General features: G+C 65.2%; 50 protein-coding genes (1 of these 50 running past the window's edge). 15 read left to right on the top strand and 35 right to left on the bottom strand.

What is annotated here, in order from left to right:
* The 4 genes in view from NCS03_RS30020 to NCS03_RS30005 are tightly spaced (at most 18 nt apart) and all read left to right on the top strand, a layout consistent with a single transcriptional unit that may run on beyond the window.
* Window positions 1–129, top strand: the end of a protein-coding gene (locus tag NCS03_RS30020; protein WP_175982188.1) for an efflux RND transporter periplasmic adaptor subunit. It extends 1008 nt beyond the left edge of the window; only the last 129 of its 1137 coding nucleotides appear in the window; its start codon lies off the left edge, out of view; its stop codon occupies window positions 127–129.
* Window positions 130–135: 6 nt separating this feature from the next.
* Window positions 136–3273, top strand: coding sequence for an efflux RND transporter permease subunit (locus NCS03_RS30015; protein WP_250530425.1), 3138 nt, complete (start codon window positions 136–138; stop codon window positions 3271–3273).
* Window positions 3266–4696, top strand: coding sequence for an efflux transporter outer membrane subunit (locus NCS03_RS30010; protein ID WP_250530424.1), 1431 nt, complete (start codon window positions 3266–3268; stop codon window positions 4694–4696). Before NCS03_RS30015 ends, NCS03_RS30010 begins: the two co-directional genes overlap by 8 nt.
* A gap of 18 nt (window positions 4697–4714) precedes the next feature.
* Complete coding sequence (locus NCS03_RS30005; protein WP_250530423.1) at window positions 4715–4897, top strand: hypothetical protein; 183 nt, start codon at window positions 4715–4717, stop codon at window positions 4895–4897.
* Here the strand turns inward: NCS03_RS30005 and NCS03_RS30000 are convergent.
* Genes NCS03_RS30000 through bcsB form a run of 9 tightly spaced genes read right to left on the bottom strand, consistent with a single transcriptional unit; the run spans window position 4886 to window position 19426 of the window.
* Complete coding sequence (locus NCS03_RS30000) at window positions 4886–5116, bottom strand: hypothetical protein (protein ID WP_008345789.1); 231 nt, start codon at window positions 5114–5116, stop codon at window positions 4886–4888. The genes NCS03_RS30005 and NCS03_RS30000 overlap by 12 nt on opposite strands.
* Window positions 5113–6669: a cellulose biosynthesis protein BcsG gene (gene bcsG / locus NCS03_RS29995; protein WP_250530422.1), complete on the bottom strand. Its 1557-nt coding sequence runs from the start codon at window positions 6667–6669 to the stop codon at window positions 5113–5115. The genes NCS03_RS30000 and bcsG overlap by 4 nt, the downstream gene beginning before the upstream one ends.
* A gap of 14 nt (window positions 6670–6683) precedes the next feature.
* Window positions 6684–9215, bottom strand: a complete 2532-nt coding sequence (gene bcsA / locus NCS03_RS29990; RefSeq protein ID WP_250530421.1) for a UDP-forming cellulose synthase catalytic subunit — start codon at window positions 9213–9215, stop codon at window positions 6684–6686.
* On the bottom strand, window positions 9212–9979 hold the full coding sequence (gene bcsQ, locus NCS03_RS29985) for a cellulose biosynthesis protein BcsQ (protein ID WP_175982191.1): 768 nt from the start codon (window positions 9977–9979) through the stop codon (window positions 9212–9214). The genes bcsA and bcsQ overlap by 4 nt, the downstream gene beginning before the upstream one ends.
* Window positions 9976–10188: a hypothetical protein gene (locus NCS03_RS29980; protein ID WP_175982192.1), complete on the bottom strand. Its 213-nt coding sequence runs from the start codon at window positions 10186–10188 to the stop codon at window positions 9976–9978. The genes bcsQ and NCS03_RS29980 overlap by 4 nt, the downstream gene beginning before the upstream one ends.
* A gap of 4 nt (window positions 10189–10192) precedes the next feature.
* Window positions 10193–12049, bottom strand: a complete 1857-nt coding sequence (gene bcsE / locus NCS03_RS29975; RefSeq protein ID WP_250530420.1) for a cellulose biosynthesis protein BcsE — start codon at window positions 12047–12049, stop codon at window positions 10193–10195.
* A gap of 13 nt (window positions 12050–12062) precedes the next feature.
* A complete protein-coding gene (locus NCS03_RS29970; protein WP_502801557.1) occupies window positions 12063–16031 on the bottom strand; it encodes a cellulose synthase subunit BcsC-related outer membrane protein in 3969 nt (1322 codons plus the stop codon).
* Entirely contained in the window at window positions 16013–17170 is a 1158-nt protein-coding gene (gene bcsZ / locus NCS03_RS29965; RefSeq protein WP_250530418.1) for a cellulose synthase complex periplasmic endoglucanase BcsZ, read from the bottom strand. The genes NCS03_RS29970 and bcsZ overlap by 19 nt, the downstream gene beginning before the upstream one ends.
* A gap of 3 nt (window positions 17171–17173) precedes the next feature.
* Window positions 17174–19426, bottom strand: a complete 2253-nt coding sequence (bcsB, locus tag NCS03_RS29960; protein WP_250530417.1) for a cellulose biosynthesis cyclic di-GMP-binding regulatory protein BcsB — start codon at window positions 19424–19426, stop codon at window positions 17174–17176.
* A gap of 346 nt (window positions 19427–19772) precedes the next feature.
* On the opposite strand from bcsB, the gene NCS03_RS29955 reads away from it, so the two are divergent.
* From NCS03_RS29955 to NCS03_RS29945, 3 genes are all read left to right on the top strand, one after another.
* A complete protein-coding gene (locus NCS03_RS29955; protein WP_250437830.1) occupies window positions 19773–20237 on the top strand; it encodes a diacylglycerol kinase in 465 nt (154 codons plus the stop codon).
* Window positions 20238–20567: 330 nt separating this feature from the next.
* On the top strand, window positions 20568–21041 hold the full coding sequence (locus NCS03_RS29950; RefSeq protein WP_008345806.1) for a hypothetical protein: 474 nt from the start codon (window positions 20568–20570) through the stop codon (window positions 21039–21041).
* A 353-nt stretch (window positions 21042–21394) separates the two neighbouring features.
* Window positions 21395–23452, top strand: a complete 2058-nt coding sequence (locus NCS03_RS29945) for a secretin GspD/PilQ domain-containing protein (RefSeq protein WP_250530416.1) — start codon at window positions 21395–21397, stop codon at window positions 23450–23452.
* Here the strand turns inward: NCS03_RS29945 and NCS03_RS29940 are convergent.
* From NCS03_RS29940 to bluB, 3 genes are all read right to left on the bottom strand, one after another.
* Complete coding sequence (locus NCS03_RS29940; RefSeq protein ID WP_008345809.1) at window positions 23435–24685, bottom strand: RNA polymerase sigma factor; 1251 nt, start codon at window positions 24683–24685, stop codon at window positions 23435–23437. The two genes, NCS03_RS29945 and NCS03_RS29940, sit on opposite strands and share 18 nt — an antisense overlap.
* Window positions 24682–25053, bottom strand: a complete 372-nt coding sequence (locus NCS03_RS29935; protein ID WP_008345811.1) for a YciI family protein — start codon at window positions 25051–25053, stop codon at window positions 24682–24684. The genes NCS03_RS29940 and NCS03_RS29935 overlap by 4 nt, the downstream gene beginning before the upstream one ends.
* A gap of 97 nt (window positions 25054–25150) precedes the next feature.
* Complete coding sequence (bluB, locus tag NCS03_RS29930) at window positions 25151–25804, bottom strand: 5,6-dimethylbenzimidazole synthase (protein WP_008345813.1); 654 nt, start codon at window positions 25802–25804, stop codon at window positions 25151–25153.
* 189 nt (window positions 25805–25993) lie between these two features.
* Here bluB and NCS03_RS29925 point away from each other — a divergent pair, with 189 nt between their 5' ends.
* Genes NCS03_RS29925 through NCS03_RS29915 form a run of 3 tightly spaced genes read left to right on the top strand, consistent with a single transcriptional unit; the run spans window position 25994 to window position 27266 of the window.
* Window positions 25994–26476, top strand: coding sequence for an Hcp family type VI secretion system effector (locus NCS03_RS29925; RefSeq protein ID WP_250530415.1), 483 nt, complete (start codon window positions 25994–25996; stop codon window positions 26474–26476).
* 15 nt (window positions 26477–26491) lie between these two features.
* Window positions 26492–27010 carry a DUF2778 domain-containing protein gene (locus tag NCS03_RS29920; RefSeq protein WP_250530414.1) on the top strand — a complete coding sequence of 173 codons (519 nt, stop codon included), beginning with the start codon at window positions 26492–26494 and terminating at the stop codon, window positions 27008–27010.
* Entirely contained in the window at window positions 26991–27266 is a 276-nt protein-coding gene (locus NCS03_RS29915; protein WP_250530413.1) for a hypothetical protein, read from the top strand. Before NCS03_RS29920 ends, NCS03_RS29915 begins: the two co-directional genes overlap by 20 nt.
* 131 nt (window positions 27267–27397) lie before the next feature.
* On the opposite strand, the gene acnB is transcribed toward NCS03_RS29915, so the two are convergent.
* The 3 genes from acnB to NCS03_RS29900 form a co-directional block, all read right to left on the bottom strand.
* Complete coding sequence (gene acnB, locus NCS03_RS29910) at window positions 27398–29983, bottom strand: bifunctional aconitate hydratase 2/2-methylisocitrate dehydratase (RefSeq protein WP_250530412.1); 2586 nt, start codon at window positions 29981–29983, stop codon at window positions 27398–27400.
* Window positions 29984–30201: 218 nt separating this feature from the next.
* Window positions 30202–32559, bottom strand: coding sequence for a type VI secretion system Vgr family protein (locus tag NCS03_RS29905; protein ID WP_250530411.1), 2358 nt, complete (start codon window positions 32557–32559; stop codon window positions 30202–30204).
* A gap of 60 nt (window positions 32560–32619) precedes the next feature.
* Entirely contained in the window at window positions 32620–32898 is a 279-nt protein-coding gene (locus NCS03_RS29900; protein WP_250437823.1) for a hypothetical protein, read from the bottom strand.
* A gap of 296 nt (window positions 32899–33194) precedes the next feature.
* Between NCS03_RS29900 and NCS03_RS29895 the strand changes: the two genes are divergently transcribed.
* Window positions 33195–34868: an NRAMP family divalent metal transporter gene (locus NCS03_RS29895; RefSeq protein WP_250530410.1), complete on the top strand. Its 1674-nt coding sequence runs from the start codon at window positions 33195–33197 to the stop codon at window positions 34866–34868.
* A 21-nt stretch (window positions 34869–34889) separates the two neighbouring features.
* Here the strand turns inward: NCS03_RS29895 and NCS03_RS29890 are convergent, their stop codons facing one another.
* Both NCS03_RS29890 and NCS03_RS29885 read right to left on the bottom strand, forming a co-directional pair.
* Window positions 34890–35153, bottom strand: a complete 264-nt coding sequence (locus tag NCS03_RS29890; protein ID WP_008345827.1) for a DUF2934 domain-containing protein — start codon at window positions 35151–35153, stop codon at window positions 34890–34892.
* Window positions 35154–35174: 21 nt separating this feature from the next.
* Window positions 35175–35636 (bottom strand): GNAT family N-acetyltransferase, encoded by a 462-nt coding sequence (locus NCS03_RS29885; protein ID WP_008345829.1) that lies wholly within the window; start codon window positions 35634–35636, stop codon window positions 35175–35177.
* A gap of 189 nt (window positions 35637–35825) precedes the next feature.
* Between NCS03_RS29885 and NCS03_RS29880 the strand changes: the two genes are divergently transcribed.
* Window positions 35826–36014, top strand: a complete 189-nt coding sequence (locus tag NCS03_RS29880) for a hypothetical protein (RefSeq protein WP_250530409.1) — start codon at window positions 35826–35828, stop codon at window positions 36012–36014.
* A 236-nt stretch (window positions 36015–36250) separates the two neighbouring features.
* Window positions 36251–36775 carry a phasin family protein gene (locus tag NCS03_RS29875; protein WP_250442174.1) on the top strand — a complete coding sequence of 175 codons (525 nt, stop codon included), beginning with the start codon at window positions 36251–36253 and terminating at the stop codon, window positions 36773–36775.
* Window positions 36776–36805: 30 nt separating this feature from the next.
* On the opposite strand, the gene NCS03_RS29870 is transcribed toward NCS03_RS29875, so the two are convergent.
* Window positions 36806–37276: a ribonuclease gene (locus tag NCS03_RS29870; protein WP_175982202.1), complete on the bottom strand. Its 471-nt coding sequence runs from the start codon at window positions 37274–37276 to the stop codon at window positions 36806–36808.
* A gap of 104 nt (window positions 37277–37380) precedes the next feature.
* A complete protein-coding gene (locus NCS03_RS29865) occupies window positions 37381–38742 on the bottom strand; it encodes an MFS transporter (RefSeq protein WP_175982203.1) in 1362 nt (453 codons plus the stop codon).
* A 142-nt stretch (window positions 38743–38884) separates the two neighbouring features.
* On the opposite strand from NCS03_RS29865, the gene NCS03_RS29860 reads away from it, so the two are divergent.
* Window positions 38885–39130: a hypothetical protein gene (locus tag NCS03_RS29860; RefSeq protein ID WP_144403548.1), complete on the top strand. Its 246-nt coding sequence runs from the start codon at window positions 38885–38887 to the stop codon at window positions 39128–39130.
* Between the two features lie 54 nt (window positions 39131–39184).
* On the opposite strand, the gene NCS03_RS29855 is transcribed toward NCS03_RS29860, so the two are convergent.
* The 16 genes from NCS03_RS29855 to prpR all read right to left on the bottom strand — a co-directional run bounded on the left by NCS03_RS29855 (window position 39185) and on the right by prpR (window position 56458).
* Complete coding sequence (locus NCS03_RS29855; protein ID WP_250530408.1) at window positions 39185–39877, bottom strand: lysozyme inhibitor LprI family protein; 693 nt, start codon at window positions 39875–39877, stop codon at window positions 39185–39187.
* Between the two features lie 194 nt (window positions 39878–40071).
* Entirely contained in the window at window positions 40072–42120 is a 2049-nt protein-coding gene (locus NCS03_RS29850; protein WP_175982205.1) for a sigma-54-dependent Fis family transcriptional regulator, read from the bottom strand.
* 207 nt (window positions 42121–42327) lie between these two features.
* Complete coding sequence (locus tag NCS03_RS29845; RefSeq protein WP_250530407.1) at window positions 42328–43965, bottom strand: molecular chaperone GroEL; 1638 nt, start codon at window positions 43963–43965, stop codon at window positions 42328–42330.
* A 28-nt stretch (window positions 43966–43993) separates the two neighbouring features.
* Complete coding sequence (locus NCS03_RS29840) at window positions 43994–44767, bottom strand: metal-sulfur cluster assembly factor (RefSeq protein WP_250530406.1); 774 nt, start codon at window positions 44765–44767, stop codon at window positions 43994–43996.
* A complete protein-coding gene (locus NCS03_RS29835; protein ID WP_250530405.1) occupies window positions 44764–45789 on the bottom strand; it encodes an amidohydrolase family protein in 1026 nt (341 codons plus the stop codon). The genes NCS03_RS29840 and NCS03_RS29835 overlap by 4 nt, the downstream gene beginning before the upstream one ends.
* 49 nt (window positions 45790–45838) lie before the next feature.
* A complete protein-coding gene (locus NCS03_RS29830; RefSeq protein ID WP_008345851.1) occupies window positions 45839–46192 on the bottom strand; it encodes an MmoB/DmpM family protein in 354 nt (117 codons plus the stop codon).
* A gap of 24 nt (window positions 46193–46216) precedes the next feature.
* A complete protein-coding gene (locus NCS03_RS29825) occupies window positions 46217–47302 on the bottom strand; it encodes an aromatic/alkene monooxygenase hydroxylase subunit beta (RefSeq protein ID WP_250530404.1) in 1086 nt (361 codons plus the stop codon).
* Window positions 47303–47346: 44 nt separating this feature from the next.
* Window positions 47347–48393, bottom strand: coding sequence for an NADH:ubiquinone reductase (Na(+)-transporting) subunit F (locus tag NCS03_RS29820; RefSeq protein ID WP_175982208.1), 1047 nt, complete (start codon window positions 48391–48393; stop codon window positions 47347–47349).
* Window positions 48394–48413: 20 nt separating this feature from the next.
* Window positions 48414–50084 (bottom strand): aromatic/alkene/methane monooxygenase hydroxylase/oxygenase subunit alpha, encoded by a 1671-nt coding sequence (locus tag NCS03_RS29815; protein ID WP_008345857.1) that lies wholly within the window; start codon window positions 50082–50084, stop codon window positions 48414–48416.
* Between the two features lie 173 nt (window positions 50085–50257).
* Window positions 50258–50449 carry a hypothetical protein gene (locus tag NCS03_RS29810; protein WP_008345859.1) on the bottom strand — a complete coding sequence of 64 codons (192 nt, stop codon included), beginning with the start codon at window positions 50447–50449 and terminating at the stop codon, window positions 50258–50260.
* Window positions 50450–50468: 19 nt separating this feature from the next.
* The gene (locus NCS03_RS29805) at window positions 50469–51569 is read right to left on the bottom strand and encodes a WD40 repeat domain-containing protein (protein WP_250530403.1); all 1101 of its coding nucleotides are present in this window, start codon (window positions 51567–51569) and stop codon (window positions 50469–50471) included.
* Complete coding sequence (locus NCS03_RS29800) at window positions 51566–51883, bottom strand: hypothetical protein (protein WP_008345862.1); 318 nt, start codon at window positions 51881–51883, stop codon at window positions 51566–51568. The genes NCS03_RS29805 and NCS03_RS29800 overlap by 4 nt, the downstream gene beginning before the upstream one ends.
* Window positions 51884–51942: 59 nt before the next feature.
* Entirely contained in the window at window positions 51943–52986 is a 1044-nt protein-coding gene (locus NCS03_RS29795) for an NAD(P)-dependent alcohol dehydrogenase (RefSeq protein WP_175982210.1), read from the bottom strand.
* A gap of 284 nt (window positions 52987–53270) precedes the next feature.
* Window positions 53271–53582 (bottom strand): hypothetical protein, encoded by a 312-nt coding sequence (locus NCS03_RS29790; RefSeq protein WP_075583566.1) that lies wholly within the window; start codon window positions 53580–53582, stop codon window positions 53271–53273.
* Between the two features lie 134 nt (window positions 53583–53716).
* Window positions 53717–54010, bottom strand: coding sequence for a GYD domain-containing protein (locus tag NCS03_RS29785; RefSeq protein ID WP_008345865.1), 294 nt, complete (start codon window positions 54008–54010; stop codon window positions 53717–53719).
* Between the two features lie 507 nt (window positions 54011–54517).
* A complete protein-coding gene (gene prpR, locus NCS03_RS29780) occupies window positions 54518–56458 on the bottom strand; it encodes a propionate catabolism operon regulatory protein PrpR (RefSeq protein WP_250442170.1) in 1941 nt (646 codons plus the stop codon).
* Between the two features lie 183 nt (window positions 56459–56641).
* Between prpR and prpB the strand changes: the two genes are divergently transcribed.
* Window positions 56642–57538, top strand: coding sequence for a methylisocitrate lyase (prpB, locus tag NCS03_RS29775; RefSeq protein ID WP_250522654.1), 897 nt, complete (start codon window positions 56642–56644; stop codon window positions 57536–57538).
* Window positions 57539–57671 lie beyond the last annotated feature (133 nt).

The raw sequence follows: 57671 nt of genomic DNA, 5'->3' as shown, positions 1-57671 counted from the left end.
TGGATCGTGACGCGCGGCCTGCGCGCGGGCGAGCGCATCGCCACCGACAATCTGCAGGCGGTGAGCGCGGGCATGAAGGTCTCGCCCGTCGAACGCGATGCGCAAGCGCAGCTCGCCAAGGGAGACTGACGCACGATGCTCTCCCGTTTCTTCATTCACCGGCCCGTGCTCGCATGGGTCATCGCCATCGTCGTGATGCTGATCGGCGCGCTCTCGATCCGCACGCTGTCCGTCGAGCAATATCCGAACGTCGCGCCGCCGTCGATCCGCATCACCGCGACCTATCCGGGCGCATCCGCCGATACGCTCGCCACCACGGTCACGCAGGTGATCGAGCAGGACATGACGGGCATCGACAATCTGATGTACATGTCGTCGACGAGCAGTTCGGCGGGCACGGCGACCATCACGCTGACGTTCAAGTCGGGCACCAACGCGGACGTCGCCGCGATGCAGGTGCAGAACAAGGTGCAGGAAGCGAACGCATCGCTGCCGAGCGCCGTTCAGCAACAGGGCATTCAGGTCAGCAAGACCGCGGGCAACATCCTGATGGTCGTATCGGTCACGTCCACGGACGGCCGCATGAACACCGTCGATCTCGGCAATCTGCTCGCGACGCGGGTGCAGGATCCGCTCACGCAGATCAGCGGCGTCGGGCAAGTGACGCTCTTCAGCGCGCAGCACTCGATGCGCGTGTGGCTCGATCCCGTCAAGCTGCGCAGCGTCGGCCTGATGCCGAGCGATGTCACGACCGCCATCGACAGTCAGAACGCGCAGCTTTCCGTCGGGCAGATCGGCGGCGCACCGCAGACGAAGACGCAAGCCATCAACGCGACCATCGTGACGCGCGGCTTTCTCAAGACTTCGGACGAGTTCGCCAACATTCTCCTGCGCGTCAATCAGGACGGCTCGCGCGTGTATCTGAAGGATGTCGGCACGGTCGAAGTCGGCGGCGACTCCTACGACATGACGTCGCGTCTGAACGGCAAGCCCGCCGCCGCGATGGGCATCATGCTCGCAAGCGGCGCGAACGCGCTGTCGGTCGCGAAGGCCGTGCGCGCGCAACTCGCGGTGTTGCAGAAGCAGATGCCGGGCGGCGTGCAACTGAGCGTTCCGCACGACACGACGCCTTTCGTATCCGCGTCCATCTCCGAGGTCATCACGACACTCTTCGAAGCCGTCGTGCTCGTGTTCCTCGTGATGTACCTGTTCCTCGGCAACCTGCGCGCGACGCTCATTCCGACCATCGTCGTGCCGGTCGCGCTGCTCGGCACGTTCGCGCTGATCGCCGCGGTCGGCTTCACCATCAACGTGCTGTCGCTGTTCGCGCTGGTGCTGGCCATCGGTCTTCTGGTCGATGACGCGATCGTCGTGGTCGAGAACGTCGAGCGGTTGCTGAACGAAGGCCTGTCGCCGCTCGATGCGACCATCAAGGCGATGGGCGAGATCGGCGGCGCATTGATCGGCGTCACCGCCGTGCTGACGGCCGTGTTCATTCCGATGGCGTTCATGTCGGGCTCGACGGGCGAGATCTATCGTCAGTTCTCGCTCACGATCACGTCGGCGATGGTGCTCTCCGTGCTGCTCGCGCTGACGCTCACGCCCGCGCTGTGCGCGACGCTGCTGCGCCCGGTCGATCCGCAACATCAGCGGCGCGGCTTCTTCGCGTGGTTCGAGCGCACATTCGAAGGCGGCACGCGCCGTTACGAGCGTGTAGTGACGCGCCTCGTTGCGCGCCCGCTGCGCTGGATGGCCGCGTATGCCGCGATCTGCGGCGTGGCCGCGCTGCTGTACTGGCAGCTTCCATCGTCGTTCCTGCCGGATGAGGATCAGGGCACGCTGATGACCATCGTCAATCTGCCCGCGGGCAGCTCGAGCGTGCAGGCGAACGTCGTGGAGAAGCAGGTCGAGTCGTATTTCACGGCGCTTCCCGAAGTGGAGAACGTCGTCATGCTCGATGGCTTCAGCGTGTCGGGCAGCGGACAGAACATGGCGATGGCCATGGTCAAGCTCAAGGACTGGAAGGATCGCAAGGGCAAAGGCCAGTCCGCGGCGGAGATCGTCGGCGCCGCGAACGCGCACTTTCGCAGCTTGCGCGCCGGACAGGTCTTCGTGATGAATCCGCCCGCCGTGCAAGGTCTCGGCAGTTACAGCGGTGTCGATTTCGAACTGAAGGACATGGCCGGTCTGGGTCACGATCAGCTTGTCGCCGCGAGAAACACGCTCTTGGCTCTTGCCGCGAAGGATCCGAAGATCACCGGTATGCGTCCCGCCGGCATGGCCGACGTGCCGCAGTACGCCGTGGATATCGATTACCTGAAGGCGTCGGCGCTCGGCGTCAGCGCTTCCAATATCAACGACACGCTGCAGACCGCGTTTGGCTCGACCTACGTGAACAATTACGTGGACACGGGGCGCATCCAGAAAGTCTATGTTCAAGCGCTGCCGCAATACCGCATGATGCCCGCCGATATCGGCAAATGGTTCGTGACATCGAGCAATACGACGACGAGCACGACCAGCTACGACGGCAAGATGGTGCCGTTCTCGTCGTTCGCCTCGGGCCACTGGACGACCGGTTCTCCGCAAGTCGAACGCTACAACCGCAGCCTTTCGATGGAGATGACCGCGCAAAGCCCGCAAGGCGTCAGCAGCGGCGACACGATGAACGCGATCGAAGCGCTCGTCGCGCAGTTGCCGCAAGGCATTGCGATGGAGTGGACCGGCCAGTCGTATCAGGAGAAGCTCGCGGGCTCGCAGGCGACGTATCTCTATGCGCTTTCGCTGATCGTCGTGTTCCTCTGTCTCGCGGGTCTGTACGAAAGCTGGTCCGTGCCGTTCTCGGTGATTCTCGTCGTGCCGCTCGGCATCGTCGGGGCACTGGTCGCGGCGCATCTGCGCGGCTTCACCGACGACATCTATTTCAAGGTCGGCTTGTTGACGACCATCGGACTCGCGACCAAGAACGCGATCCTGATCGTCGAGTACGCGAAGTCCCTGCACGAGCGCGGTCACAGCGTGCGTCAGGCGGCGATCGAAGCGGCGCATCTGCGCTTGCGGCCCATCGTGATGACCTCGCTCGCCTTCGGCTTCGGCGTGCTGCCGATGGCGTTCGCGAGCGGCGCGGGCGCATCGAGCCGCGAGAGTCTCGGCAACGGCGTGCTTGGCGGCGTGATTGCCGCGACGCTGCTCGCCATCGTCTTCGTGCCAGTATTTTTCGTGCTGATTCGGGGCTTCGGAAACAGGAAGAAGGAAGGAGCCGCTCATGAATAAGCGCTTCGCTGTCTGCCGCATCGTCGCGGCGACGCTGACGGTTTTCGCGCTCGGCGCGTGCACGCTCGAGCCTCACTACGAGCGGCCCGCCGCACCGATGCCCGCGTCCTATCCGCAGTACGAATCGACGAGCGCGCAACAACAGGCATCGGCTGCCGACCTGCTGTCCGACTGGCGCTCGTTCGTGCGGGATCCGTATCTGCGTCAGTTGATCGAGCTTGCGCTGACGAACAACCGCGACTTGCGGCAAGCAGCGCTGAAGGTCGCGCAATACGAGGCGGAGTATCGGATCGTGCGCGCCGAACTGGGGCCGTCGATCACGACGACGGGCACGCATAGCGCGTCGCACCAGTCGGGCGTGACGACGAAATCCACCAGCCTCGAACTCGGCACGAGCGCGTGGGAAATCGACTTCTTCGGCCGCATCCGCAGCCTGAAGGATCAGGCGCTGGAGCAGTATCTGTCGACGGACGCGGCGCGCCGCAGCACGCAGATCAGCCTCATCTCGACCACGGCGGGCGACTATCTGACATGGCTCGCGGATCGCGCCCTGCTCGACGTGACGGAACGCACGGTGGCTTCGTATCGCGACACCTACGAGACGACGCTGCGCGCGGCCAATCTCGGCAGCGGCTCGATGGAAGACGTGCAGTCCGCGCGCACATCGCTGACGAGCGCAATGGCGAATCTCGCCGCGTATCGACGCGCGGTGGAGCAGGATCGCAACAACCTGATCGCGGTGATCGGCTGCCCGTTGCCCGACGGCTTCCCCGACGATCGCGCCTTGCCCGACGAACCGCTCTTCGCCGCGGTGCCCGAGGGCCTGCCTTCGACGCTCTTGACGGAGCGGCCCGACATCATCGAGGCGGAACATGCGTTGAAGTCCGCGAACGCGTATATCGGTGCGGCGCGCGCGGCGTTCTTCCCGACCGTCTCGCTGACCGCGACGGGCGGCGTCGCGAGCAACGGGCTGTCGTCGCTCTTCAAGGCGGGTTCGGGCGCGTGGGCGTTCGAGCCGTCGATCAGCGTGCCGATCTTCCAGTTCGGCAGTCTGCGCGCCTCGCTCGACTCCGCGACGATCTCGAAGAACATCTACGTCGCGGCGTACGAAGGCACGATCCAGACCGCCTTCAAGGAGGTGTCGAACGCGCTCGCGGCGCGCGCCACGTATGTCGATCAGACCGCCGCGGACCTTCAGTATGTCGATGCCGCGCAGCAGTACTACGACATCGCCAATGCGCGCTATCGCGGCGGCCTGGACAGCTTCCTCACTTTGCTCACGGCGCAGCGCACGCTGTTCAGCGCGCAGACCCAGCTCGTGACCGACCGCGCCGCGCAACAGACCAACATGGTGACGCTCTACACGGCGCTGGGCGGCGGCTGGCGCAAGGATGCGCAAGTGCAGGAGACGGCGGCGAAATAGTCCGAACGCGCTTCATTCGTGCTGCGAGGGCCGTCGCCTGTCGCGCTCGGCCATATCGCGACGCAGTTCTTGTTCGGCGTGAGCTTTCTGCTCGTCGGCGCGGTGTTCATTCCGAGCGGCATCGGCACGTTGTTCATTCCGGAACGTCTGTACGACACGAGCGATTCCGGCCCATCGACGCCCGCGCGATCACGCCGATGACGGCGCCGTCGCGCAACCGCTCATCGCGCGCTGATCGTCGTCGGCGCTGACGGGCGCGAGCGCCATCAGCCGCGCGAGCACCGGCCAGCGCGTCACCGCCGCGCGCAATTCCTCGTCGGCTTCGGCATCGAAATAGCGCGCGGCGTCGAGACCGGCGACGCGCTCCGCAAGCGCGACGACATCATGCCGGTCGCGCGCTTCCTTGTTCAGCGTGTTCATTTCTGATCCACCCATACGCCGTCCGGCGTCTTCACGACATAGCCCGTCGCGGTCTTCATCGTGACGGTGCCTTCGTTCTCGCCGATCATCGGCGTCTGCGGCAGATTGGCCGCGTATTGCGACAGCGTGACGCCCGCCTTGAACGGACTGTTCGACACGAGGTTCGACAGCAATTGCGCGATGGCGAGATGCCCGGTCGGCTGATCGATGACGGTCGTCGCGCCGTGATTGCCCGTGAAGCCGACGAGCCGCACGCCCACCGGCCCGTGGATCACGCTCGGCGTCGGAATCTCGCGCAGGCCCGCGACCTGATTGGCGTCGCCGCGCAGCGCCGCGCCGTGCTCGGGCACGAACACGATCACCGCGCGCCGCCCCGATTGCTGGATCAGATCGGCGAACTTGTCGAAATCGCTCATCAGCTTCGCCACGCGCAGCGGATACGACTCGAGGCTCGTCATCTTGTTGTTCGGCAGGCGGTTGCCGTCGTGCAGGCTGATCGTGTTGTAGTACAGCGCGACCGGTCCCGGCTCCCGCGCGCGCTCTGCGTACCAGTTCGCGAGCGTGCCGTAATCGTCCATGATCGGCGAGCCGTCGAACGCGTGCATCGCGACGGGCGCGGCCGTGTTCGGCACGAAAGGCACGTTCGGCACGCCGATGTTCTCCTTCACGAGCTGCGTGAAGTTGTCGAAGTGGCCGTCGTGATTGAACGTGACCTGCGGCGTGTAGCCGGCCTGCGCAAGATCGGCCATCAGATGACACTGCGCGGGCGCGTCCTTGTACAGATCGGCGTGCGCTTCCTGTCCGCACGACGCGCGCAGCACGCGAATCGCCGCCGGGCCGCTGTAGCTCGCCGCCGTGCTGAAGTTCGTGAACAGATAGTCGAAGTGCGACAGAAACGGATGATTGCGCTCCTTCGATACATCGAGGTCGTCCCACGACAGCGAGCAGATGTGCAGCACGATCACGTCGAACTGCTCTTTCGGATCGCTCGACAGATGACCGAAGCTCACCTGTCGCTGCGACTCCTTCGCCCTGAATGCCGCGAGCGTCGCGTTGTAATCCAGGGGGTCCGCGGATTGACGGTTAGTTGCGGCAACGGCATTGCCCTGCGGCTTCGCCTCGATGCGCGCGAGCACCGCATTCGCGCCCTGCCACACCGGCAGCGCGACGAGCGCGATCATCACGAAGGTCGCGACGCGCAGCCAGCGATTGACGACGAGATACGCGACGAGCAGACCGAGCGCGACGGCGAGCAGCATCGGCGGAAGAAAGCGCGGCAGCAACTCGAGCCAGTAGCCGAAGCTGAAGGTCGTGAGATTGCCGAATTCCTCGACGATGCGGCCGAACGGCGGCACGTTCGCCTCGCGATACATCAGCGGCAAACCGATGCCGAGCCCGGCGACGAACCGCACCGCCCGCCAGATGCGCGAGCGCAGCGGCGAGCTCGCGGCGAGCGCCACCGCGAACGCGATGTTCGCGAGCCATATCGGCTTCAGATGCCCCGTCGAAACGAGCGCGATCTTGATGATGAAATACAGGTTCCAGAAGGTCATCTTCGTTCTTCTTGTCAGTAGCGGCGGCCATCGAGCGCGAGCTTGTCGAGCAGCGCGCGGCGCGCTCCGCCGAACAGCCGCGCATAGCCTTCGAAGCCCATCAGCAGCACTTCCTTCAGGCCCTTGAGCGGCGCGTCGTCTTCGGTGCGCTCGTCCCATTCGATCCACGCATCCGCGCGGCCGAACGTGCATTGCACGAGACGGCGCTCGTCTTCGAGCGTGAGCGAATCGAAGCGCACGCCCAGATGCGTGCCGGAAAGGCGCGTCACGCGCACCGGAAAGTGAAACTGCCGCTCGCCGCGGCTCACGACGACGCCGAGCGTGTCGCCGGCTTCGAGCGACAGCAATCCTTCGCCGACGACGAGCCCGAGCCCGCCTGTCGAGTAATCGCTCGTGCTGCACGCGATGCTGCTGCCGTCGTTGAGCACGAGCGTCGCGGGCATGTTCATCGCGATGCGATGCGTGACGCGCACCTGCTTCGCCTCGCGCGCGACGCTCACCGCCGCGCCGAGCATCACGAGGTTGTAGAGCGTCCAGAACACGTTCATCAGGATGGTCGCGTCTTCGTCGCCCGCGCCGGCGATCAGCTTCACGATGCCGACGGACATCGCGAGCGCGTTCAGGCCGAGCAGCACGAGATACGGCTTGCTCATCGCCCAGTCGATATACGTCTCGTCGATGCGCCCGCCCTTGTCCGTCACGTTGAACTTGCCATGCTTCGGGCTGAAGAACGCGATGGTCGTCGGCAGCGCGATATACCACGCGAGCACCGACTCATAGACTTCGGCCCAGAACGAATGCCGGAACTTGCCCTGCATCCGCGAGTTCGCGATGTTCGCGATGACGATGTACGGCAGCACGAAACCCGCGATGGTCGTCGCCGCCGCGTTGATGAAGTACATCTGGAAGAAGAGGTACCACATCGGCATGGTGAGGAACACGAGGCGCGGAATGCCGTAGAAGAAGTGCAGCATCGCGTTGCCGTAGCACAGGCGCTGAAAGAAGTTCAGCCCGCGCCCGAAAAACGGATTGTCGATGCGGAAAATCTGCGCCATGCCGCGCGCCCAGCGCGTGCGCTGCTTGATGTGGCTCGCGAGGCTTTCGGTGGCGAGACCGGCGGCCTGCACCGTCGGCAGATACGCCGTCGTATAGCCGCGCCGATGCAGCTTGAGCGCCGTGTGCGCGTCTTCGGTCACGGTTTCGACCGCGATGCCGCCGACCTCTTCCAGCGGCGCGCGCTTGATGACCGCGCACGAGCCGCAGAAGAACGTCGCGTTCCAGAGATCGTTGCCCGCCTGCACGAGCCCGTAAAACAGATTGCCTTCGTTCGGCACGCGGCGGAACGTGTCGAGATTGCGCTCGAACGGATCGGGCGAGAAGAAGTGATGCGGCGTCTGCACGAGCGCGCATTTCGGATCGGCGAAGAAGGTGCCCATCGTCGCTTGCAGGAAGGAGCGCGTGGGGACGTGATCGCAATCGAAAATGGCGATGTATTCGCCGTGCGTCTTCGCGAGCGCGCGATTGATGTTGCCCGCCTTCGCGTGCTGATTGTCGTCGCGCGTGATGTAGCCGATGCCCGCCGCCCGCGCGAGCGCCTCGAACTCCGGACGATGGCCGTCGTCGAGCAGCCAGATATTGAGCTTGTCGCGCGGCCAGTCGATGCCTTGCGCGGCGAAAAGCGTCGGCTTCACGACCGACAGCGGCTCGTTGTAGGTCGGAATGAAGACATCGACGCTCGGCCAGTCGGCGGGATCGTCGGGCAGCTTCGACACGGCGCGTTCGAGCGGCCACGCGGTCTGCACGAAGCCGAACAGCAGGATCATCCACGTATAGGCTTCCGCGCCGAAGAGCGCGTAGCCGACGATCGCCTCGCCGGGCGTGCGGAAGTCGAGCGTCTCGGTCGTGCGCCACCAGACGTAGCGCGCGGTGACGAGCAGCGCGAGCGACGCGAGAATCAGCACCGGCATGCGCCCCGGAATGCGGCGGATGACGAGCGCCGCGATCATCAGCACGGCGAAGAACACGAACTGGCTTCCCGACGCGAGCGGCGACGTGCCGACGACCGCCCACAGCAATCCGCCGATCACGACGAGCGCGGGCAGCATCCAGCGCTTCTTGCCGATGACATTCGCGCCGCCCTCGAGCCGCGCGCCGAAGCGCGCCCACGGCAGTCCGTCGATGGCGGCATCGATGCGGCGCTTCATCCACATCAGCGCGAGAGCGAGCGGCGTGAGCGCGCGTTCGATCAGGCCGAGCGCGGCCCGCGCATACGCGGCGAGCGGCTTCGCGTTTTCGCGCGGCGGGCGCACGAACGCGCGCAGCAGCCACGCCCAAGGATTGCGCACGTCGATGACGCCCCACTCGCGCGCCCACGCGAGCACGAACGCGCGCAGCATGTCCCGCGCGATGTCGCGCTTGCCCGCGCGCGGCGGCTTGAAGAAGAGACGCACGCACCAGTCGAACGCCGAGCGCGTGTCGGGCACGCCGAGCCCGCGCGCGATCCAGCCGATCGCGCGGTTCGAGCGGGAGCCTGGTTCGCGCTTCATGCCGTCTCGCTCGCGGTGAGCGCGGGCAGCCACGCATCGACGTGCTGCGCGAGACCGTGCAGATCGTGCGACGCCTGCAGATGCGGCGCTTCGTCGACAATCCACGCGCCGCGCGAAAATGCCTCGGGCATCGACGCTTCCAGATGAATGCGTTGCGCGAGCGGCATGTTCCCGGTCGCGGCGCGCAGCATCGCGAGCGCGTCGCGCTGCATCGCGCGGGCGGGATTCAGGCGATTCACGACGAGACGCACATCCGCGCACGATTCCCGCAGCGCGGGCAAACGCGCGACGAGCGTCGCGCACGCAGCCGGCTCAGGCGGGCACACGGCGAGCACGAGATCGGCGGCGCGCGCGGCGTGATCCGCATGCGAGCACGGATAGCGCGGCGTATCGATCAGCACGACGCCGGTCTCCGGCAAGCCGATCTCGCCGATCGTGCGTTCGAGCCATCGCGGATGCTCGCAAAGACGCGCTTCGCACGCGGCGGATCGCGCGGGCGTGAGACCGCCGTGCGGCACGAACAGCACGCCGTCCTCGTTGCGCCAGGTCGATTCGTGCCACTTGCGCGACGGATCGGCGAGCGCGCCGCCGATGCCTTCCGCCGCGAACGCGTCCAGCCCGAGATACGCGCCGAGCATGTTCTGCGGATCGAAGTCGAGCGCGACCACGGCGCGGCCGCGCCGGGCGAGCAGCGTCGCGAGCGATGCGGCGAGCGTCGTGCGGCCCGCGCCGCCCGCCGTCGAAATGAGCGCGATGGTTTTCATGGGCGGGAGGCGTCCTTCGGCGCGGCATCGACATCGGGGACGAGACGCGCGTTGAGCACGACCGGCTCGATGCGGCACGGCACCGCGTCGCGCGGATCGAAACCACGCGCGGCCACGAGACCGCGCCGCGCGCCCGCGCGCTGCCAGACGATCCACGCGGGCACGCCGGCCAGCACGCCGATCAGCATCGAAATGAGCAAGGTGTCCATCGTTTCAGTTTCCCGGTTCGGCGAGCGGCATATGCGCACGCACGGCGCGGCGCGCGGGCGGATGCAACGGACCTTCGTCGGTCGCGTTCCTGCGCGCTTCTTGGTTCAGCACGGCGTCGAGCGCGTCGAGTTCGGCGCGCGAGCGGCGCACGGATTCGCTTTCCGTAGCCGCATCCGCCTTGTCTTCCATCGCGATGACGGGCGCGGTCGCGGCGAACAGATCGCTGTAATCCGCCGACGGCGCGCGCCGGTTCTCCGCTTCGAGCGCCTGCAATTGCGCGCCGATGCCGTCGTCCGACAGATACGTGACGTCCTTCGCCACGCGCTCCACCGGCACGGTGAAGATGCGCGCGAGCGCGGCGTCGGCATCGGCGAGACGGCAGCCGAACAGGAACACGTACAGATGCGACGCGTCCGCCGTGAAGACATCGCCCGCGCGGCGCGGACGGCACCACGCGAGCGCATCGACGTGAGCGAGCGCAGGCGGCAGCGTCAGCTTCACGAGCACATGCGGCAGACGCAGCACCGCGCCGCGTGCGAGCGCGCCTTGCGTCTGCGCGCAGAACGCCGCCACGTTCTGATAGCCGAGCGCGGCATCGGCGAGCGACGCGGCGAGCGCCGTGCGGTAATCGGACAAAAGCGGACGCGTGTAGAGCTGGCCTTGCAGCGACTGCAACAGCGATTCGAGCCGCGAGAACGGCACGTCGCGCCCGACGACGAGATTCGCGCCGAGGCTCAGCATCAGCAATTCATATTGATGACGCAGCACTTCGCCGCGTTCGACCACGGCGATTTTGAGCGCGCGTCCGCAGCGGCGGCGCAGCGTGTGCACGGCGGCGCACAGCGCTTCGAGCTGCGCGCCGTTGCGATGCGCGAGCACGACGGTCGCGCCGCGCGCGCCATCGCAGGCGGCGACGACCGCATCGCGGTCCGCGAGCACTTCCCAGTCGCGCGGCACCCAAGCCTCGTCGCCGACGACCGCGCGGCTCACGACGACGCGCGCTTCGTCCGGTGCGAGACGCGCATCGCGGCGCGCATCGCCCGCGCGCTCGGGCGCGGCGATGCTCAGGCGGCCGGCTTCGTTGAAGCGCAACGCGTGCACGTCGCCGGTGGCGAGCGCGCGGCCCGCGCGCCAGAAATCGACTTGCCACAGCAGTTCGCCGTGCGAGCGCCGCACGCGCGCAACGCCCGCGCACGCGCCGTTCAGTTCGCTGCGGCTTGCCGAAGCCTGAGTTTCGTCGATGTCCAAATCGTCATCGCTGGCGATGTCGCCGAGCAGCAGGATCATCGTGATGCCGCGCGTCTCGCACCAGCTCGACAACAGCCGTCCTTCGCGCGCGAGCGCCGCCGGATCGCGCCACGAGAACCAGCGCTCCGCGCCTTCGACGATATACAGCGCGTTCGCGCGAAAGCCGAAGCGCTTGAGCGCGCGCAGGCCGCCGTAAAGGCGCGCGAGCGCGAGAGCGGGCGGTTCAGAATCGGCATCGGCGGATGCGGCTTCGTTCGGCATCGCGAGCACGTTCAGTCGGCGCGGCCAGCCTTGCGCCGCCGCGCCCGAAAAGCCCAGTTCGCGCGCACGCGCCGCCGCTTCCGCACGCTCGCGCGCGAGCACGACGCTCACATGGCGCGTGTTCGCGGCCCGCGCCGTAGCCCAGATGAGCGCATCGCATTCGGGCGAACGCGGCGCGACGTGCACCGCGTAGAGCGCGCCCGGCGCGAGCACGGCGAGATCGTCGGGAAGCGCATCGACGCCGATGCGGCCCGGCGCGGCATCGCGGCCCGCGACGCGCGCGCGCACGAAGCGCGCAAACGCGGCGATGAGGCTCGTCGCGCCACTGGATCGGTTCGATTCGTCGTTCACGGCAATCCGTTCCTCAATAACTCGAATACAGCCGCACCGGCTGCGGGCTGATGCGGTAATCGTCCTTGCGCGGCGAGAACGCGAAGCGCGCGTAGATCATCCCGGCGCTCGGCGCATAGTCGTGCGAATGGTCGATGGACACGCGCGCGCCCAGCGCCAGTTGCGGATTCAGCCGATATTCGACCGTCGCCCCGAGTCCGTACGAAAAGCTCACGCCACGCGTCGAGCCGCCGGGATAAATCAGGCTGCTCGTACCGACCGGCGAGAGTCCCGCTACCGCCGGCAGGCCGTTCGGGAAATACGGCGAGTTCTTCTCGTACGAATTCGAGACGCCCGCCGTCGCCGCGATGTCCCAGGTGAAGCCGTTGCGCTTGCCCATCCATTCGATCGGCACGCCGAGCGACAGATAGCGCTGCGGGCTGTAATAGCCGCCCTGCCCGAACGTGTAGTAGCGCAGGTTGTCGGTGTAATGCCAGGCATTGCCGACGAGGCCGGTCTGCACGCGCATCGTCGCGCGCCGATACACCGGCACGGTGAAGCCCGTGCGCAGCGTGAATTCCTGATTGCTCGCGACGTTGCGCCCGCTCAGCTCGGCCACGCCGATATCGGCGAATACGTTCGTCCTGCCGACATCGACGCTCACATGCAGGTCGATGCCGTCGCGCCGCACGCCGCCCCAGACGACGTGCGTGAGCGGATCGGTGAGACCGGCGTAGGACAGCTCGCTGCTCGTGACCGCACGCCGCGACGCCGCTATCGACAGGCTCGCCGGACCGGCATCGAACTTGTAGCGCGCGCCGCCGACGAGGTAATGCACCGGAAAGCCGATCGGCGTCGAGCCGAGATCGACGCGCCACGCATCGGACAGATAGCCGAAGCCGCCGCCGAGACCGTTCGCGTGCTGATGCAGATCGCCGGTCGTGACGGGCGAGTTCGTCAGATATTGGCGCAGCGCGTTCGCCGACGCCGCCGTGCCGTCGTAGAAGCCCGCGTTCGTGCCGAAGGTCTGAATGGTGTACGGCAGGCTCGGCGCCGAAGCGCCGGCCTGATCGGTGAGTCCGCTCACGTCGAGCGTGCCCGCGTCGAGATGCACGGCGTCCGCGTGCACGAAGAAATGCCCGTCGTAGCGATACGGAATCTGCACGTACAGCGGCACCTGCTGCGCGTGATACTGCGACACGCCCGCATCGCCGGACTTGTACGCCGGTATCCACGCCGTTTCGACTTCGGGATTGCGGCGCTGATCGAGATCGTCGAGTGCGGATCGCGCGGGCGTGGCGGACGTTGCGGGGGTCGCGCGTGCCGAGCCGGCCGGCACGCTGAACGCCGGCGCGATGCCCGACGCGCGTTCCTGCTCCATCGACAGCCGATACAGCGACGCCGCCTGCTCGTACTCGCCGAGGTCCTCCGCGACGCGTCCCGCCTGCACGGTGACGTCCGCGCGTTCGGGATAGGCGACGCGTAGCGGCTGCGTCAGCGCCTGCGCATCGAGCGGACGGCGCAGCGCGGCGAAACGGCGCGCGGCAGAGAGGCGCGTGTCGATGTCGTCCGGCGGCGCGGCATCCGCGACGCGGCGGACGATCGCGAGCGCTTCCTTGCGCGCGCCGATGCCGCCGCTGTCGTCGAGCACGCGCGCGAGCATGAGCTGCGTTTCGGGATCGTCGGGCGATGCCGCGAGCATCGGCGCGAGCGCGGCGCGTGCGCTGTCGTAATCGCCCTGCGCGCGCGCGAGATCGGCGAGCTCGAACGCGTAGCGCTTGTCGCGCTTGCCTGCGTCGCTCACGGTATCGAGCAGACGGCGCGCACGCGCGTAATCGGCGGCGTCGATGGCATCGTCGGTCTGACGCAGCACGCTGCGCAACGCCTGATCCTCCAGACGCTCTTGCTGACGCGGCGTGAGCTTCGGCTCGGCGCGCACTTGCGCGAGCGTCTGCGACAGCGCATCTTCGCGACGCGCGCCGCCGAGCAGATCGCCGTAGCGCAGGCGCACGTCAGCATCGGTTTCTTCGGGATGCGCGGCCATCCAGTCGCGCAGCAGCGCGAGGCCGCGCTCCGCGTCGCCTCGATCGATATACAGCGCACCGATCGACGCGAGCAGGTTGGGATCGTCCGCGGCCAGCGCTTGCGCGCGATCGAGCGCGGCGGCGGCAGCGTCGGCGTCGTTGCGCGCGAAGGCGGCGCGGGCATCGGCGAGCGACTGCTGCGCGTCGAGATTGCGGGCGAGCGCGCGCATGGCGTCGGTGCGATCGGCTTGCGGCACGGCATCGAGCGCGGCGCGCGCGCCCGCCAGATCGTCCATCGAATTGCGATACAGCGCGGCGGCGTAAGCCATCGGCGCGGCGTTCGGCGAGCGCGCGAGGCCGTCGTCCATCACGGCGCGGCCGAGCTGCGGCAAACCGATATCCCGATACAGCCGCGCAAGCGCGAAGCGCGTCCACGGCTGATCCGGCTCGATGCGCAACGACGCCTCGTATTTCTGCGCCGCCGGCCCGTTCTGGCCGCGCGCGGCGAGTTGCTGCGCCTCGTTCGCGACCATATCGGCGCGCATCGCGATCAGGCTTTGGCGATCGTCGGCGGCGGTGAAACGGCTTTGCAGCGCGGCGATGAGCGGCTCGACTTCATCGGCGCGTCCGGTCGATTCGAGCAGCGCACGCGTGCTCTTCAGCGCCGACAGGCTCGGCTCGCGGCCCGCAAGCTGCGCGCGCAGCATCGGTTCGGCGGCGCGCCAGTCGCCTTGTGCGAGCAGCGCATCGGCGAGAAGCAGCTTGGCATCGGCGCTATCCGGCTCGATGGCGAGCGCCTCGCGCGCGTAGCGTTCGGCGTCCTTCGGCTTGCCTGCGTTCGCGGCGTCGCGGCCGTGCGCGAGCGTGCCCCAGAAGCGCGCCGTGCGCGCGAGGCCCAGCCACTTCGCACGGTTGTCCGGCGCGAGCGACGCCGCGCGTTCGAACAGCGCGCGCGCTTCGTCGCGATTGCCTTCGCGCATGCGCAGCAAACCGAATCCGCCGACGGCTTCCGCGTCGTCCGGACGGGCGGCCGCCGCGCGCGCGAGCAACGGCGCGGCTGCGTTCAGGTCGCCGCGAGCGAGCGCCGCCAGACCGCGCTGCCGGGCGATGTAATCGGGATCGCGTTCGAGCTTGCGCTGCGCTTCGATGCGCGCGTCGAGCAGATCGGCGCGATCCTTGAACTCGGTGTCGTCGGGCACGAGTTCGAGGTACGCGCGCAGCGCCTGCCGATATGCCGTGTCCGCGCCCGCCGATTGCAGTACGTGACGCCAGACGTCGAGCGCGGTGTTGCGGTCGGTGTCGGTGCGCGTGGCGAGATTCCATGCGATGCGGTTCGCTTCGGCGCGGGTCGCGTCGCTGCTGTTGAGCAGACGCGCGAGGACGAGCGCGGAATCGACGTCGGCGGGATCGTCCGCGATGCGCCGGTGCAAGGCCGCGAGCGCTTCGGCACGTCGCGCGGGCGTCGCGGCGATGATCTGGTAGTACTCCGCGCCGAGCGGGCCCGACGGCGCGCCGTGCGCAAAGAGCGCGCTCACGCGGCGCGCGGCCTCGTCCGACTGGCCGCTGCGTGCGAGCAGGCGGATCGCCGCCATTTCCTGACGGCCGCTGACCGCGACGCGATATTCGTCGTCGACTTGCTGCGTGAGCGCCGCATTGGGCGCGCGCGTTTTCATGCGCGCGAGCGTGGCCTGCGCCTTTTGCGCCTGGCCGAGCCGCAACTGGATACGCACGAGCTCGGCGTTCAGACGCGGATCGTCCGGCGCGACGAGCAGCGCCTTGTCGATCGCCTGCAACGCGAGATCGTCGCGATGCTTGTTGGCCCACGCGCGCGCGGTGCCGTAAAGACGCTCGGCGAGCGCGTCCGTCGATGCCTCGCTGGCATGCGTCTGCGTCGCGCACACGACGCTCGCCGACATCAGCGCCGCGCGCAGCAACGTCGCCCTCGTCCGGGGCGCGCGCATCATTTCGCCGCTCCGCATGCCGATGCCGCCGTGCGCAACGTTCCGTCGCCCGCGAATCGATAGCGGCCCTCGCGCCAGCCGAGGCCGAAGAGCGTCAGCACGCTCGTGTAGTACCCCGGCGCCGATGCCCCCGCCGCGCGCGCCGCTTGCGCATCCGCGAGTTCGGGGCGTCCGATGGCGTCGAGAAACGGCACGGCGGCGGCGGAGAAACCCGCGTTGCCGTCGTTCGGGCCGGGCTTGCCGTCGCGCGTGTCGATGCGCTCGGGCGGCGCGCCGTGCGCGTCGATATACGCGGCGAACGGCGCCAAATGCGCGAGGAGGCGCGCGCGCGCTTCATCGTCGGATGCGAGCATGCCCGCCCACAGATACACGCGGATCGCGTTATAGGCGCTTTCGGCGCGCGTCTCTTCGTCGGGCTCGAAACCCCGGTTCGCGCGATACAGCGCCCAGTCCGGCGCAAAGCCCTGCGGCGCGGTGTCGATCAGCATGCGTGCGCTCGATGCCGCGAGCCGCGTCCAGCGCGCGTCATCGGGCAGGCTCGCGCCGATGCCGCGAATCACCTGCAGCGGCGCGTAGCTCGGATTGACGCGCCACGTATCGGCTGACGGATGAAAACCCAGAGGTCCGGGCAAGAGCGTGAGGCCGAGGCCGGGCAGCGTGGCCGTTTCCTCGTCGAGCACGCGCTTCGCAAGCGATGCGCCGCGCGCCGTGTAGCTGCGCTCGCCCCACGCGCGGCCCGCTTCGAGGAGCGCGTAGGCGATCCACAAGTCCGCATCGGACGCCGCGTTGCCGTCGAGCACGCGCAACGTGCCGGCGTCGTCGCGGCCCCAGAGCCACGCGGGCAGGCGCGACGTGAGATCGCCCCGCGCGAGCCGGTCTTCGGTCCAGTGGAGAATCGTGTCGAAGCTCGCGCGGTCGTTCGCGACGAGCGCGAAGAAAAGCGCGTAGGACTGGCCTTCGGAGACCGTGCGCTCGTCGGCGGAACCGACGTCGATCACGCGGCCTTCCTTCGAAATGAAGTCGCGTTTGAAGGCGTCCCAGCGCGGCCACGAATCCATGCACGCCGATGGCGACGCCAGATCCGTCGCTGCTGCATTCGCGCCGAACACGACAAGCGCGCCGGACACGATCGCGCGCTTTACGCCCGAAGCCTTCATCGCTCAGATACCCCGGCGCCGCGCGGCCAGTTCCTGCAGCGCCGCGAACGCCGCGATCGCGAGCAGCAGGCCCGCCAGCGCGCCGGCGAGGCCGAGCAGCGCCGGATGACGGATCGCGTGGCCCCACAGCTTCGCGTACCACGGCACGTAGCCGACGACATACGTCTCGCCGACGCGCGCGCTGTCCACGCCGCCGTGCCGCACGAGCGCGACATCGCCCTGAATCTGCGACAGGCGATCCGCGCGTTCGAGCACGTCGAGCAGATCGGTGAGATGGCCGTCGCCGGTCGCCGCGAGCGCGACGATGCTGCGCCCCTTCGTTCCGGGCGACTGGAAGCCCATCAGCGCCGCAAGCGGCCCGTTCTGATCCAGCGATGCGCCGCCGTGCGTGACACGCGCGCCATCGCGCCAATGCTCGCCGACCGAGAACGACGCCCGCGCGATGCCCTCCTTCGACGGCGTTCCCGCAGCCGAACCCGCGATCGACAGCGGCAGCGCATCGTGCCAGCGCGAAAACACCGGCGACGACGGCGCGCCGCCGATCACGAGCAGATCCTTCTGCGCGAGCGCGGGCACATCGTCCGGACGCGCGATGGTCACGCGCAGGCTCGGAAAGCCGGTCCACTGGCCCATGTGGCCGAGCATCGTCAGCATCGCTTCGATCTCGGCATTGGCGGGACGCGCGGGAATCACGATGGCCGTCTGCGACAGATCGGCGTAGCGCGTGAACGGAAAACCGCTGTTCGCGAAGTACGCGAGATTCGGCAGTTGCGCGTAATGCACGAAGCCGGAGAAGTCGATGGTCGAATCCGGGTCGACCGCCGCCCGCGCCGGATTGGTCGGCACGCCCGCGCACAGGCCCTGCTTCTGCGAATCGAGGTTGAAGCGCAATTGCAGCTGGTTCGAACTGCCGACGCGAAACGCCGGAATGTCCAGCGCGTTGGCCGTGCCGCCCGGCGCGCCCGAAAGCAGCGGCAATTGCAGGCGGCCTTGCGTGTCATCGGTTTTGGCGGGCGGCAGCCGGAACGACTTCACGAGTTGCTCGTTGATGTCGATGGCGAGCGCGGAGTTGTTCTGCACCGTCGGCGCGGTGTACCGGTACTTGAGATTGAGCGGCACGCCGACGCTGTTCCACGAGAACAGATCGGCGGGCACGCGCAGCTTCAGGCGGATCGGCTCCGGCTCGCTGCCCGCGACCTGAAGCTGCGACACGTCGTCGACGAGTTCCTTGAACTGCACCGGGCGATTCGTCGGCATCCAGCGCGGCGCGTCGTACGGTTCGCGCGGCTGGCCGATGTCGACATGCGCGACCTTCGCCGCATCGCCGGACATCGCCGTGCGGCCGAGCACGAGCGCATACGCGGCATCGTCGACTTCGGCGCCGTTGCGGCCGGTCACGACGAGCAGCTTGCGATCCTTGGACGCCGGATTGTCGGCGACGAGAATCGTCGGCCCGTCGATATCGGGCAGCGCGAGACCCGCCGGCAATTGCGCGCGCGTGCCGACGACGACCGCGTGGTCGTTCGGGGGCAGCGTGTTCATCGCCGGGAAGCGCGCCTGACGGTAATCCGCGAGCGCGCCGAACCACGACGCGAGCACGCCCGCGCTCTTGAGCGTCGCGCTGTCCGGCGATGCGGGCAGCACGAACGGCAGCGTGAGACGGCTCACATCGCGCGCATCGAAGAACGGCGCGGGCAGCAGCGCGAGATCGTTCGGCAGCCTGATCGGCGCGGTGTCGAGGATGAATTCGCTCGTCGGGCTGATGTCGGCCCACAGCGCCGTGTTCGCCGGATCCTCGCAATGATCGAGCGTGTAATGGCCGATGAAGCGCAGCCCGAACTGGTTGTAGTCCGTGAGCAGGCGCGGATCGAGCGGGATGTCCTGCGTGAGCATCGCGCCGGCGTGCTCCTTGTCGAACGGCACGGTGGCGATCGCTTCGCCGTTGATCGACACCTTGACGTGCGACAGCGCGAACAGGAGCGCGGGCGAGTAGGTGTAGCGCAGACGCAGGCGCGCGCCGGTCACGACGCGGTCGAGCCGCACGCCGAGCACGATCGAGCGCGTATCTTCGAGGCCGCGCAGATGCATCGGCTGATACGCGCCGAGCGCGGAGAACGGGACGTGGATCGAGCCGGCGTCGGCGCTGGCAGCGGCGTCCGGATTGACGGCCGGCGGCGCCGCTTCGGCGCAGACGCCGGCGAAAAGCGCACTGGCGGCCATCGCCAGCGAGAGGCAGAACGAGACGACTGGTTTCATCGGCGAGTCAGCTACGGAATTCACGGCCGCGCGCCGCGCTGCCCGCTATGGCATCGTGACGGAGGCGCAACGACAATCGGATCGCCAGGCGAGCGGCGCGCGCGGCAACCGGGACGAATGCAGCAAGAGCGGGAAAGAGTCGGGGCAAGCGTGCGATGCACGAAGCGAGGCGTCGGGGCGTGCGTGATCCGCGACGCGGGTGCGGTCGCGCGGCTGCTGCGTTCATCGCGCCGGTCTGTGCGATGACGCGCCTTTGCCGCTGAAAAGCGGACGCAACAGTAGCATAATTTGTGACAATTTGTATCACCTCAGCCGTCCTTCATCAAAAAAAGCGCCACATCGCGACATGGTTCGATCCCGTTCTTCATCCGCTACGTCTTCCGCATCCGAAAAATCCGGCCACGCCGAGCGGACCGCGAAGCCCGCAGTCAAGCGCAGCGGCCTGCTGCGCGGCCTTTTCGCGTTGCGCCATTCGCGCGACGGCATCGCCGCGACCTGGCGCGAGGAGAGCGCGTTTCGCCAGGAGGTGTGCGTCGCGGCCGTGCTGCTGCCGATCGCGTTCGCCGTGCCCGTGGGCGCCGCCGAGCGCGTTCTGCTCGCGGCTTCGGTGCTGCTCGTGCTGCTCGTCGAGCTGATCAATTCGAGCATCGAGGCGGCGATCGACCGCATTTCGCTCGAACGTCACGAACTCTCCGGACGCGCCAAGGACTGCGGCAGCGCGGCGGTCACGGTGGCCATCGTCATCGGCTTGCTTACGTGGGGCGTGATCTGCGGGCCGCTCGCATGGGACTGGCTGCGCGCGCATCTCTGACGTTGCGGCGTCCGGCGGTGATGAGCCTCGCAATTCGCGGGGGCTATTCGTGTGTGGCACCGGAGGCCATGCACGATATGTCGGCGGCGCAAACGGATTCTTGATGCCCGTCGCGGCGACTTTGCCCGATGGACGTTGATGGAGCGGTAGTTAATACCTCACGCGGACCGCCGCGAAATATTCCGAAAGGCAATCGGCGAGAGACAAACGCGCCGCGCGGCCGCCTGGGTCACCTTCTTGCTGGTTCCCGTCTGCGCGCCCGTTTTCACGGCGCCCACTCTGCATTTCTTCCAATTGCGGGATTCCATCTACTTCGACGGAGGAGTTGTCGTGCGGCCTTTTACCCTGATTTTTCTGCTGTTCGTGACGCTGTTTTCCGGATGCGCGGCTTACCGGACACATGAGGCGCGCAGCGATTCCGGTGCGCTCATCGGATCGAATGTTCTCGATCTCGTCGCGGCGGTCGGCATTCCCGACAAGACGATGAAACTCGTGGATACGAATACGCCGGGCGACCGCATGGTGATGCAGTGGAACTTCTCGAATTCGGATGCGGCGTTCGAAATGAACGTGATCCTGCTCGATCTGAAGATCGGCGGCGCCGGCAAGTGCAGCATGACCGCGACCACCGAGCGCTGGGGCGGCAAGGTGCTGTCCGTGAACTTTCCCCAGGCGCACGTCGACAGCATGAACTCCGACTACAGCGCGTGCGAGCCGCTCGTCGCGGAAGCGCTGACGCATATCGGCCACACGCCCATCGATCCCGCTTTCGACTCGTTCAAGCTCGTCGGCGCGGCCAAGTAAGCGCGCCCGGCACTCGCACGCGACGATCTTCTTACCAACTATTTCTCCGGGAAACAGGTTGTGTCGTCGATCGGTGCGAGTGCCTTCGCTCTAAAGAAGGATTGCGAAACATCTTGTGATAGTGGAACGTCATCGCGCGCCTTGAACGGATCTGCAATCCTATCGAAACCTTACCTGTAGTCCTTTAGTCATCGAACGGCACGTATAGTCCCCGCAGCGCGCTTTTTTGCCTGTATTTCCTGTCTGCGCTGAAGCCAACTACATCGCCCGCCGATTTGACAACTCTCCCGATCCAAGACCGTTTTCGCCGCGCCCTGTCGCGATCTCTTGCAAGAACCGCATTCGTCGCGGGGATGACTTTCCTCGTTGCGTATCCGCGTGCGCCGTTCGCCGCCGTCGTGATGAATTTTTCGCATGCCGATATAAACGAGGTCGTGCGCGCGATCGGACTCGCCACGGGCAAGACGATCATCGTCGATCCGCGCGTGAAGGGACAACTGGATCTCGTCTCCGAGAATCCGGTTCCCGAAGACGAAGCGCTCAAGACGCTGCAATCCGCATTGCGTATGCAGGGCTTCGCGCTATTGCAGGATCACGGCGTACTCAAGGTCGTGCCGGAATCGGAAGCGAAGGTTCAGGGCGTGCCGACCTATGTCGGCAATCAGCCCGTCGCGAAGGGCGATCAGATCGTCACGCAGGTATTTCAGCTTCGCAGGGAGTCCGCGAACAGTATCCTGCCGACGCTGCGGCCGCTGATTTCCCCGAACAACACGATTGCCGCCAACCCGAGCAACAACACGCTGATCGTGACCGATTATGCGGATAACGTGCGCAGGATCGCGTCGATCATCGCGGGCATCGAAGGGGCGTCGAGCCCGCATATCGCGGTCGTGCAGCTCAATTTCGCGGATGCGACGGCCGTCTCGCAACAAGCGCAGAAGTTGCTGGATCTGAACGGCATCGGCAACGGCGATCCGACGCAGAAGGTCGTCGTCACGCCGGACGCGAGAAGCAACGCGGTCGTGCTTCGGTCGAGCGGCGCCGCGCGGCTGTCCGACGCCGAATCGCTGATCGTCAAGCTGGACACGCCGACGCGCGCGCCGGGCAACATTCATATCGTCAGCCTGCGCAACGCCGACGCCACCGATATCGCCAAGACGCTGCGACGGATTCTCGGCCAGACAGGCGGCGGCGATTCGCAATCGGGCTCGGGCAACGGCGGCGGCAATCAAAGCTCGTCGGGGCTTCCGAGCAGCAACGGCACGCTGCCGCCGCTGCCGGGCGGCATGGATTCGGCATCGTCGGTGAGCGCGACGTCATCGTCGGCGTCTTCCTCGAAAAGCCCTTTCGGCGGGATGCAATCGCGCTCGGGCGATGACAAGGACGAGCAAGGAAGCGGCGAAGTCGTCGCGGACGTGTCCACGAATTCGCTCATCATCACCGCGCCCGAACCGGTGTTCAGAAACCTCGCCACCGTGATAGCGCGGCTCGATCAGCGCAAGGTTCAGGTGTATATCGAATCGCTCATCATCGAAGTGGCTTCCGACAAGGAAGGCGAATTCGGCATCGAATGGCTGACGGCTGCGGGGCTGCAGTCCGTCGCCGCGACCACGACGAACGTCGGCCTGGTCGCGGGATTCGGCAATATCCTCGGCACCAAGGGCCTGTTCCGCGCATTGCAGTCGAACTCGGATGTCAACGTGCTGTCGACGCCGAGCCTCGTCACGCTCGACAATCACGAGGCGCGCATTCTCGTCGGCACCAATGTTCCCATCGAGTCCGGGTCTTATTCGACGAACACGACGAGCTCGTCATCGGTATCGGCGTTCAACACGTACGACCGCAAGGATGTCGGCGTGATGCTGAACGTCAAGCCGCAGATCAATCAGGGCGGAACGCTGACGCTGCAGGTCTATCAGGAAGATTCGAGCGTGCAGAACGGCACGGCGGATCAGGCGGGCGGCTACAGCATCGACAAGCGCTCGCTGCAGACGACCATTCTCGCGGACGACGGCCAGATCGTCGTGCTCGGCGGACTGATCAGCGACAACTACACGAACGGCAATTCCCGAATCCCGTGGCTTTCGAAGATTCCGGTGCTCGGATCGCTATTCAGGCACGAGACGAAAAGCCGGCAGAAGACGAACCTTCTGATCTTCCTGAGGCCGGTGATCGTTCGCGACGCGTCGCAGCTTCAGGCGATCGCCGCGGATCGCTACGGCTACATGCAGGCGCGCTCGGCCACGTACAAGAGCGACAACTGGCTGGAGAAGGACGACACCGTGCCGGCGCTGCCCCACATCGATGGATACGATCACGGCGACGGAACCAACGTGGTCGATCTGACGCATGTGCGAAACGCGGCGCAGCCCGCGACGCCTGGAACCGAGCGTTCATCGCCCGCCCGCTGACACCGCGGCGCGCCTGCGCTGCAAGAACCGGCGCACCGCCGGATCGCGCTCCAGTCCGATCGCGAGATCGTAGGCGGCGAGCGCCTCGTCCGTCGCGCCGACGCGAGCGAGCAGATCGGCGCGCGCCGCCCAATACGGCTGATAGTCGGCGAGGCGCGGATCGTCCGCGTAGGGCGCGAGCGCATCGAGCGCCGCCCGCGCGCCGTCGCGTTCCGCCAGCGCGAGCGCGCGGTTCACCGCCACCACCGGCGACGCCGCGATCCCGAACAGCGCATCGTAGAGCTGCACGATCTCGTCCCAGTTCGGCCGATGCGTGCGGCAGCGATGCACATGCGCCGACTGCAACGCGGCCTCCAGCTGAAACCGTCCGATCGCGTTGAAAGCGTTCGCGCGCCGCAGCAGCCTGTCGGCTGCGTCGATCATCGGCGCGTTCCATGTCGACGGATCCTGAGCCGACAGCGGCACGTAGTCGCCTGCCGCATCGCGTCGAGCGTCGCATCGCGCCTGGGCGTAGAGCATCAGCGCAAGAAGGCCGAGCGTCTCCGGTTCATCGGGCAGCAAGTCGACGAGCAGATGCGCGAGAAACAGCGCCTCGCCGGTCAGATCGCGCCGCGCGGCATCGCCGCCGAGCGGATCCGTCCATCCTTCGGCATACACCGCGTACACGGCTTCGAGCACCGCGTCGAGACGGCCCGGCAAGTCTTCGCGCTCCGGCACGCTGAACGGAATGCCGGCTTCGCGGATCTTGTTCTTCGCGCGCACGAGGCGTTTGCTCATCGCGGCGGGCGACATGAGAAACGCGGAAGCGATCGTCTTCGCTTCGAGCCCGAGCACCACTTGCAGCATCAGCGGCGTGCGGATCGCGGCCTCGAGCGCGGGATGCGTGCACGCGAACAGCAGCCCGAGCCGCCGGTCGGGCAATGCGCCGGCTTCGTGCTCGTCGATTTCGCCGGAGAGAATCGTCAGTTGATGCGCGACGTCGTCACCGACCCGGCGATGGCGCGCGCCGTCGATCGCCCGGCGGCGCGCCACCGTCATCAGCCACGCTTCGGGATTCGCCGGGCAGCCGCGCTTCGGCCAGTCCGCGAGCGCGGCCGCGAACGCGTCGGCGAGCGCGTCCTCGGCTGCGGCGACGTCGCGCGTACGCATCGCCAGCAGCGCGACGAGCTTGCCGTAGCTGCGTCGCGCGACCAATTCCGCTACCGCGCTCGCGCCGTCAGCGGGCTCGCTCATCCGGCGGATGGCGCATCGTAAGGCGCGGTCCACACCGGACGCACTTCCATGAGGCCGTGCGCCGCGCCGGGACAGCGCGACGCCCACGCGATCGCCGCGTCGAGATTGGGCACGTCGATCAGGTAATAGCCGGCGAGCTGCTCCTTCGTATCGGAAAACGGCCCGTCGAGCACTTGCGGTTTCCCGTCGACGAGCCGCACCGTCGTGGCCGTGCTCGTGTGCTGCAGCCGGTTCGCGCCGACGAGCGCATCCGCCTTCTTCAACGATTCCGTGTACGCCTGATACGCGGCGACGCCCTGCTGCCGCTCGCTGTCGGTCATCTGGTTCCAGCGGTTTTCGTCCGAATAGATCATCAGCAGATAGTGCATGTGAGCCTCCGTCACAAGGTCGATGCGGCCGGATCATCCGGGCGCCATCACGATGACGCGCGGGCCGTGCGCCGATGGACAGATATCGCGAAAAAATTCACCCGTCCTTCCGAGACGGCCACGTATTCTCGAAGACGCATTCCTCTGTCGAACGGCGCGCCGCCCAACGCTCGCTTTCGAGCATCGGCGCATCGTAGAAGCGTTCGACATGCCCGACGCAAAGAATGGCCACGGGCCGCGCGCCGGCGGGCATGTCGAGCAGCGCGGCGACTTCCACGGGATCGAACAGCGAGACCCAGCCCATTCCCAGCCCTTCGGCACGCGCCGCGAGCCACATGTTCTGGATCGCGCACGCGACGGAAGCGAGGTCCATCTCGGGCAGCGTGCGCCGTCCGAAGACATGATGCTCGCGGCCGTCCATCAGCGCCATCACCAGCACTTCGGCGCACTCGCGCAATCCTTCCACCTTGAGCCGCATGAACGAATCGCGGCGTTCGCCGAGCGCATCGGCGGTCAGCACGCGTTCACGTTCGACCGCATCGCGCAACCGCGCGCGTAGGTTCGCGCAGGTAATGCGCAGGATGCGCCACGGCTGCATGAAGCCGACGCTCGGCGCGTGCAGCGCGGCGTCGATGAGGCGCTGCATGACGTGCGGCGACACCGGATCGCCGACGAAGTGACGCATGTCGCGACGCTCGCGGATCGCGCGGTAGACGGCTTCGCGATCGGCGTCGCTGAAAGCTTTTTCCATGGATGTCGGCAGGGTTGGGCTGATGGATTGGGGATGATATCGGGGCGGCTCGTTTTCGTCCGCGACGGCGACAAAATCATGCGCTGTCTACTTCGCCACTCAATCGACCTTGTTAGGAATAAGCGTATTGCGCTGTTGATGTGTCTTACTCCATTGTTTCGGCTTCCAAACGAATTAAGCGAAACAACCATGCCGATTCCCGCATACATGTGGCTGAAGGACGATGGCGGTTCGCCGATCAAGGGCAGTGTCTCCGTGCAAGGGCGCGAGGGCAGCATCGAGATCATCGGCTTTGGACACGGCCTGACGCTTCCGGTCGATGGCAACGCCGGCAGGATTATCGGCACGCGCATACACGCGCCCATGTCGATCGAAAAAGAGTTCGATGCGGCCAGCCCGTATCTGTACAAAGCGGTTGCCAAAGGGCAAACCCTTCGATCTGCCGAGATCAGGTTCTATCGGATCAATGACGCTGGCCGGGAGGAAAACTACTTCACGATGCTGCTGGAAGGCGTGAAAGTGGCCGGCGTTCATCCCGGTTTCGCGAACACGAAGATCGCCAGCATGAGCCCGCTCAATCACGTCGAGGCCGTATCGCTCATGTATGACAACATCACCTGGCACTACCTGGACGGCAACATCAAGTTCTCCGACGCGTGGACGGAACGCTAGGCTCGGGGGAACGAGATGGCTCTGCGGGGAAAGTTCGTGGTCGATAATGCGCCGATGCTGACGCTTGTCATGGCTGGTGTCGGGGCGTTTCAGGCGTTTTCCGGGAACGATAACTATCGCAACCGCGGGGGTTGCACTGCGATGCGCGGAGCAGGCCCTATCCCTGCCGGCAAATATTGGATCGTGGAGCGTCCGGCCGGCGGGATCAAATCTCAAGCTCAAGCGTGGGCGAAAGACGCATGGAACACTGTAACCGGGAATCCATCCAGCCACGGCGACTGGTTTGCTCTTTACCGGGATGACGGGCTGATCGATGACTGGACTTGGGTAAATGGAATCAAGCGCGGCAACTTTCGCCTTCACCCGATCGGTGGCCAAGGCGTTTCATATGGTTGCATTACGCTGAAGAGCCGGGCAGATTTTCAACGACTTCGCCAAGCCCTTTTACAGACGACATCCATTGCGGCAGGCACTTCCGGACTGCAAGCGTATGGCTGGATCGAGGTGATCACTGTTGGCAACAGTTGTCCGTAAGCTAATCAAGGTAGCGCTTTTCAGCGGCCTGTTTCTATTGGCGGTGCGTTACGTGCACACTTATCCGTTGCCGATGACCGAATCGCAACAGCACGTCCTGCTCGTCATCGCTGACTCAGTGGGCGTCGAGGATGCGGAGATGCTCTACATTCTGTCCATGACGACAGTCGACCTGCTTGTGGCCATCGTCGCCTATAAGGTCATCATGAAACTCTGGCGTCGCCGACATACGGGGCGAACAAGTGAACGCGCGTAGAAAACGGGCGCGCACATATGAGGTAATCCATTCGACGACCCTCGCGCAAAAAAAAGCGCCGCGGGCATTCAGCCCGCGGCGCCATTGCGCGACGCTACGACGAAACCGCTCGCCGTAGCCCGACAGCACGCTTACATCTGCACGGTGTCGGCGACTTCCTTGAAGTCTTCGATCTGGTCGAAGTTCATGTACTGATAGATCTTGTCGCCATTGGCGTTGAGCACGCCCATGTCGGCCATGTACTCTTCCTTCGTCGGAATTCTGCCCAGGCGCGAGCAGATGGCCGCCAATTCCGCCGAGCCGAGATACACGTTCGTGTTCTTGCCGAGACGATTCGGGAAGTTGCGCGTCGACGTCGACATAACCGTCGCGCCTTCGCGCACCTGCGCCTGATTGCCCATGCACAGCGAGCAGCCCGGCATTTCGGTGCGCGCGCCCGCCGTGCCGAACACGCCGTAGTGACCTTCTTCCGTCAGTTGCTTCTGGTCCATCTTGGTCGGCGGCGCGACCCACAGCTTGACGGGAATGTCGCGCTTACCTTCGAGCAGCTTGGACGCCGCGCGGAAGTGACCGATGTTCGTCATGCACGAACCGATGAACACCTCGTCGATCTTCGCGCCGGCCACGTCCGACAGCGTCTTCACGTCGTCCGGATCGTTCGGGCAGGCCACGATCGGCTCGTGAACGTCGGCCAGATCGATTTCGATGACGGCGGCGTATTCGGCATCCGCATCCGGTTGCAGCAGTTGCGGATCGGCGAGCCATGCTTCCATAGCCTTGATGCGGCGCTGCAGGCTGCGCGGGTCCTGATAGCCCTGCGCGATCATCCACTTCAGCAGCGTGATGTTGCTGTTGAGGTACTCGATGATCGGTTCCTTGTTCAGATGCACCGTGCAACCGGCGGCCGAACGCTCGGCGGATGCATCCGACAGTTCGAACGCCTGCTCGACCTTCAGATCCGGCAGACCTTCGATCTCGAGGATGCGGCCCGAGAAAATGTTCTTCTTGCCCTGCTTGGCCACGGTCAGCGTGCCCGCCTTGATCGCGTACAGCGGGATCGCGTTGACGAGATCGCGCAGCGTGACGCCCGGCTGCATCTTGCCCTTGAAGCGCACGAGCACCGACTCCGGCATGTCGAGCGGCATCGTGCCGGTGGCGGCCGCGAAGGCGACGAGACCCGAGCCCGCCGGGAAGCTGATGCCGATCGGGAAGCGCGTGTGCGAGTCGCCGCCGGTGCCGACGGTGTCCGGCAGCAGCATGCGGTTCAGCCACGAGTGGATCACGCCGTCGCCCGGACGCAGCGCGATGCCGCCACGGTTGCTGATGAAGTTCGGCAGCGTTTGATGCGTCTTCACGTCGACGGGCTTCGGATAAGCCGCCGTGTGGCAGAACGACTGCATCACGAGGTCGGCCGAGAAGCCGAGGCACGCCAGGTCTTTCAGTTCGTCGCGGGTCATCGGGCCGGTGGTGTCCTGCGAGCCGACCGAGGTCATCTTCGGTTCGCAATACGTGCCCGGACGCACGCCTTGGCCTTCCCGCAGACCGCACGCGCGGCCGACCATCTTCTGGGCGAGCGAGAAGCCACGGCCGCTGTCGGCCGGCTGCTGCGGCAGGCGGAACAGCGTCGACGGAGCCAGACCCAGCGCTTCACGCGCCTTCGCCGTCAGTCCGCGGCCGATGATCAGCGGAATGCGGCCGCCGGCGCGCACTTCGTCGAACAGCACGTCGGACTTGACCTGGAACTCGGCGATCACTTCGCCGTTCTTCAGCGCCTTGCCCTCGTACGGACGCAGTTCGACGACGTCGCCCATTTCCATCTTCGACACGTCGAGTTCGATCGGCAGTGCGCCGGCATCTTCCATCGTGTTGTAGAAGATCGGCGCGATCTTGCCGCCCAGGCACACGCCGCCGAAACGCTTGTTCGGGATGAACGGAATGTCTTCGCCCGTGAACCACAGCACCGAGTTGGTGGCCGATTTGCGCGACGAACCCGTGCCGACCACGTCGCCCACATACGCGACCAGATGGCCCTTCTCTTTCAGCGATTCGATGAACTTGACCGGACCGCGCTTGCCGTCTTCTTCCGGCGTGATGCCGGGACGCGCGTTCTTCAGCATGGCGAGCGCATGCAGCGGGATGTCGGGGCGCGTGGTGGCGTCCGGCGCGGGCGAGAGGTCGTCGGTGTTGGTTTCGCCCGTCACCTTGAACACGGTGATGGTCAGGCTCTGCGGCACTTCCGGACGGCTCGTGAACCATTCGGCGTCGGCCCAGCTTTGCAGCACGGCGCGCGCGTTGGCATTGCCCTTGTCGGCCAGTTCCTTGACATCGTGGAACTGGTCGAACATCAGCAGGGTTTTCTTCAGCGCGTTCGCTGCCACCGTGCCGACTTCGGCGTCGGAGAGCAATTCGATCAGCGGCTGAATGTTGTAGCCGCCCAGCATCGTGCCGAGCAGCTCGGTGGCGCGCGCGCGCGAGATCAGCGCGCAGGCGGTCTCGCCCTTGGCCACGGCGGCAAGAAAGCCCGCCTTGACGCGCGCGGCTTCGTCCACACCGGCGGGCACGCGGTTGGTGATGAGATCGAGCAGAGCCTGCTCTTCGCCTGCGGGCGGGTTCGTCAGCAGCTCGACCAGTTCGGCGGTCTGCTGCGCCGTCAGCGGCAGCGGAGGAATGCCGAGCGCGGCGCGCGCGGCTACATGAGCACGAAAGTTTTCCAGCATGGGGGGACCGTTGCCTTTGCGTTTCAGTGAAGGCTTTGCAAACAAGCCGGGATGTTCTGGGCACTGCGTTGCCCGCTATTCTAATTGCGACGCTGCGTTGCGTCAAACGTCTTATGTCTTATGTCTTATATAAGACTTGCCGGACGCGGGAAGGCCGGTCGTGTCGGGCCATGTCGAACGGTCATCGCATCGCCGTTCGAAACGGGAACCATGGCGCGCTAGTTCTGAAGAATCTTGCTTCCCTTCATCACGATGTCGCTATCCGCCGTCACGCTGATCTTGCCGCTGCCCTTGACGCTGATGTCCTTGCCCTTGATCTGGATCGTGCCGTCCTTCTTCATGACGATGCTGGCATCGCCCGTAACGAGACTGATCGATTCGTCCGCGTTGATCGTGAGGTTCTTGCCCACCTTGAGCGCGTCATCCTCGCCGACGGACGTCGTGCGCCCTTTCGCCACCGTGCTCGACTGCGCGCCGTCGATCGACTCGCTCGCGTCCTTCGCGACCGACACCGTCTGCCCGCCGCCGACGCTGAGCGACTGATCGCCCGTTACGCTCGTCGCCTGGTTGCCGCCGACGCTCACGGTCTGATCCGAACCCACCGTGACGGTCTGGCCGGAGCCGACGCTGACCGTCTGACTCGCACCGATCGTCTCCGTGTGATACGCGCCGACCGTCACCACCTGGAACGCGCCGATCGTCACCTCCTGCGCCGCGCCGACGGTAATCGTCTCGTTGATGCCCACGCTGTGCGTGCGTTGCAGGAGGACCGTCGCGGTCTCGCTCGCCTTCACGGTCTTGGTGCGGTTCGCGCCGATCGTGATGCTCTCGTTCACGCCGACCGTTTCCGTGCGGTTCATCACGACGTCGATCTTCTCGTTGTTGCCCACGGTTTCGGTGCGGTCGTGCTTGACGACCGTCGTTTCGTCGTGATCGATGTTCTTCTTGCGGTCATGCCCGACCCAGTGCGTCTCGTCGTTCTCGACTTCGATGTCCTGATTCTTCTCGGCATGAATGAGCACCTGCTCGGCGCCCTTCTTGTCCTCGAAACGCAGTTCGTTGCAGTTCGCGCCGCTTCCGCCTTTGCTCGACCGGCTCTTGATGCCCGACTGCGTCATGTTCGCGGGCAGATCGTAAGGCGGCATCTGTTCGGCGTTGTAGACGCGTCCCGTGATGATCGGCCGGTCGGGATCGCCTTCGAGAAAATCGACGATCACTTCCTGGCCCATGCGCGGAATCGCGATGGCGCCCCAGCCCTTCCCCGCCCAAGGCTGCGATACGCGGATCCAGCACGAACTGTTCTCGTCGCGCTTGCCCTGCCGGTCCCAGAAAAACTGCACTTTCACGCGGCCATATTGATCGGTGTAGATTTCGTCGCCCCCCGGCCCGACCACGACCGCCGTCTGCGGTCCCTGCACGAACGGCTTGCGCGCCGTGCGGGCGGGCGCGAACGCCTGCTTCGCGTCGATCGCGGAGAACCAGCATTCGCAGCGATTCGCCTGCGCGCCGTCGAAGGCTTCGTAATCGGCGAGTTCGATCTCGTAACGCGTGCGCGTCACGAGATATTGCGTGTTCTGGTCCGCGCGCGGATGCCGCGTCAGCTTGAGCAGCGCGCCCGCGCGCACGTTCTTGCTGTTGGTGCGCGCCTCGACCTGATGCCAGTTGATGCCGGGATCGTCGGGCACGCTGCCTTCGATGCGCCATTCGTCCGCACGCGACTTCGCGCGGCTCTCGCCGTGATCCGCTTCCACATAGCCGCCCGGATAGTCGAAATGTTCGAGCCCGGAGAACGCGTCGAAGCCCTGCATGTGCTTCGCGGCCTGCTTCTGCAGCGGCCGCGACGGGTGCTTGAAGTCGTAATCGGTGAGCAGCCAGTTATGCGTTTCGATCGCGTGATGCGTGCGCCACTCGCTGACGAATTCGATGTCGGGCGCCGCCGCCTGCACCGCGCCGTACGGCAGCGATTCGCAGCCCGCGACGCTCTCGTGCGCGGCGAGCGTATCGGTCAGGATCAGCGACTCCTTGCCATCCTTGTCCTGAAACCAGTAGTAGATGCCTTCGTCTTCGAGCAACCGGCTCACGAAGTTGAAGTCCGATTCGCGATACTGCACGCAGTATTCGCGCGGCGGATGCGCGCGCGTGCTCGCCTTCCATTTGATCTCGCCGAATTCGAGCCCTTTGTAGACGGGATCGGCGAACACGGCCTTCACGATCTCTTCGACCGTCTTGTTCTGAAAGATGCGGCAATTGCTGCGCCGCGAGAGCAGCCACAGCCACGGCCGCACCGCCGCCTCGTAGATGTGGAGCCGTCCGCGCATGCCCGCTTGCCGGAAGCCCACGACATAGCCGGCGAACACGCGCGGCTTCGCCTTCGGCACGTTGAGCGACACGCTCACGCGCTTGCCGAGGATGCGGCTGAAGTCGAGGTCCGCGCGCTTCGAGACGAGCGTCAACTCGATGCGTGGCATGCGCCCGAGTTCCGCGCGCGCGGAAAGGCTCAGAAAGCGCAGGTCGTCGCCGAGCGGCGTGTCGACGCTCGCGAGCGGCTTCTGCGCTACGGCATCGTTGCTGGCCATCGGCGCACCGGCCTCGCGCTCAGCCGACGCGCTTCGCAGCGCCGCGCAGCGAAATGTCCGTCACCATACGATCCTCCGTCCCGGTCCGCATCCGTCGCGCGCCTCGTGCGTGCGATCCACCGAATAAACGAAACGCGCCTGAGGTTTTTGAAGTCCGCGCTTCGTATGCACGGCGACGCCGCGCGTTGAAAGGTTCGCGCGCGTGCCTTCAAGGGCAAACATTTCAGCGCCACGCGAGCCGGAATTATTTTCGCGCAACGGACATTCATCGCTTGACGCGGTTTTGAAGCGGTCCATAAAATCCACAATCTTCAACGATTGGGCGAATGCCTTGGACACTTGCAGTAGTCGACCTTCGAACGAAATCTCCGCCTGAGCGACTCACGTCCGCGCCTTTTCAACGCCGCCGTTTGTCACCCAGGCAAGCGGTGCGCGCCGTAGTACTTCGCAGTCACTCAAACGTGCACCTCGATCCGCCCCAGATGGCGTGATGCCGCCGTGCGTCCGCCGTCTGGTTCTGCCGCCGCCTCGCAGTCGGCCGTGCGCGCGCGCCTGTCGCCAAGCGCGCGCATGCGGTCATCCGCGGGCCGGACGGCGGTCAAGTCAGATAAACAATATTTGCCACGGGGTGCATCATGTCCACGCCAACCAACGTCTCTCCACCGGGCGTCCCGCCACGCAGCGCCGTGCTCGACGATGCGCACGTCGGCGATATTCGCGGCGCCTTCGGCTCCATCGCGCATCACGACACGGCGCCGCGCGGGTCTTGGCGGGCGCGTTTGCGCACGCTTCTCGCGATACTCGGGCCGGGCCTCATCGTGATGGTCGGCGACAACGATGCAGGCGCGTTCGGCACCTACACGCAGGCGGGCCAGAACTACGGCACGAGCTTGCTCTGGACCATGCTGCTGCTCGTGCCCGTGCTGTACGTGAATCAGGAGATGGTGCTGCGTCTGGGCGCAGTGACGGGCGTCGGCCATGCGCGGCTGATCTTCCAGCGCTTCGGCAAGTTCTGGGGCGCGTTCAGCGTCATCGATCTGTTCCTGCTCAACGCGCTGACGATCGTCACCGAGTTCATCGGCATCACGTTCGTGCTCGATTTTTTCGGGCTGCCCAAGGTCGCGGGCGTCTGCGTCGCGGCCGCGCTGACGATGGCCGCCGTCAGCACCGGCGACTTCCGCCGCTTCGAGCGCTTCGCGGTCGTGCTATGCGTGCTGAGCCTCGTGCTCGTGCCGGTGCTCGTCGCGATACATCCGCCGGTGTCGCAGATGACGCGCGATTTTCTCGTGCCCAACTGGCCCACGCACGCGAAGCTGTCGGACGTGATGCTGCTCGTGATCGGCATCGTCGGCACGACGGTCGCGCCGTGGCAGCTCTTTTTCCAGCAGAGCTACGTGATCGACAAGCGCATCACGCCGCGCTTCATGAAGTACGAGAAGGCCGATTTGTGGATCGGCATTGCGTTCGTGCTGGTCGGCTCGGTCGCGATGATGAGCTTCACCGCGGCGCTGTTCGCCGGGCATCCGGAGTTCGGCAGCTTCACCGATGCCGGCGGCGTCATCGCCGGCCTCGAAAAGTACGCGGGCCGCACGAGCGCGACGCTGTTCGCGGTCGCGCTGCTCGACGCGAGCATCATCGGCGCCGCGGCCGTGTCGCTGTCGACCGCGTACGCCATCGGCGACGTCTTCAAGATCCGGCACTCGCTGCATCGCGGCGTGACCGACGCGAAGGGCTTTTATCTGGTCTACTTCGGCATCGTCGCGCTCGCGGCCGCGATCGTGCTGATTCCGGGCAGCCCGCTCGGCCTGCTGACCGAAGCGGTGCAGACGCTCGCGGGCGTACTGCTGCCGAGCGCGACCGTGTTCCTGCTGCTGCTTTGCAACGACCGCGCCGTGCTCGGTCCGTGGGTCAACTCGAAGAAGCTGAACCTGTTCACGGGCTCGGTCATCTGGGTGCTCGTGATGCTGTCGATCATCCTGACGGCCGCCGTGATGTATCCGGACATCAGCGGCGAGACGATCATCGGCGTGCTCGCCGGCGGCACCGTTCTGGCGATCGCCGGCTTCGCGGCGAGCGTGCTGCTGCGTCGCGTGGGCGCCTTTGCACAAACGACGAAGACGGCGCAAGCGACGCACACGAGCGTCGATCGCGCGCAACGCGACACATGGCGCATGCCGCCGCTCGACACGCTCGCCCCGCAGAAAATGACACTCGCCACGCGCATCTGGATGGGCGTGCTGCGCGGCTATCTGGTGATCGCCGTCGGGCTCGTGATCTTCAAGGTGCTGCAGATGACGTTGCTGAAATGAGCGCGCGCTTGCGACGCGACGCTACTTGATCGTCGCGTCGCCGTGTGCCTCGGCTTCGCGCCCGGACTGATCCGGCCCATCCTCTGCTTCGATCGACGCCTGCGCCTGTTGCCAGAACTCTTCGGCGCGACCATCCGGACTGCCTTCGCGCTCCCAGATCTCATACGCACGTCGACGGATGCGGTCCTGCTCCTTCTGTTCGTCCACGATTCCCTCCCGGTTGCGCGATTTACGCCGCTCGCGCTTGCGTTGCGCATGTGCGCTCACCGGCAAAGCAACCGGCATGCCGCATGCATCTTTTGAAAGTCAGACGGAATCGAGCAGCGTTTTTTCGAAGCACACGGCGCCGCGCTCATCGGCCGGCGTGCGGCGATACCCGCTGGCTTCGCAAAAGCGCGATGCATTCGACTCGCCCGGCGTCGTCACGACGCAGACGGTGTGATAGCCGAGCAGACGCGCTTCCTCTTCGAGATACGACAGGATGATCGCTTCCAGCCCGCGATACTGCGGGCGAACGTAGAGCCGCATCAGTTCGGCGGCGTGATAGCTCTGCCGCCGGATCGCGCCGCATCCCATTGCTTCGCCCATCGCGTTGCGCGCCACCACGTAGCGCGCGCGGATGCTCCGCAGATCGTCATCGGCCACGCACTGCTGCCCGCTTTCGCCCGTCAGCGCCGCGTGATAGGCCGAGCGTTCGTCGCACAGAATGCGCGCGTCGAGCGAGTCCGGATCTTCGCTGCCGATATAGACGGTTTGGGAGTCGTCCATGCTTGCCTCGGATGAATGAAGTCTCGTGCTCCTTTCAGCAACGAGCATTCCGCGAAAGCATCGACGCGTCGTGTTCCATAAGGACGGGTTACGGACGACCGACCGCTAAGTTTTCGGCCCACAGCCGGATCGATAATGCATCTGCTATCGACCAAGGCCTTCTCCTCTCACGGGTCACGAGAAACCGCGATGCACGACGACCACGACAAGATCACGCTACTGGCCATTCCGCCATCGCAGGGACACATATGGTCGGGAAAGTTATTCGTCGGCACGGAAGAAATCGGCGAAGTCTTCGGCCAGGCATTGAGCGACCTCGAAGACGCCGCCAACGAACTCGGCTTCCCGCTGGACCAGATCCGCTGCGCGACTGGCTGAAGCGGGAACCACCGCGCATCGCTCACGTCTGAGACGGGAAATACGGCTGCATGACTTCGGCGTTTGTCGCCGTATTTTCATCGGATATGCACGTAACTGTCATATCGTGGTCAGCCGGTCAGACGCAACGTACAAACCCATCGACTCCGCGCGTGCAGGAACGCGCGGAATCGCCCGCGTCCGGCCGCCGCATTTCCTTTTACCGATTTACATTCGACTTTGAAAAGGAGCGGTCAATGTTTCAGTATCCCGGTTATTTCGCGTATCAGGTTCCGTCGCTGGCGCGCGCCAATTTGCAGGCATTCCTCAACATGACGGGGCGCTTCGCAAGCGGCATGCAGGCGCTCGGTGAACTGAACGTGCAGACGGTTCGCACGGTCATCGACGAAAGCAATGCGCTTCTGCGCGCAGGCGATGAAGCCGGCGCCGGCGACGTCCTCGGATGGCAATCGGTCATGCTGGCGCAGTTCCCTCAGAAGGCCGCATCGTATGGCCAGCATGTGCTGTCGATCATCACATCGACGCAGGACGACATCCTGAGCGAAGTGCGCAATCAGTACGAGCGCAATGGCATCAAGTTCGGCGACATGGCGAACGCCGCCGCCGATGACGCGCAGACGGCGGCGCAATCGTCCGGCGAGCTCATCACGAATCTGGCCGATGCGACGAATGACGCCGCGCGCGAAACGGGCGGCGCCGTGCTGGATGCGAGCGGCGAAGTCGCGAAGACCTCGCGCGCCACGGCGAAGCGTTCGGTTTGATCGAACGGGCGCATTGGACTACGTCTTCGATTACTCGGTGATGCGCTTGAAACTCGAGTAGTAATCGTCGGTGTAGTAACAGTCGCGGGTCTGCTTGCGCGGCCCGCCACATACGATCCGGCGCTGCCCGCGATCCGCCGAACCCGGCGTGCGAACCGTGTATGCACGGTAATAGCCGCGCGGATGTTCCGGCAGCAAGGTCGCGCTGTTGCGGAACAGGACGCCGTCCTCGCTGAAAGGGAACGGGCCGCCCGCTTTGATCAGACGGAGCGTTTCGGCGGCTTCCGCGGGCAACTGCGCGCGGGCGATGGCAGCGAGCGCGCCGTGCGGCTGCGTGCCCGATGCCGCTGCCGCGCCGCTCGCGGCCGACGCGGGCTGACTCGCCGCCTGACTCGCGGATGCACCCGCTTCCGATGCGGCTTTTTGCGATCCGTCCTTGTTGCAACCGCCGACGACCGCGCTCAACGCGACGATGCAGGAGAAACACCAGGCTCGCTTCACGGGACGGTTGTCTCCGGTTGACCAGCATTCGACGGATCACGAACGAATCAAGGTTATCGTTTATGACTGAGCGAAGCAACGACCGGGCGGAAATAACGGGAGCTTCATCCGGCCGCCCGCGCGGATAGCCTAAGCGCGTGCCTTGCACTCAGCGCCAGCAATACGCACGACAGCGCATTGAAGAGAAACAGTCCGCTCGGCCCGATGAGCGTCATCAACGCGGATGCCAGCGTCGGTCCCGTCATGCCGCCGAGAGAAAAGAGCACGAGCAGCATCGCCGACACTGCAACGCGCAGATGCGACTCCGTGCGGTCCTGCACATGCGACACGATCAGCCCGTATTGCGTGAACGTCACGGCGACATAAGCCAGCGTCGCGCACCATGTGACGATGCGAAAATCCAGGCAGAACAGCACGAGGCTCAACACCGCCGATGTCAACGAGGTCCATAGAACCAGACGCCGCCGGTCGATGCGATCAGACAGCCGTCCCATCGGGAACTGCGGCAGCAACGCGCCGATCAGCGCAACGCCCATGAACGTCGCGAGTTCCTCCGTCGTGAAGCCCGAGCGTTGCAGATAGACGGGCATCAGCGCATAGAAGTTGCTGTAGATGAAGCCGGTCAGTATGCAGCCCGGCACGCCGAGCGGCGCCACGGCCATCATTTCGCGAAGGCTCTCTCCCCAGCTTCGCGCGGGCACGCGATCGAGATTCGCATCGTTCACTTTCACCGGCCAGCCTTCCATCAACGTGACCGGCAACACCGCCGCCGCAAAGAGCGCCGCGCTGATCGAGAACTGCTGCGCGCCGGACCCCGCGCCCACATTCAGCAGGAACTGGCCGCTGCCCACTGCCAGATAGTTGATCGCCGCGTACAGACCGAATACCTGGCCGCGCTTCTCGTTGTCGACGGTGCCGTTGAGCCAGCTTTCGACGGACGTGTACAAGCCCATGAACGCGACGCCCGTGAGAAGGCGCACGCCGCCCAGCACCCAGGGCGACTGCGCCGCGCCGAAAGCGAGCGCGAGAATCGACGCCGCCGCCGAGAACGCGACGAACGTCCGATGCTGACCGATGCGATCGATCAGCCGCCGATTGACGACCGCGCCCAATATGAATCCGGCGTAATAGCTCGACTGGATCAGCCCCGTGACGAACGTCGAATAGCCCGACTGAAGGATGCGCAAGGGAATCAGCGTCTGAAACAGGCCGTTCCCCGCGACGAGCAGCGCGAGGCCGAACAGCAGACCGGCCAATGCGCGCATCGTGCCGGGCTTGCCGGCGGGCGCGTGCTGACCGGGATTGGCCGCCGCGGAATCCGGCCACGGCGGCGTCTTGCGCCCGAGGAGCGCCGCTTCGTTCAGCGGGCCGGTGCGGCCGACCGCCGATTCGTCGTGCTCCTCGCTCGCGGCGCGTTCGTGCATCGCATTTTCGCGGATTTCGTTCTCATGCTCGAGATCTGACATGACACCCCTGGATTCGCCTAAGCGACTCCATGATGACAGAAGCCGACGGCTCCTATCCGCCAGCGGTGCGGTCATCGGTCGATGCGGAACACGAAATAGTTGGTAAGAGCCGCGCTGCTTCCACGTCTTTTCCGCGCAATGGATGCGACTGGCCGTTGCTACGATCGGCTCCGGCCTCGTGCCTCGTATGCCGCACGTCGAAGACGTCTCTCCCGCCTACCGCAAACCGAATCGCTACATCATGCGCAAACTCATTACTTCCCTCATCGCGTTGCTGCTCGCCTTCATGCTCGGCGGATGCGCCACCACCGTAGGAAACATCGCTTTGGGAATGGGTCTGGGCGCGGCGGGCACGCTCGGCGGAATTTACTGCGCGCTGGCCTGCTGACGCGCTCGGGGCGACGCGTTCCTCCACGTCGCCCTTCACCGGATCAAGCCGAAACTAGAAAGCGATACGCACTTGCCGCTGCGCGCAGTCGCTCTTGCATGGCGTCGAAAGCGCGGGATTGTGCGTGATGTTCGCGTTCATCAACGGAGCGGCAGCAGCGGTCTCGTAGTGTGCGGATGACGCCGCGCGAAGCCGTTCGACGTTCACCTGTCCGACGACGGCGCTCTTCTTTTCGACATCGGCCGATGTCTTCGATTCAGCGCCGGCCTGTTCATCCTTCCCGCCGCCCAGCCCTTTCATCCGAAGCACGGCCGCTTCCGCCGACGGCGCAAGCCGCTGTTCGGCGATGCCGTACTTGATGTGCTCGGCAGTCTGCTTCTTTCCGTGCGCGACGTCCGCTTGCAGCTCGGAGATGCGGCGCGTGTACCAGTCGGTCACGCACGCCTTGTCCTTGCAGTTGCGCTGACGCCATTGCCATTGCGCCACGCGATCCGCATCGAGCGCGGTCGCGTCGGTCGTCGCGTCGTGCGCCTCGCGGAAAACGGCGGCCAGCTTATCGTCGAGCGATGAAAGTTCCGGGTCCGCACAGACGAGCCGCTCCGACGCGGACGCGTCATGCGGACAGCGAAAGCTCGCGGCATGCGATGCAGTCATCGCGCCGAGCGACGTCAACATCACGCACGCAACGAGACGCGCGCAGCGCCGCAAGTCGATGGATGGGCTGTGCAGCTTCTTTCGTGTATTCATGTTTGGTTCGTTCTCGGAGATGTGTTCGTTCATTGGGCGTCGGCGGATTGAGTCGCCGTATCGAACGATATGGCATGCCTCGACAGATCGAATGCCCGATGAATGCACACTTCGCGTCAAACCTTACCGGGTGTTACTTTCTATTCGCTGCGGTAAGGGCGCGGCGCGCTGGCGATATCCGAGAACGGCTTGCGCTACGAACGCTTTTCGTCGACCGCAAGCCGATACTGCTCCATCTTGCGATACAGCGTGCTGCGCGACACGCCTAGGGCGCGCGCCGCCTGCGCCATGTTGCCCTGCGCATGCCGCAACGCACGCGCGATCGCGAAGCGCTCGGTTTCCTCGAGGCTGCCCGCGCCGGGCGTCGCGTTCGACATGACCGTGTCACGCACGGTCGGCGATTCATCGAGCACTTCCGGCGGCAGCTCGACCAGCGCGACGCGCTCGTCATTCGATGTCAGCAACAGGTTCTCGACCACGTTGCGCAACTCGCGCACGTTGCCCGGCCACGAATAGGCGCGCAGCACTTCCATCACGATGTCGGGAAACTGCCGCGCCGGCACGCCGTGACGCAGCGCGAGCGAGCGGTTGAAGTGATCGATCAGCAGATCGACGTCGCCATCGCGCTCGCGCAGGCCCGGAATGCGAATCCGCGTGACGCCGACGCGATAGTAAAGGTCCGCCCTGAATCGCCCGCACTCGACTTCCTCGCGCAAATTGCGATTCGTCATGGCGAGCAGGCGCACATCCACGCGACGCGCCTGCGTATCGCCGAGCCGATAGATCACCCCTTCTTCGAGCACGCGCAACAGCACCGGCTGCAGTTCCAGCGGCAATTCGCCGATCTCGTCGAGGCACAGCGTTCCGCCATGCGCGAGTTCGAATCGTCCGGGACGTCCTTCCGCCGTCGCGCCCGTATAAGCGCCGCGCACGTGGCCGAAGAGTTCCGCGCCGATCAGTTCCTTCGACGCCGCCCCGCAGTTGTAGGCGACGAACGGGCCTTCGTCGGATTCCTCGCCGTGGATCGCGCGCGCGAACAGCTCCTTGCCGACGCCCGTTTCGCCTTCGATCAGCACCGGCACGCGCCGTCGCGCAAGCTGCCGTCCGCGTTCGATCGCGCGCTGCATCGCCGCGCTCTGGCAGATGATCTGCTCAAAGCGGTTGCGTTGCGGGTCGGCTTCGCCGCGCGGCTGCACTTGCGGCCCGACGCGGCGCGCGCCGCCCGCAAGACGCGACGCATTCGAGAGGCCGGAAGGCTGCGGCACGATCAGCATCGCGCCGATCGCTTCGCCGTCCGCGACGACCGGATTGAACCACTCGGGCCGCAGTCCTTGCGGCAGATGATTGGCCCAGTCCTCGACGGGAAAATGCTCACCCATGCCGGGAAAGCGCTCGCCCGGATTGACCGGCAACGCGATGCGCGCCGTCGTGTGCACGAGCCGTCCGTGCCGGTCGATGGCGATGAGCCCGGCGGCATCCGTCGAGGAAAGCCGCTGCAAGCAGAACGCCAGCAGACGCATGTGCTCGCGCGCCACCTGCTCCGCGAGCACCATTTCGATCTGGCGCGCGGCGGTGACGGCGAGCGTCAGATTGTTGATCTGATACGTCGATGGCGGCCCCGATATGTCCAGCACGCCGAGCACCGCGCCGGTCCCCGGTTCGCAGATCGGCGCGGCGGCGCAGCTCCATGCCTTGATGCCTTCGCAGAAGTGCTCGGAGCCGTGCACGTAAGTCGGCTGACGCGTGGCGAGCGCCGTGCCGATTCCGTTGGTCCCGGCCGATGCCTCGCGCCAGTCGCCGCCCGTCATCAGATGGATCTTTTCGCCGGCGTCGAGCGTGCGCAGATCGCCGGCCGCCTTGAGAATCACGCCGTCGGCGTTGGTCAAGAGAAGGATCGAATACGAATCCGCGAAGAGATCGGCGGTGGCCGTGAAAAGCCGGTCGGACGCCGCGAGCAGTTCGCGATGCCGCCAGCGCAGCGTGTTGATCGCATCGCCATGCACGGCGAACGGCGCTGCCCCCGACGTCGGATTCACGCCCGATTGCAGACTTCGTTTCCATGATGCGATGAGTTCGGTCGGCGCGGCCGTGCTGATCTCGCCTGCGAGAAAACGCTCCCAGGCGAGCATGGTGTCGGTGTCGGAGTGATCGGCGGCGCTTGCGTCGGGCCGCGTCCACCCGGCGACGAAGGGGTCGCTCGCGCGACCGCCGCCAGCCGGCATACCGATGAGGCGCCTCGTCATGTGTCTCCTCCGTGCGAGGTGGAGCGCGGCCCGCTCTTGCGGCGGGCGTCGGCGCGACTCGCGGGGGCTGCTGCATCGGGATTCGCCGGCTTGGCCCGGCGATTGCGCAGCACAGTCCGCTGAGTATAGACCTCGTGCGTCTCTCGTCCTCTCGGGGAAAACGCCCCCGTTGGCGGCGCGCGCTGTGTCGCAGCGCAGCAGCGCGCGCTACTTGCGGCCGAGCAGCTCCGCGCCCGCGCCGAGCGCCGGGCCCGCCGTCGGATCGGTGATGTCGGGCTTCTTCGCGATGAGCGTCTGCGTCGTCAGGATCAGCGCGGCGACGGAGGCCGCGTTGCGCACGGCGCTGTAACTCACCTTCACGGGATCGATGATCCCGCGCGCGGCCAGATCGGCGATCTCGCCGGTGCGCGCGTCCAGTCCGGTCGCGCGATCCGCCTTCGCCACCTGCGCGACGATCGACGCGCCGTCCAGTCCGCAATTCGACGCGATCGTGAACAACGGCTTCGCGAGCGCGCGCTTGAGCAGCATCGCGCCGAGTTGCGCGGCGCCGTGGCTTCGCGCGATCAATCCGTCGAGTTGCGCCGATGCCCGCAGCAGCGCCGTGCCGCCGCCCGGCACCACGCCTTCGGCAATCGCCGCGCGCGCCGCGTTGATGGAATCCTCGATCAGATGAAGCCGGCGCTTCTGCTCGACGGGCGTCGCTCCGCCCGCGAGGATCATCGCGGTGCCGCCCGAGAGCTTCGCGAGGCGCACTTCGAACTTGTCGCGCTCGACGTTCTCCGGCGCCATGTCATATTGCCGCGCGACCTGCTGGCGTCGCGCCGATACGGCGGCGGGATCGCCCGCGCCCGCCGTGATGATCGTCTGATTCGACGACACGCGCACCTGGCGCGCGCTGCCGAAGTCGCGCATGTCGATGGCGTCGAGCCGGCCGCCGAGATCGCGCGCGATGACGCGCCCGCCGGTGACGATCGCGATGTCTTCGAGCATCGCGCGCCGCCAGTGGCCGTATTCGGGCGGATGAATCGCCGCGACGCCGAAGCCTCCGTTGTCGCGATTGGCGAGCAGCGTGACGACGCACGCGGGCGCGACTTCCTCCGCGATGATGAAGAGCGCGCGCTTGTGCTCGTTCGCGAGCGCGAGAATCGCGGCGACGTCGTTCTGGCTTTGCAGGCGCTGATCCGTCATGAGAATGAGCGGATTGTCGAGCACGACCTGCATGCGTTCGATATCCGTCACCATGTGATGCGAAAGATAGCCGCGGTCGAACGCCATGCCTTCCACCACTTCGAGCCGCGTCTCGACGGTCGAGCCGTATTCGACATCGACGATGCCGTCAGCGCCCACGCGCTCCAGCGCCTCGGCGACGAGACCGCCGGTGAATTCGTCGTTGGCGGCCACCACGGCGACCGCGCGCACTTCTTCCGGTCCGGAAAGCGGCGTCGCGGAACGCTTGAGCGCGTCGATCGTTTCGTTCACCGCGGCTTCGAGGCCCTGCACGAGTTCGACCGGATTCGCGCCGTCCGCGAGACATTCGAGGCCCTGCTGCACGAGCGCATCGGCGAGCACGGTGGCGGTCGTCGTGCCGTCGCCGGCGACGTCGTTCGTCTGCTTCGACACTTCCCGCACGACCTGCGCGCCGATGTTCTCGAACGGATCTTCCAGCTCGATCTCGCTCGCGATGCTCACGCCGTCGCGCGAGATGATCGGCGAGCCGATCGGCCGGTCGATGATCGCGTTCATGCCCTTCGGCCCGAGCGTTCCGCGTACCGCCCGCGCGAGCTTGCCCACGCCCCGGCCGAGCGCCGCGCGCGCTTCTTCGTCATGCAACATGATGTTCGGCATCGTGTGCTCCTGTCTCCTGTCTTTCGATTTATGTCCGTATCGTCGATGCATCGCGCGTTCGCGGATAGAAGCGAACCGGCTTCTCTTCGACATCGTCGTAACGCGCCGCAAGAAGACCGCGGCATAGCGCGCTGTTGAACTCGGCGTTGACGCCCACGCGCCGCAACTCGCGCAGATACGCGCCGAGCGTCGCAGGATCGAGCGGCGCGCCGTGTATGTCGATGAACGCGGGCTGCGCTTCGTCCATCGCGCCGCCGCATACGTGACGCCGTTCCATGTAACGCGAGATCAGATGCGCGCGTTCCGGCTCGTCGGCAAGCGATGCAAGCTCGCCGATGGTGAGCCGCACGAGCGCCTCCGCTTCGCGCCCGCTCGCCAGCAGATGCGCGAGCAACGCCGCCTGCCTGCGCTGAAACGCCTTGACGAGAAATGTCTGCCGCACCGCGTCGAGATCGTCGTTCGCGGCATCGCCGAATGCCTGCCGGAACGACAGGTTCTGCGCCATGCCGCGATTGATCTCGTTGGCGTACATGTGCTCGTCGAGCGTAATGCCGATGCCCGTCACCCACGGCAGATCCGCGATCGCCGCGCGCATGTCCGCCGCCATGAGATACGCGAAATTGGCGGCGCACCAGTACGTCGGAAGCCGGAAGGCGACGCTCACGCCGCCATCGGCATCGACATCGACGGACGTGACGAAGCCGAGCTCCGTCACCGACTCGTCGAGTTCCGGATCGATGACGGATGCGAGCCGCTCCCACACTTGCGCCGCCGGTTCGCTCACCGCGCTCGCGGCGCTCATGCGTGCGCGACCGCGCTTTGCGGCGTCTGTTCGAGCAGCTTCTTCTGCGCCTCGATATCGATGCCGTACAGACGCGCCGCATTCAGCCCGAGGATTTTCTTCTTCGCCTCCAGCGACAGCTTCGCGCCCGTTTCCTTCGCGACCGATTCGGGCAACTCGAACGCCATGAACTTGTCGATGAGCCACTTCGGCGACCAGATCGCGTAATCGCTGCCGTAGAGAATGCGGTCCTCGCCGATCCAGAACAGCAGCTCCGAAATCACATGCGCGAAGTATTCCGGCCGCGTGTGGATGAACGGCAGCACGACCGCGAGGCCGCCATACACGTTCGTCTCCTGCGTGGCGATCCAGCAGAAGTCATCGAGACGCGGCAAGCCGCAATGCTCGACGATGAAGTTCAGGTTCTGGAAGCTCGTCGCCACGTCGTCGATATCGGCGACATCGAACGCATCGCGATTGAGCGGCAGGATCGTCGGTCCTTTATGAACGTGAATGTTCCTGATGCCGAGCTCCTCGCAGCGTTCGAGAAACCGGTACGCGCCCGGATCGGAGAGCTTGTAGCCCTTGCTGTCGCCGCGCCATTCGGCCGTGTAGAGCTTCACGCCCTGAATCTTGTACAACTGCGCCAGCTCCTCGAGACGTTCGAGCCCCGCTTCGCCGTCACGCGGATCGAACGCGCCGTTCACGATGAACCGATGCGGATACTTCTTCTTCACCACATAGTTCGCTTCGGTGGTATTGAAGCCGTTCTTGTAGAAGTCGGTCAGATAGGTCGGCTGGCAGATCGCCATGTCGTCGTAACCGGTGACGAAAAGGTCTTCATACATGACCGCTTCGCCGTACTGGTCGAACTTTTCCTTCGGCCACAGGTATTCCTGCGGGCTCAGGTTCTTGTGATACGCATAGAAGCAGTCGATGAACTGCTGGCCATGCACGTTCTTCACGTTCGCCTTGCTGCCGTCCCAAAGATGAACGTGCCCGTCGATGATGAAAATGTCCTCGCCGTCCTGGGTTCTGAACATGTTGCTGTCTCCGTGGGGTTGTCGCTCGCGGGCGCACCCGCGAACGTTTTCATTCGTAGGCCATTGCGTCTTCCATGTTGCCGAACAGCACGACGGTATCGTCGTCGATCATCACCATCCGTCCGTAATGCGTCGATGTCGATATCTCGAACAGATGTGGCGTCATCTCGCGGCCCAGCACGTCGCTGATTTCGCCCATCTTGAACTCGATCTTTCCCTGCCCGTCGATGCGGATCATCGCGGGCAGATACGTCACGGTGATGCCCGGCTTCGTCGCCATCAGTTCCGCAATCGCGCGCGCCTCGACGCTGTCGTTCATCGTGACGCCGCATTGATGCGAGATGGTCTGATCGAAGCGAAGATCCTTGATCGGCTTGAAGATGTTGTCGGTATGCACTGACATGAGCGGCTCCTGTTCGCGGTGGATTCAGGCTTGAATGGAGAGCGAAAACGGAATGCCGACTTCCTTCGCGATCAGTTGCGCGCGCTCGACCGAACTGCTCAGGGCGTCGGTGTATTGCGCGGCTTTCGCGTGCGGAATGGACCAGATCGGCTGAAGATGCTTCGCGGCATCGGCGGCGAGCGCGCCATGCTTGTCGAGCCATGCGCCGAAGAGCGCGCGGTTCGCATCGCCATGCGCGGGATCGTTGGCGAGCATGTGGAACAGCTCGACCGCGTTGGCGAGATTGCGCTCGTAGTCGCCTTCGGCGGCGGATACCACGGTCGGCGTCACGAAGTCGTTCTGCGCGGCAGCCACTTGCATGATGAAGCCGCTGCGAAAGAGATCGCCGACGAGCGGCTCGAACACGACGTTCACCGCGAAATACTTTTCGAGGTAATCGGTCGCGCCGCCGATGGTTTCGATCGCGCGGCGCGTGCCCTGCCACATCGGATCGTTGAGCCAGTGCTCCTTGCCCGCGTCGAGATCGAAGCCCGGCACATCGAGCGCGATCTCGCCGAGATACAACGTCAAGTCCTGAGCGAAGCGCAGTTTGTACGATGCATTGGTCAGGATCGCGCTGTTGATCATCTGCGTGTAGCCGTAGCGCTGCGCGTGCATGGTCGCCGTGCCGAGCCCGAATTCCGCGTGCTTGTACGCGCCGAGATGATGTTCGAGCACCTTCACCCAGGCTTTGTCGAAGCGCTTGACCGCGCCCGAGCGCCGCGCATTGCCGATCGCGTTCGTAATCATTCCGACGATGGTCGACTGGCGCTGATAGTGCGTGCGCTCCCATTCTTCATCGACCGCGCGGAACGTGTGCCAGTCCGAGCATTGCGCGGCGGTCCACGTTTCGGAATAGGTCGGCGTGCCGTCGGCGAATTGCAGTATCCAGTCCTGAATGAGATAGCGCTTCGGGTCTGGCTGCACGTCGACGGTCATGTCTTCGTAATGGCTTGCCTTGCGTCCTTTCGGTTCGAAATAGTTGTACTTGCGGCTGTCCCAGCCCACGAACTGCGCCGCGCCCGCAGCGCCCGACTTAAGCGGCGATGACTGCTCCGTCGACGTACTCATGTCATGTCTCCTTTCCGATCAGCGAATATCAGGGCGACGGGCCGTCATCGGACCGCCTGCGTGAACTTGTCGAAATACAGCCGTTCCGGTTCTACGCCGGCCATTTGCAGCACCGGGATCACGGCGTCGATCATCGCCGTGGGACCGCACGTGTAGGCATCGATATCGCCCGCGAGCGCTTCGTCGCGCAACGTGCGGCTCACGACTTCGTGGATGAAGCCCGTCTCGCCCGTCCACTCGTCGGCGGGTTCGGCGTTCGAGAGCGCCGGTATGAAGCGGAAGTCCGGCAGCTTGTCAGCGAAGTCCGCGAACTCGTCGAGATAGAACAGATCGCGGCGCGTGCGCGCGCCGTAGAAGAAGCGCACGGGCCGCTCTTCGCCGCTCGCGACGTGGTCCTGCAAGATCGACCACAGCGGCGACATCCCCGATCCGCCGCCGACGAGAACCATCGGGCCGGGCTGATCCTCGCGTCGAAAGCAGGTGCCGTACGGACCTTTCGCGATCATCCGGTCGCCGGGCTTGAGACCTTCGTCGAGCCGCGACGAGAACGCGCCGTTCGGGTACTTCTTGATGATGAAGGAGAGGCGCCGTTCGCCATCGGGCGGATTGGCCATCGAGAAAGAGCGCGTGATGCCCGCCGATGGCAGCGTCAGATCGACGTACTGCCCCGCCCAGTAACGCAACGGACGGCTCAGTTCCACTTCGAGCAGCCTGATGTCGTGCGTGAGCGCGGCGATGCTCGTGACGGTCGCGTCGTATTCGGCGACGGGTATGGAGCGGCGCATCAGGTCTTCGTCGTAGTTGAGCAGTTCGACGGTGAGATCGCTGTAGGCCAGCGTCCTGCAAAGCAAGACGTGACCCGATTCCTTCTCGTAGTCGGGCAGTGCGAAGGTCGAATACTTCTTCATCTCGACGTCGCCTTCGACCAGCAACGACTTGCAACTGCTGCACTGCCCTTCCTTGCATCCGTGCATGACGGCGATGCCTTGACGGAACGCCGCTTCCAGCACGGTTTCGCCTTCCTCGACCGACATCTCCACACCGACCGGCTCGAAGCGGACCGTGTGCGTCACAGACTCATCGCCGCTCATACGCGCCTCCCTCGCATCGGTCAATTGCACGGATTGATCGTGAAGCCCGCGCGATACTCCGCGATGTGCTTCTCGCGCTGCTCCGGCGTCATCTCTCGTATCAACACGATCGGGCTTTGGATCGTGTGGCCACGCACATCATCGAGCGTCCACATGTCGCGGTTGTCGAAACGCAGATGCGGTTGAGGCACGAGCGTCTTGCCGTCGCTGCGCACGAAGCCGAGATCCTTGATGCAATCCGCGAGGTCCCAGCCGTGATAGACCTCTTCCCATTCGCGGCGCCCGCTGAAACGGCCCATCGCGGGCGTCGGACGGCCTTCGTATTCCGACGCGAACGCGACCTTGTGCGTCCATCGGCATAACTCCGAGCAATACGTGTAGAGCTTGCCGTCGACTTCATCGACGCAGAAGTCCTCGCGAATCAGGCACGGCACGAGGCAGCTCCAGCAGCGATGCGGATACACGTAGCCGTTCTCCTGATCGAACAGCATGTTGGTCTGGCCGGGCACGCTCTTCTTCGCGTACCACTTCCAGTACTCGCCGAACTCCGCATACCAGCCGGGATACTTGTGCTCGAACCACTCGAAGTCTTTCTCGGTCTGCGCCTCGATGCGCCAGAAGTTCACCGGCCAGCCGACGGAGAAGAACTGCGCGACCTTGTGCACGTAGTTCTTCTTGACGAGGCGATCCCACGCGGCGGCGACATCGTCGTGATGAATCTTGATGCCGTACTTTTCGAGCGGCAGCATGTAGGTGCGGTAATAGTCTTCGTAGATCCACCGATGCCACAGCTCCGCATACGACTCTTTCTTCTTGTCGCGGTCCGTCGTGCCGTATTCGATGAACGTGCCGATAGCCGCATCGACGATCGCGTGGTTCTGCCAGAACGCGTAACGCAGATCGCGTTCGAGCAGCAGATGATTGTCGGGGTCGTTGATGACCGACATCATCAGCGAATGGCCGTTGCCGATGTGACGGCTCTCATCCGATTGCACGGAAAGGAACACCGTCGGCAGTGCGTAGTCGCCGTTGCGCGCGGCTTCCGACGGCATCGCGACGAACAGCGTATTCGTGAACGCCGTTTCCGCGACCACTTGCAGGAACACGTTGGCGGCCGTCACGGCGTCGCCGGTCAGGAAGCCTTCAGCGAACTGACGTCCGATGGTCGTCGCATAGCACTTGCCGAACGCGGCTTCGGTGATGTCGAAACCCGCCGGATCGATGTAGTTCTCCATGTACCACTTCTTCAGATTCATCTGGATCGTCGAGTGGCGGAACTCGTCGACCATCTGCATCGTGAAGCCCGTGCGCAGTTCTTCGCCGGGCGCGAGACGGCCCAGCATCGCCATCGAGCGCGCGGCCGAGATTTCCGGGAACGGGATGATCGCGAGGAACAGCTTCATCCATTCGACCCAGCGCGGTTCGACATTGCGGAACATGTCGCCGCGCAGCGCGGCATCGAGCGCGCCGTAGACGCGGTTGTCCTTTTCCTCCTGCATCGGGAAATACGAGCGCAGCACCTGCTTCATCGGATCGCGCGGCGCCTTGCTGATCTTGTAGTCCGTCGGGAAGGTCATCGCTTCCTGAACGTAACTGGGTGTCCAGCCGAGATCGGCGACGCGTTTTGCCGCCTCGCCGATACTGATGCCTCGCTGGGATGTGATCTTGTTGAGCGTTAATGCTTCTGACATCGAGCTCTCCTTGTCCGGTTACAGGGCGATTGCGCCGTTTGCATCGGCACGGCAGCTTGAAGAGCGACAAGCGTGCCATCCGCGAATACGCCGTGTTTCATGGGTTTTCGATGCGCTTGTGTCGTGGAACGCGACGATCGAATTTCTTACGGTGTCCCGAATTGCGACATCACTCAATGGTCGACGATGATCTTGCTCGCGCTTGCATTCGCCGCATCCGCGACCGGCTGACCTTGTGCGATGAAACGCGCGGCGAGTATCAGCGCGCCCATCGCGAAGTCGCGGCCATGCGCGGCGATCATGTCGTCGGACAGCGCGCCGAGCCGCTCGAAAAACGCTTCCTTCGTGGATGCATCGGTCGTCATCTCCGTCTCCCTCGAGCGTCTAATGCGAACCTGAAATGCGGAATAACGCGTGCGGCAAATACACGAGCGCGATCTCGCCGGCTTCGGTGCCATAGGCGAGACGCCCGCCGTCGGGCGCCCACGCAAGCGCGGATATCGCCGCACCGCCGTTGGCCCGGACGAACAGCACGTCCGCGCCGCCGGGCTGGCACAACAGCACCGCGCCGCTTCGATAACCGACCGCGATCAGCGACAACGACGGATGACACGCGACGACACTCACCGGCGCGCTGCCCGCGACGCCGCATTCGCGCGGACGATCATCCGCATCGGGCGGATCGAAGCGCCAGCACACCGCGCGCGGTCCGCCGCTCGTGACGAGCACGCGGCCGTCCGCCGAGAACGACAGCGAGCCGGGCTGCAGCGCATAGCCGCCGAGTTCGATATCGTCGCCATCGGGAAGACGCCAGCCGTGCAGCGCGTTGCCTTCCGTGCCCGCGACGAGATACCGGCCATCGGGACTCCACATGATCGCGCGCGGCGATCCGGCGCACGCAAAGAGCCGCGACGTCGCGGCGCGCGTATCCCACAGCGTGACGCCGCCCGCGTGAGCGATGGCGAGTCGCTGCGCGGTTGGCGCAAACATCAGCGCGGTCGATGAAGCGGGCAGCGTCAACTCGCTTTCCATCGCGCCGATGAGCCGCACCAGCGCGCCGCTCGCATACGCGCGCACGCCCGAGCGCGAAACGGCGACGTGATCGATTCGTCGGCCGTGCTGCGCTATGAGCTGGCGCACATTGCCATCGATGTCCATCTGCACGAGCCTGCCGTCATCGCCCGCGCTCAGAAAGCCGCCATCGGCATCGGCGGCGAGCCCGAGGCTCGCGCCATCGTGGATCGCAAAGCGCGCGAGCGGCGGCGGCGGCGCGGTGGCCTTGATCAACTCGACGCCGCGCGTCTCGTGCGCCTTGAGTTGCGGACCGCCTTCCCATTCGCCCGACGCGAGCACGAGCGTTCCATCGCCGAGCGTGAAGCCCGCGTGAGTCCCGCCTACATTCCACGTCGCCGCCGTCACGCTCGCGTGCGCCGTCCAGCACGCGCCGAGCAGCTCGACGAGCGGCGTGGGCGCGCTTACGTTCATCGCGGATCGCGGCCATGCGCGGTGCGCGTCGCCGCCTCCGCGTTCGCGAGCGCCGCCTCCAGACGCGCGCGCTCTTCCTCCAGCGCGCTCAGCGCCCGGTCAGCTTCCCAAAGCTGATCGCGCAGCATTTCGATGCGCAACAATTGCAGCGACGTGCGTGCTTCGGGCCGGCTCGCGGCCAGCGCGCTTTCGAGTTCGATTTCGACGCCCGCGAAACGGCTCTTGCTTCGCAGATGCTCCGAATTGATCCACGTGAGCTCGATCACGAGCCGCACGCGCTCCGATATGGGCGTGGGTTGGCCCTGCGCAGTCATGGCGTTCTCCGCTGAAAGCCTGGCTTGCGGGCCTCGTCTGTCGCGAGGCCGGCCGGTCGTTACGGAATGAGGACCGCGCGTCCCTTCACCTTGCCGTGATGCAGGTCGCGCAGCGCCTGATTCGCCTCGCTCAGTCGATACTCGCGCGTCGCGAGATGGACGAGTCCGCGATCGGCCAGCGCCATCAGCTCGACGAGTTCCGGATACGTGCCGACCAGATTGCCGACGATGGTCTTTTCGCTCGTGATCATGTCGATCGTCGGAATGTCGATCTTTCCGCCGTAGCCGACGATGTAATAGAAGCCCGCGTTGCGCGTCATCGCGAGACCTTGCGCGATCGCGTTGCCTTCGCCGACGAAATCGATCACGGCTTCCGCGCCGTTGCCTTGCGTGAGTTCGAGCACGCGCTCGACGGCGTCGTCGCCGCCCTGAACCGTATGATGCGCACCGCATTCCTTCGCGAGCGCGAGGGCGGTCTCCGATCGGTCGACGACGATGATCTCCGCCGCGCACAGCGCGTTCAGCACCTGAATGCCGATGTGACCCAGACCGCCCGCGCCGATCACGACGGCGAACTGCCCCGGCAAAAGATGACGCGATGCCTTCTTCGCGGCGCGATAGGCAGTGAGGCCCGCGTCGGTGTACGGCGCGACGTCCTTCGGCGCGAGCGTGGACGGCAGGCGGATCAGCGAACGTTCGCCGGTCGCGAGATATTCGGCATAGCCGCCGTTCGCGTTGATGCCGGGAAAACGGCTTTCGGTCGCGTGCATGTCGTCGCCGCGCCGGCACGCGAGACAGTGGCCGCTCGTGACGAGCGGATGGCAGATGACCGGATCGCCCACCTTGACGCTTTCGACGCCCCGCCCGACCGCCTCGACCCAGCCGGCGTTCTCGTGGCCCATGATGTAGGGCAGCGCGATATCGACCTTGCTGCGCCAGATGCCTTCGACGATATGCAGATCGGTCCGGCACACACCCGCGCCGCCGATCCGGACGATCACATCGTCGGGCCGCGAGATTTCGGGAGTGGGGACGTCTTGATAGCGGACGAATTCGTCGCGGGACAACGTTTCGTCGTACTCATGCAGCACGGCAGCCTTCACGTGATGTCTCCTTGTTCGTTATCGTCGATGCTTCGCCTGAAGCGATGCGCCGGGATAAGAGCAAGGACCACGCCAATCGCTATGCGAGCGGGGGCATCGCGTGAGCCTGCGTGGATGGCCTTCGCGTTCTGTGATGACGGCATCGGCAGGGTTTGTCGCAAAATCGGACATCCTGCCGAGGTCCTGTCCATGCGGATGTCGCAACTTGCGACATCCGCCTGCTACGCATTGCAGCGCACAACGCCCGGCGACCCGATACATGGGTCGCCGTCTTTCGTACGGCGTTATTGGCCGGCTGCCGGCGATACGACGCTCGGCGTTGCCAAGGTGTTGTTGCTCTTCGGCGCGGGCGCGTCGGACTTCGTCGTGCTGTTCGTGCTGCTCGGCAAGCCGCTATTGGGCTTGGCGGCCATGCCGCTGCCGGAATGGGTGGTGCCCGGCGTGCCATATCCGCCCGTCGCGCCGTTCACCTGATTCGCCGGGCTGGCCGTGCTGCCCGTCGAGCCGCTCGATCCTCCCGCCGTCTGCGCATAAACGCCGCTCGACAGTGCCGCCGCGGCTACAGCCGCGATGAGTGCGCCAATTGCCTTGTTCATGATCCGTCCCTCCTTGATCGGACTGGAAATTAGGACGCAGGCGTTTCCGTCTGCTCGATCATGAGTTGCGCAATGACCGTGCCGCGCCCGGGCACACCAAATGCAGAGGTCGATGCGTTATTAAGTTATCCGATTCACTTCAATCCCCCGACGATGCGTTCCATCTCGCTTTCGCCGAACGCGCGCATCGTCGTCGATCGGACGTTGCCGAGTGCGCCGAGCGCGAGGCCGAGGCGCGTCGCGGTTTCATCGTCGGGTGCATCGAACGATGTAACGAGATCGTATGCGCCAAGCGTCCAGTGCAGTGCGCCGATGGTCGCGCCCATCGCCTTGCTCGCTTCGCGAAATGCGCGCGCGCGATCGACCGTGTCCTTCGCGGTACGCACGCCCTGATCGGTCCAATTCAGCAGCATGATGTAGGTAGCCATGGTGTCCTCATCGAATGAAAGTGAAGCGGCCGCACGTATTGACGCGCCGCGTTTTCTTTGCGTGCATAAAGAGGCAGAGAGGAAGCAGGACAAGGCGGCAATCGCGCATGAGCAACAGCGCTTCCGTTCGGGAAAGCCGCAGTATGGATATCGATTGACTGCGAAAAAAGTATAGGCGACGGCGACTGTTAACAGCGCGCTTTCACGGCGCGATCGCGGCGTCGCGAGACGAAAAAAAGCCCCGTCGGAAGATGCGAACGGGGCTCATCGCCTTCGGCTGCGAAACGCGCTTACTTGCAGTGGCGTTCCCAGTGATGATGCACTTTGACCTTGTGGCAAACCTGATGGTGATTGTGCGAAGCGGCGAAAGCCGGAGCGACGGAAAAAAATGCCGCACCAGCGGCAAACACAGCAATGACAGCCTTTTTCATGAGTTCGTTAGGTTCTGGATTGGGAAAGAGAGGAGATGCTAGCAGCGCGAGCTTACGGACACATTTACGCGGCTGGTCAGCTTTTCGGCTTCGCGTTGAGCCTTCGCCACAACGTCGTCTTGCTGATGCCGAGCGCCTTGCAGACGGCATCGCGATCGCCGCCGAACGCAGCCAGCGATGCGCGGACCTGATCGGCTTCCACCGATCGGCTGAGATCGCGCAGCGAGCGGTCCGCGTTTGCGTCGGACTTGTCCTCGAACAGCTCGGGCGCGATCGCTTCCAGTTCGTCGAGCGCGAGTGCAAGGGGCGCATCCCGATCCGATAACTCCACCGCGATACGCTCGACGATGTTCTGCAACTCGCGAACATTGCCCGGCCACGGATATCGGCACAGCGCATCTTCCAGCGGCGCGAGCACGCGCGCCGCCGCTTCGCGATCGGGCACGCGCGACGCAAGCGCCTTGTCGCGCCGCGCGGCCTGTGTCAGCAGCGCGGTCGCCAGCAGCAGGACGTCGCTGGAACGTGCGCGTAACGGCGGCAACGCGATGCTCAGAATATTGATGCGATAAAAAAGATCGGCGCGAAACGAACCATCGGCGACGCCTTGCGCGAGCGTGCGATGCGTCGCCGCGATCACGCGAATATCGACGCGCGTCGGCTCCGTCGATCCGAGCCGTATCACTTCGCGCTCCTGCAGCACGCGCAGCAGCCGGCTTTGCAGCGACGGCGGCATCTCGCCGATTTCATCGAGAAACAAGGTGCCGCGATGCGCCGCCTCGATCAGCCCCGCCTTGCCGCCCTTGCGCGCGCCGGTGAACGCGCCCTCCTCGTAACCGAAAAGCTCGCTTTCGAGCAGGGCTTCGGGAAACGCGCCGCAGTTCATCGCGACGAACGGAAAGTCCTTGCGGCGGCTCAGCCGATGCATGCTCTGCGCGACCATCTCCTTGCCCGTGCCGCTTTCGCCGAGAATCAGCACGGTGGCGTCGGATTTCGCGTAGCGGCGCACGAGCGAACGCACGCGCTCGATTGACTCCGATTCGCCGACGACATCCTCCAGCCGATAACGCGCGACGAATTCCTGCGCGCCCTGCCGCGAGCGCAGCGTCCGGTCGAGCCGCTCGACCGCGCGCGATTCCTGGAAGGTGAAGATCGTGCCGCCCGACGCGCCATCGCTTGCGAGCGGTCCGCGATGGATCGCGTAGCTCACGCCGCGCACCGCGCCGAACACGTCGCCGTCGGCGGAAGGCAGCACGCCGTCGAGTTCGGGCGCGACATCGAGCAACGCCTGTCCGACGGCGCGCGACGCATCCGCGATGCCGAGCGCGGCGGCGAGCCGCCGATTGATCGCTTCGATGCGGCCAAGCGCATCGACGGCGACGACGCCATCGCGAAGATGCTGCAACAGGTTGTCGAGCCGATTGCGCCGCGCGACTTCGCGGCGCATCGCCTGCGCGACTTCGAGCGCCGTCTCGAACGCGGCGACGACCGACGTGCGCGAATACAGAAACACCGCGCTCATGCCCGCGTCCGCCGCCAGATCCGCGACGAGGCCGGGGCCGACGACCACATCGACGCCGCGATCGCGCAGATCGAGCACGAGGTTTTCGGCGTCCTGCGCCGAGCGATAGGACGCGCAAATCACGTCGATGCCATACACGGCGAGGAAGCGGCGAATTTCCGCGGGCGTGTCGCCGTGCGTGACGAGCGCGACGCTCGCGCCCTCGCGCCGCGCCTTCGTGAGCGCATGCATCACGTCGAAGCCGGTCGGACTGATGACGACGACCGGCACCGACACGCGGCTCTTCAGATAAGCGCCGTTCGAGCCGCCCGCCACGACGACATCCGGCCGGCCGTCGCGCGCCGATTCGATGCTGTTCGCGGCATCCTCGAAGCCGAGCGCCACGACATCGAGTTCGGCGCGATCGGCGTAGGTGTCGACGAGATCGATGAACAAATCCCTTAGCCGGCTGATGCCGACCGCCCAGATGCGCGGGCGCGACGCGGTTTCCGTTTGCATGATCGTCTGCGCAAAAAATCCAGTATGCGATACGGATTTCAGTTTCGAAACAAGAAATTTCAGGCCTGAAATCAAGCGCTGGGAGCCAAAACGTCCAAACTCATAAAAATCAACGAGTTAGAAAAATATCGCCAGCTGGCAAGGTAGTTGCTTTTATATGCAGCACTTTTTCAGGAGACAAACGTGAGTTCCGAAATCCAGACCGCACAGACCGCCGGCGCGCGGTTCCGCCAGGCCGTCCGCGAGGAATCGCCGCTGCAGGTCGTCGGCGCGATCACCGCTTACGCCGCGAAGATGGCCGAAGCCGTCGGGTTCAAGGCGCTCTATCTGTCGGGCGGCGGCGTGGCCGCGAATTCGCTCGGCATGCCCGATCTCGGCATCAGCACGATGGAAGACGTGCTGATCGACGCGCGCCGCATCACCGACGCCTCGTCGCTGCCGCTGATGGTCGATATCGACACCGGCTGGGGCGGCGCATTCAACATCGCGCGCACGATCCGCTCGTTCATCAAGGCGGGCGTGGCGGCCGTGCATATCGAAGATCAGGTCGGACAGAAGCGCTGCGGGCATCGTCCGGGCAAGGAAGTCGTGCCGACCGGCGAAATGGTCGATCGCGTGAAAGCCGCCGTCGATGCGCGCACCGACGATTCGTTCGTCATCATGGCGCGCACCGATGCGGCCGCCGCCGAAGGCATCGACGCGGCGATCGAGCGCGCCGTCGCGTATGTCGAAGCGGGCGCGGACATGATCTTCCCCGAAGCGATGAAATCGCTCGATGACTATCGCCGCTTCAAGGCTGCGGTGCGCGTGCCGATCCTCGCGAATCTGACCGAGTTCGGCTCGACGCCGCTCTTCACCGTCGATGAACTGAAGGATGCGAACGTCGACATCGCGTTGTATTGTTGCGGCGCGTATCGCGCGATGAACGCAGCGGCCTTGAACTTCTACGAGACAGTGAAACGCGACGGCACGCAAAAGGCCGCCGTCGAAACGATGCAGACGCGCGCCGACCTGTACAAATACCTCGGCTATCACGCCTACGAAGACAAGCTCGACCAATTGTTCGCAGCGAAGAAATAACCCTTGTTTCAGGAGACAAATTCATGAGCGAAGCAGACAACAGCACCGCAAGCGCGGGCGCATTCAAGCCGAAGAAATCCGTCGCGCTGTCGGGCGTGACGGCGGGCAATACCGCGCTGTGCACCGTCGGCAA

This window comes from Caballeronia sp. ATUFL_F1_KS4A (assembly GCF_023630905.1).
Taxonomy (GTDB): Bacteria; Pseudomonadota; Gammaproteobacteria; order Burkholderiales; family Burkholderiaceae; genus Caballeronia; species Caballeronia zhejiangensis.
The sequence above is the reverse complement of the archived record's forward strand: the minus strand, read 5'-3'. Positions and strand labels throughout refer to the sequence as shown.

Bases quoted from the DNA above. Each gene is read 5' to 3' on its own strand.
- NCS03_RS29875 (WP_250442174.1), top strand. From the start codon at position 36,251: ATGTTTCAGTATCCCGGTTATTTCGCGTATCAGGTTCCGTCGCTGGCG.
- bcsB (WP_250530417.1), bottom strand. From the start codon at position 19,426: ATGAAACCAGTCGTCTCGTTCTGCCTCTCGCTGGCGATGGCCGCCAGT.
- NCS03_RS29860 (WP_144403548.1), top strand. From the start codon at position 38,885: ATGCGACTGGCCGTTGCTACGATCGGCTCCGGCCTCGTGCCTCGTATG.
- NCS03_RS29855 (WP_250530408.1), bottom strand. From the start codon at position 39,877: ATGAATACACGAAAGAAGCTGCACAGCCCATCCATCGACTTGCGGCGC.
- NCS03_RS29825 (WP_250530404.1), bottom strand. From the start codon at position 47,302: ATGAGTACGTCGACGGAGCAGTCATCGCCGCTTAAGTCGGGCGCTGCG.
- prpR (WP_250442170.1), bottom strand. From the start codon at position 56,458: ATGCAAACGGAAACCGCGTCGCGCCCGCGCATCTGGGCGGTCGGCATC.
- NCS03_RS29955 (WP_250437830.1), top strand. From the start codon at position 19,773: ATGGTTCGATCCCGTTCTTCATCCGCTACGTCTTCCGCATCCGAAAAA.
- NCS03_RS29810 (WP_008345859.1), bottom strand. From the start codon at position 50,449: ATGACGACCGATGCATCCACGAAGGAAGCGTTTTTCGAGCGGCTCGGC.
- NCS03_RS29785 (WP_008345865.1), bottom strand. From the start codon at position 54,010: ATGGCTACCTACATCATGCTGCTGAATTGGACCGATCAGGGCGTGCGT.
- NCS03_RS29815 (WP_008345857.1), bottom strand. From the start codon at position 50,084: ATGTCAGAAGCATTAACGCTCAACAAGATCACATCCCAGCGAGGCATC.
- NCS03_RS29945 (WP_250530416.1), top strand. From the start codon at position 21,395: ATGACTTTCCTCGTTGCGTATCCGCGTGCGCCGTTCGCCGCCGTCGTG.
- NCS03_RS30000 (WP_008345789.1), bottom strand. From the start codon at position 5,116: ATGAACACGCTGAACAAGGAAGCGCGCGACCGGCATGATGTCGTCGCG.
- NCS03_RS29790 (WP_075583566.1), bottom strand. From the start codon at position 53,582: ATGAACAAGGCAATTGGCGCACTCATCGCGGCTGTAGCCGCGGCGGCA.
- NCS03_RS29940 (WP_008345809.1), bottom strand. From the start codon at position 24,685: ATGAGCGAGCCCGCTGACGGCGCGAGCGCGGTAGCGGAATTGGTCGCG.
- NCS03_RS29880 (WP_250530409.1), top strand. From the start codon at position 35,826: ATGCACGACGACCACGACAAGATCACGCTACTGGCCATTCCGCCATCG.
- NCS03_RS29970 (WP_502801557.1), bottom strand. From the start codon at position 16,031: ATGCGGAGCGGCGAAATGATGCGCGCGCCCCGGACGAGGGCGACGTTG.
- NCS03_RS29820 (WP_175982208.1), bottom strand. From the start codon at position 48,393: ATGAGCGGCGATGAGTCTGTGACGCACACGGTCCGCTTCGAGCCGGTC.
- NCS03_RS29840 (WP_250530406.1), bottom strand. From the start codon at position 44,767: ATGAGCGCCGCGAGCGCGGTGAGCGAACCGGCGGCGCAAGTGTGGGAG.
- NCS03_RS29925 (WP_250530415.1), top strand. From the start codon at position 25,994: ATGCCGATTCCCGCATACATGTGGCTGAAGGACGATGGCGGTTCGCCG.
- bcsQ (WP_175982191.1), bottom strand. From the start codon at position 9,979: ATGAAAACCATCGCGCTCATTTCGACGGCGGGCGGCGCGGGCCGCACG.
- NCS03_RS29865 (WP_175982203.1), bottom strand. From the start codon at position 38,742: ATGTCAGATCTCGAGCATGAGAACGAAATCCGCGAAAATGCGATGCAC.
- bluB (WP_008345813.1), bottom strand. From the start codon at position 25,804: ATGGAAAAAGCTTTCAGCGACGCCGATCGCGAAGCCGTCTACCGCGCG.
- NCS03_RS29805 (WP_250530403.1), bottom strand. From the start codon at position 51,569: ATGAACGTAAGCGCGCCCACGCCGCTCGTCGAGCTGCTCGGCGCGTGC.
- NCS03_RS29800 (WP_008345862.1), bottom strand. From the start codon at position 51,883: ATGACTGCGCAGGGCCAACCCACGCCCATATCGGAGCGCGTGCGGCTC.
- NCS03_RS29890 (WP_008345827.1), bottom strand. From the start codon at position 35,153: ATGCCGGTTGCTTTGCCGGTGAGCGCACATGCGCAACGCAAGCGCGAG.
- NCS03_RS29905 (WP_250530411.1), bottom strand. From the start codon at position 32,559: ATGGCCAGCAACGATGCCGTAGCGCAGAAGCCGCTCGCGAGCGTCGAC.
- NCS03_RS29830 (WP_008345851.1), bottom strand. From the start codon at position 46,192: ATGTCAGTGCATACCGACAACATCTTCAAGCCGATCAAGGATCTTCGC.
- bcsZ (WP_250530418.1), bottom strand. From the start codon at position 17,170: ATGAAGGCTTCGGGCGTAAAGCGCGCGATCGTGTCCGGCGCGCTTGTC.
- NCS03_RS29935 (WP_008345811.1), bottom strand. From the start codon at position 25,053: ATGCACTATCTGCTGATGATCTATTCGGACGAAAACCGCTGGAACCAG.
- NCS03_RS29980 (WP_175982192.1), bottom strand. From the start codon at position 10,188: ATGGACACCTTGCTCATTTCGATGCTGATCGGCGTGCTGGCCGGCGTG.
- NCS03_RS29835 (WP_250530405.1), bottom strand. From the start codon at position 45,789: ATGTTCAGAACCCAGGACGGCGAGGACATTTTCATCATCGACGGGCAC.
- NCS03_RS29885 (WP_008345829.1), bottom strand. From the start codon at position 35,636: ATGGACGACTCCCAAACCGTCTATATCGGCAGCGAAGATCCGGACTCG.
- NCS03_RS30015 (WP_250530425.1), top strand. From the start codon at position 136: ATGCTCTCCCGTTTCTTCATTCACCGGCCCGTGCTCGCATGGGTCATC.
- NCS03_RS29845 (WP_250530407.1), bottom strand. From the start codon at position 43,965: ATGCCGAACATCATGTTGCATGACGAAGAAGCGCGCGCGGCGCTCGGC.
- bcsA (WP_250530421.1), bottom strand. From the start codon at position 9,215: ATGAAGCGCGAACCAGGCTCCCGCTCGAACCGCGCGATCGGCTGGATC.
- acnB (WP_250530412.1), bottom strand. From the start codon at position 29,983: ATGCTGGAAAACTTTCGTGCTCATGTAGCCGCGCGCGCCGCGCTCGGC.
- NCS03_RS29920 (WP_250530414.1), top strand. From the start codon at position 26,492: ATGGCTCTGCGGGGAAAGTTCGTGGTCGATAATGCGCCGATGCTGACG.
- NCS03_RS30010 (WP_250530424.1), top strand. From the start codon at position 3,266: ATGAATAAGCGCTTCGCTGTCTGCCGCATCGTCGCGGCGACGCTGACG.
- NCS03_RS29850 (WP_175982205.1), bottom strand. From the start codon at position 42,120: ATGACGAGGCGCCTCATCGGTATGCCGGCTGGCGGCGGTCGCGCGAGC.
- bcsG (WP_250530422.1), bottom strand. From the start codon at position 6,669: ATGACCTTCTGGAACCTGTATTTCATCATCAAGATCGCGCTCGTTTCG.
- NCS03_RS29895 (WP_250530410.1), top strand. From the start codon at position 33,195: ATGTCCACGCCAACCAACGTCTCTCCACCGGGCGTCCCGCCACGCAGC.